The sequence below is a fragment of the Salmonella sp. 32020114201800008SM genome (assembly GCF_017572025.1).
GTDB lineage: Bacteria > Pseudomonadota > Gammaproteobacteria > Enterobacterales > Enterobacteriaceae > Salmonella > Salmonella enterica.
Map to the genome: position 1 here is coordinate 346,030 of NZ_JAGEQM010000006.1, position 51,215 is coordinate 397,244.

Genomic DNA, 51,215 nt, shown 5'->3' on the forward strand with positions numbered 1-51,215 from the left:
GACCATCAGCGTATCGCGATCGACATCGACCATGACGGGGTTCGCGCCGAGTAAAACGATCATATTTAGCGTAGAAACCCACGTCATTGACGGTGTAATGACCTCGTCGCCTTCACCAATGCCCAGCGCCATCAACGCGATGTGCATACCGGCAGTGGCTGAACTGACGGCAACGGCATATTGATTGCCTGTTAGCCGACAAAATGCCGCTTCCAGTTCCTGATTTTTCGGGCCGGTTGTTATCCAACCTGAGTCCAGTACGGTCTTAACGGCAGCGAGCTCTTCCGCGCCCATCGCCGGACGGGAGAAAGGCAAAAAGTCCGACATCATTTTTCCTTCAGCCATTGAAAGCCGCTTTTCAAATATTTCGGCAATAGAAAAGGGCTTATTTTTTAACGCATTTAGCTGAACCCTACTGGATGAAGATTAAATTAACATTAAGAAATTAAGGTGAAGTAAAAAGATAATTTTTAACGGAATTATGCTTTGCTTTCGCCGAAAGTTTAAGGCATTTTATGCATGCCCAAAAGCTGTTTTTATGTTTCTGGTCTGGTCTTCCGTCGCGGAATTTCATTTTAATTGTATTGCTATTAAGTTAGCTGCACTGTCTGCCTGAGAGGTTAATGTGCTGGCATTTACCCTACGCTTTATTAAAAACAAACGCTATCTCGCGACTCTGGCGGGGGCGTTGGTTATTATCGCCGGGTTGACCTCACAACATGCCTGGAGTGGTAACGGTCTACCGCAGATTAACGGTAAAGCGCTGGCGGCGCTGGCGAAGCAGCATCCGGTAGTCGTGTTATTCCGCCATGCCGAGCGGTGCGATCGTTCCGATAATACCTGCCTGTCAGACAGCACGGGGATTACGGTCAAGGGTGCGCAAGATGCCAGAGCGCTGGGTAAAGCCTTCAGTGCCGATATACAAAATTACAATCTCTATTCCAGTAATACGGTGCGCACCATCCAGTCGGCAACCTGGTTTTCTGCGGGCAGGTCGCTTACGGTGGATAAAAAAATGATGGATTGCGGCAGCGGTATTTATGCTTCAATCAATACGTTACTGAAAAAGTCGCAGAATAAAAATATAGTCATTTTTACCCATAATCATTGTTTGACGTATATTGCAAAAAATAAGCGCGGCGTAAAGTTTGATCCGGACTATCTTAATGCGCTCGTTATGCATGCGGAAAACGGAAAACTCTTTTTAGATGGTGAATTTGTTCCCGGCTAGCCGCATGTTAAAAGCGTAAAGACAGCCTGAAGCGGCTGTCGTCATTATAATAACCCTTTCAATGCTAATGTGTGGCGTGTCGCTACATTCAAATCATACAGCGCCAGTTCTTCTGGCTTGACCCAGGCGTAGTCCTGAAATTCGTCGTTAATACATATATCGCGGTTAGCGGAAACACAGTCGAAGATGAGATAAATCATATAAATCTCTTCTTGTCTGCCATCAGCGTAGGTTTTAACGCGGATATCGTCGCGAAAGGTCCACGGCGTAATATCGCTCAGAATCAGTTGTTCGCCGAGTTCTTCCCGAATCTCCCGACGCAGCGCCTCTTCAATGCGTTCGCCTGGCTCGACCCCGCCGCCCGACAGCGCCCACTGACCGGGAAAGACGCCGCGGTTGTCGGCCATTTTGCACAGCAGATAACAGCCATCATTTTGAATTAATGGGCAAACTATAGTTCGTTGACGCATAAGTCGCTTCCTTAAACCACCAGGTCGTCAGCTTAACAAATCATTCTGCGAAATTCTTTGTGAAAAATGGAAGCGATAACGCAGACTGCGTTTTTTGTTAATCCTGTTGATGCAGGCGTCGCCATGTGATGGCGCAATGATGCGGCATGGCGAAAGTAGTATTTCGTTACAATATGTTTTTGGAATGGTTTTTTAGTGCATTGATTCCTCAGCGTCTGGCAGTACAATTCTGCCGTTTTGGGGAGTTTTTCTTTATGTGCTTGCTGGAAAGGGTAAAAATGAAAAAAAGCATATTATTAGGTTTTGCCGGAATGCTGTTCGTTTCTGCATCGGCGCAGGCCATCAGTATTAGCGGCCAGGCGGGCGAAGATTACACCAACATTGGCGTGGGTTTTGGTACGGAATCGACGGGACTGGCGCTAAGCGGCAACTGGATGCACAACGATGATGATGGCGACGCTGCGGGCGTGGGTCTGGGGCTGAACATTCCGGTGGGACCGCTGCTGGCGACGGTCGGCGGTAAAGGTATTTATACCAATCCAAAAGACAGCGATGAAGGCTATGCGGCGGCTGTCGGCGGTGGGCTACAATGGAAAATCGGCAACAGCTTCCGTCTGTTCGGCGAGTATTATTATTCACCAGATTCGCTGTCCAGCGGTATCGACAGCTATGAAGAAGCGAATGCAGGCGCGCGTTTCACCATTATGCGCCCGCTGAGCATTGAAGCCGGTTATCGTTACCTGAACCTGGCGGGTAAAGACGGCAACCGCGATAATGCGATTGCTGACGGCCCTTATGTTGGCGTAAACGCCAGCTTTTGATGCTAACGGCGCGGCAATCGTCGCGCCATATTCCTCCTGTTCCCGTCATTCTTCTTTCCACGTCATATTCGTCTTTGCGTTATAGTGTTTTCATCATAAGAGCAGGAGAACACAATGCTAAATGTGGAAATGCTATCCACCGGGGATGAGGTGTTGCACGGACAAATCGTTGACACCAATGCCGCCTGGCTGGCTGATTTTTTCTTTCATCAGGGCGTTCCGTTATCACGGCGAAATACGGTAGGCGATAATCTGGACAGTCTGGTCGCTATCTTGCGTGAACGCAGTCAACATGCTGATGTTTTGATTGTTAATGGCGGGTTAGGGCCGACCAGCGATGATTTAAGCGCGCTCGCCGCGGCAACGGCAAAAGGCGAAGGATTAGTACTGCACCAGGCGTGGCTGACCGAAATGGAACGCTACTTTCAGCAGCGTGGCCGCGTGATGGCGCCGAGCAACCGTAAACAGGCGGAACTGCCTGCCAGCGCGGAGTTTATTAATAATCCGGTCGGCACTGCCTGTGGATTTGCGCTACAGCTCAACCGCTGCCTGATGTTTTTCACCCCCGGCGTACCGTCGGAATTTAAGGTTATGGTGGAGAAGGAAATCTTACCGCGGTTACGCGCGCGTTTTTCGCTGCCGGAGCCGCCGCTTTGCCTGCGGTTAACGACTTTTGGACGTTCAGAAAGTGACCTCGCGCAGCGTCTCGATTCACTGCCGTTGCCGCCCGGCGTGACGATGGGGTATCGCTCATCAATGCCGATCATTGAACTGAAATTGACCGGCCCGGCTACGCAACGGGAGGCGATGCTGGCGTTATGGCCAGAGGTCAAACGGGTTGCCGGGCAGAACCTGATTTTTGAAGGTACGGAAAACCTGCCGGCGCAAATAGCCCGCCGCCTGCAGGAAAGGCAGTTGAGTCTGACGTTGAGCGAGCAATACACCAGCGGCTTACTGGCGCTACAGCTTTCCCGCGCCGGGGCGCCTGTTCTTGCCAGCGAAGTCGTTCCTTCTCAGGAAGAGACGCTGGCGCAAACGGCGCACTGGACGACAGAACGGCGCAGCAATCATTATGCCGGTCTGGCGCTGGCCGTGTCGGGGCTGGAAAACGAACATCTTAATTTCGCGCTGGCGACGCCGGATGGCACGTATGCCTTACGCGTGCGTTTTAGCGCCAATCGGTATAGCCTGGCAATACGTCAGGAGGTCTGCGCGATGATGGCGCTAAATATGCTGCGCCGCTGGCTTAATGGCGAGGACATTACCAGCGAGCATGGCTGGATAGACGTGGTTGAATCATTGACATCATAATCCCTTTCTCTTATCTGCGATGGGAACGACATCGTGAGCCGGATAAGGCCGCTATGCCATTATCCGGCAATATCATCTGCTTTTTTGTCCAGCCAATTGTACTGAATACAAAGTAATACGTGCGTTAATTCACATTTATATGGTTAACCCTTCCACTCCGTTGGAAGGCGGATAAGCTTTGACGCGCTTCACAATTTTTTCCCTACTGACCTTTCACACTGATTCCAGTGTCTCAGACTGGAGTCCAATATGTTGGAATCAAGTAAAGTCCCGGCTCTTACTCGCGCAATCGACATCCTCAATTTGATCGCGCGTATTGGCCCATGCAGCGCGGCAATCATTATTGAAACGCTGCGTATTCCAAAAAGCACCGCGTACCTGCTGTTGAATGAATTAAAACGTCAGCGATTTATTAGCCTCGATCATCAGGATAACTACTGCCTGTGGACTAAGCTCGTTGAATTGTCGGGTCATGCGCTCAGCAAGATGGATCTGCGGGAGCTGGCGCGTCCTCGTCTAACACAACTGATGGATGAAACCGGGCTGCTGTGTCACTTGGGGATCATCGACCACGAAAATGCGTATTACATACTGAAAGTGGAATCCTCATCCACTATCAGCGTGCGCTCGCATGAGGGGAAAAGCCTCTCTCTTTATCGTTCCGGCATCGGCAAATGCCTGCTGGCATGGCAGCCGGCCGCCGTACGCAAAGCCATTATTGAACAACTGGTATGGGAGCGAGCCACGCTGACCACCATCACCGAGCCGCAACAATTGAATGATGAGCTGGAACGCATTCGCCAGCGAGGATGGAGCTTTGATAACGGGGAGGATTATCCGGATGTCCGCTGCGTTGCCGCACCGGTATTTAATGCCAGAAACGAACTGACCGCGGCAATTTCAGTGGTCGGCACGCGCCTGCAAATCAACGAAGAGAATCTTGATTATTTGGCCGGTAAAGCTATTGCCTGTGCCAAAGATATTTCACGCCTGTTGGGATGGAAAAGTCCCTTCGACTCACTCGCATCTTAAAATGGAGAATATTATGACTCTTCCTAAAATTAAACACGTTCGAGCCTGGTTTATTGGGGGCGCTACCGCAGAGAAAGGGGCTGGCGGCGGGGATTATCACGACCAGGGAGGAAATCACTGGATTGATGACCATATCGCCACTCCCATGAGCAAATATCGCGACTATGAGCAGTCTCGTCAGTCTTTTGGGATCAACGTGTTAGGGACGCTGATTGTCGAAGTAGAGGCGGAAAATGGGCAGACGGGGTTCGCCGTTTCGACAGCAGGGGAGATGGGCTGTTTTATCATAGAAAAACATCTTAACCGGTTTATTGAAGGCAAATGCGTAAGCGATATCAAACTTATTCACGATCAGATGCTCGGCGCGACCATGTACTACTCCGGTTCCGGCGGTCTGGTGATGAACACGATTTCCTGTGTGGATCTGGCGCTGTGGGATCTGTTTGGCAAGGTGGTTGGGCTGCCGGTTTATAAATTGCTGGGCGGAGCGGTGCGCGATGAAATTCAGTTTTACGCCACCGGCGCACGCCCGGATCTGGCTAAAGAAATGGGCTTTATCGGCGGTAAAATGCCGACTCACTGGGGACCGCACGATGGTGATGCGGGGATCCGTAAAGATGCCGCGATGGTGGCGGATATGCGTGAAAAGTGCGGGCCGGATTTCTGGCTGATGCTCGACTGCTGGATGAGTCAGGATGTGAACTATGCGACTAAACTGGCTCACGCCTGTGCGCCATTTAATCTCAAATGGATTGAAGAGTGTCTGCCGCCGCAGCAGTATGAAGGCTATCGCGAATTAAAACGCAACGCGCCTGCAGGGATGATGGTTACCAGCGGCGAACACCATGGTACGCTGCAATCCTTCCGCACTCTGGCAGAAACCGGCATTGATATTATGCAGCCGGATGTTGGCTGGTGCGGCGGATTAACCACGCTGGTTGAGATCGCCGCGCTTGCCAAATCGCGCGGGCAACTGGTGGTGCCGCACGGTTCGTCTGTCTATTCGCACCATGCAGTTATTACTTTCACTAATACCCCTTTCAGCGAGTTCCTGATGACCAGCCCGGACTGCTCCACCCTGCGTCCGCAATTTGACCCGATTCTCCTGGATGAGCCGGTGCCGGTGAATGGACGCATCCATAAATCAGTGCTGGATAAGCCGGGCTTCGGCGTCGAGCTTAACCGTGACTGTCACTTGAAACGCCCTTATAGCCACTAATAACTCGTGCGTTGCCTTTGTACGGCAACGCCCTCATCCTGTTGAGGATATTGCTATGAGCATCACTTTACTTGACGGCGTAGTGAAGAAAAACCGCGCACGTTTAATTCCTTTTATGTTGGCGCTGTATGTACTGGCGTTTCTGGATCGTTCAAATATTGGTTTTGCCAAAGAGACCTATCAGATAGATACCGGGCTAAGTAATGAAGCCTACGCGCTAGGGGCCGGTATTTTCTTTGTGGTTTACGCTTTCCTTGGCGTACCGGCTAACCTGCTGATGCGCAAATTTGGCGCAAGAACCTGGATCGGCACGACTACCCTGCTGTGGGGCTTTCTCTCTGCTGCGATGGCCTGGGCGGATAGTGAAGCAAAATTTCTGATAATCCGCACGCTATTGGGCGCGGCGGAGGCTGGATTTTTCCCCGGCATGATCTATCTAACTTCACAATGGTTCCCGCAGCGTAACCGTGCCAGCATTATGGGGCTATTTTATATGGGCGCGCCGCTGGCGTTAACGTTGGGTTCGCCGCTCTCCGGCGCTCTGCTGGAGATGCATGGTTTTATGGGGCACCCGGGATGGTTCTGGATGTTCGTTATCGAAGGCCTACTGGCGATTGGCGCAGGGATATTCACCTTTTTCTGGCTTGATGACACTCCGCAGCAGGCGCGTTTTCTTAGCCTGGAAGAAAAGAACGCGCTTATCAGGCAACTGGCGAGCGAAGAAGAGAAAAAGGTCACGTCAAGGCTTGCGGATGCGCTGCGTAATGGACGCGTCTGGCAACTGGCTATTATTTATCTGACGATTCAGGTGGCGGTATACGGACTCATCTTTTTCCTGCCGACCCAGGTTGCCGCGCTATTGGGCACTAAAGTGGGCTTTACCGCTTCGGTGGTAACAGCGGTTCCCTGGGTGGCGGCTTTGCTTGGCACATGGCTTATTCCTCGCTACTCCGACCGTACCGGCGATCGCCGTAACGTTGCGGCAGTGACGCTACTGGCTGCGGGCATTGGCATTGGCCTGTCAGGTCTGGTTTCTCCGGTGCTCGCTATTCTGGCGCTCTGTGTTGCAGCAGTAGGATTTATTGCCGTTCAGCCCGTATTCTGGACCATGCCAACGCAGTTACTTTCCGGTACGGCTCTGGCGGCAGGAATTGGTTTCGTTAATCTGTTTGGCGCTGTGGGCGGTTTTATTGCCCCAATTCTGCGCGTAAAAGCGGAAACGTTGTTTGCCAGCGATGCGGCGGGCCTGCTGACGCTGTCCGGAGTCGCCATCATTGGCTCATTAATTATCTTCACGCTGAGCGTTAATCGTCCGGTGGCGCAATCCGGCGCTGCGCATCATTAATCTTATCTACGTTGTAAGGATCGCTATGAACGCATTGTTATCAAATCCTTTTAAAGAAGGATTACGTAAAGGGGATACGCAAATTGGTTTGTGGCTCAGTTCAACCACCTCTTATATGGCGGAGATTGCGGCGACGTCGGGTTATGACTGGTTGTTAATAGATGGCGAGCACGCGCCTAATACGGTGCAGGACTTGTATCATCAGTTACAGGCCATCGCCCCATACGCCAGCCAGCCGGTGATTCGCCCGATCGAGGGAAGTAAAGCGCTCATTAAACAGGTACTGGACATCGGGGCGCAAACGCTACTGATCCCGATGGTTGACACCGCAGAACAGGCGCGCCAGGTCGTTTCCGCTACCCGATACCCGCCGTTGGGGCAACGAGGCGTTGGCGCGAGCGTGGCGCGTGCGGCGCGCTGGGGGAGAATCGACAACTATATGGCACAGGCCAATGAGTCGCTCTGCCTGTTGGTGCAGGTTGAAAGCAAAGTGGCGCTGGAAAACCTTGACGCGATTCTGGAGGTTGAAGGCATTGATGGCGTCTTTATCGGTCCGGCAGATCTCTCTGCTTCATTGGGTTACCCCGATAATGCCGGACACCCGGAAGTGCAGCGAATCATTGAATCGTGTATTTATCGTATTCGCGCCGCCGGAAAAGCGGCGGGTTTTTTGGCGGTCGATCCGGCAATGGCGCAGAAATGTCTGGCGTGGGGCGCGAATTTTGTCGCGGTCGGGGTAGATACGATGCTCTACACCGAGGCGCTGGACAGCAGGTTGGCGATGTTTAAATCTGTTCAGTCAGTAATCACGGCAAAACGTAGTTATTGAGAAAAATGCCGGATGGCACGTATGTCTTACGCATGCGTTTTAGCGCCTATCGGTATAGTCTGGCAATACGTCAGGAGGTTTGTGCGGTGATGGCGCTAAATATGCTGCGCCGTTGGCTTAATGGCGAGGACATTACCAGCGAGCATGGCTGGATAGACGTGGTTGAATCATTGACGGCATAGAACTTTTAGTGGGAAGGCTTGGCCTTCCCATCCTTATATACTTATAAATTCTTCGCAGAGCATCATTTCAGGATAAGAGCCTAATGGGATAGGCTCTAAGTACTCACCATTACTGGAGACTGTATTCATATATTTGCCGCCGGGTTTGGGTGTTAAATAGTGCTTGTTCCTCTACTGAAAGCGTTAAGAAATTTTCCGCAAATTCTCGTAGTGTGGTAGCAGGATCATTTTGCCCGGCATTCGATAAGAGTTGAATTGTATGGTAACAAAATAGACCACAGCCGTTGGGTACATTATTTTGTAAATTAGTTTCAATAAAATCAATATCTTCGTTTTCTGATATACCTGCAATTTTTGCTGCTTCTATAATCTCTTGCTTAGTATTTTCATTTAAATCATAATAAGTATTAAATATAAGGCATTTTATTTTTTCTGCAAGTTTATAAAATAAACAGAGAAGCCAGTGATCTCCTGTATTTACCAGGAAGACTTCATTGTGAGATAATCCTGATTGAGCAATCTTTTCAAGTAGCTGAGTGCTTAATATATTTTCTTTGGTGGTAGGATGAATCAGCCCAATAGGATAGTTTACCGAGAGAAGAGGTGATTCTTGAACCAGACCTTGCGTTGCAGCTGCCAGCTCATCTGACGACAACATTCGCGCACCACACCAAAGATTTTCAACTCCTACCTGTTCTTGATCTGTCTGAGCGAACTGGTCGCCCATAATTTTATGTGCTATTCCTATTTTTTTAGAAAGGTCGGTTGTCGCTGAACCGGCCATATAAAGTAATCTGGAAGGGGCATGTAGCTTTTTCCACTCAGTATTATTTTTTGTTATATCGTTATTGGCGATTTGATGTAATACAAGGCAAGCCTGATTGATTTTTTTGTCTATATCTGGTGATCCCGATCTTTTTCCGCTAAAGAGATCAAAAAGTAATTTCTCAACTTTATGTCCCAGGTCATCGTTGCGTAACGCAAGATTGCATAACAGATCAATACAATTCTGATTACCGTTCTCTACTTCGCCAATCAACAACGCAAGCGCCTCATCGCTCACATCTTCTGAATATAAACTGTGAAATTGCGGTGTGCTCAATCGGTAAAGTGAATTTACACATATATTCATTTTGCTCTGTTTCCTGGTAGGTGAAAGTAACGAATATGATGTCATGTATAATTATTTGTAAAAATATTATTGTTAGTGGGAGATATATTAAATCAGGCATAGACCTGATTTTATTATTATTCACATAACACTCAATTATTATTGGAGATATTCAGTTATCCCCCTCTTTAAAGGAGGCTGGTAACGCGGCGATACAAGAGATATTGCTCTATAAACAGTAACGTCGTTATCTGTCATGCCACCGTGGGTTAGCGGTCATGGTTAACCAAATAGGGCAGGTTATTGCAAAGAGACATCCGCGTTTATACCCAAAATAATCCGTAGCCAACACATAAGCAACTTGAAGTATGAAGGGTATATGTCTGATGGAAAATCGTCCCTGGTGAGTAGGGTAATAGCGCCGGAGGGGCTCCGGCGCTTTTTACTTAGCCGAGCGCCTGGGCCAGTAGCGTAATGGGGTGTTCGCAGCGTTTGCTTGTAGACATCTCAATTTGCCACTTACAGGTTTCACAATCGGTGACGACAATGTCGGCGCCGCTCTCTTCAATCTGGCGGAACAGCGGCGCGCCGATGGACTGTGATGTCGGATAGTTTTCCTTTTTAAATCCATACGTACCGGCAATGCCGCAGCACTGTGAATCAAGTACCGTCAATTCAAGCCCCGGAATTTGCCGCAACAGTTCAAGCGTGTAAAGCGTCCAGCCCATTTTTTCCATATGACACGGCGTATGGTAGACCACTTTCAGCGGCAAAGGATTAAGCGGCAGCGTTTTCCCGGCATCCAGTTTGCGCCATAGCCAGCGGGTGGCCAGCTCGATATGTTCGCGCAGCCCGGCGTTGTCCACGTCCAGCACTTCAGGATATTCATCGCGCAACGCAAACGTACAGGTGGATGACGTGGCGATGACCGGAATACCTTTGACGGCAATCGCCTCGCGTAGCGACTCCACATTGCTGATAGCCTGTTTGCGAGCTTTATCCGTAAAACCGTTAGCGATCAGCGGTACGCCGCAACACTTCTCTTTACTCAGTAACTGTACGCCAGTACCCATTGCGTTCAGCACCTTAATCAGATCTTTTCCGAGCTGCGGATGGTTGTAATTCACAAAACAGCCATGGAAAAAGGCGACCTGATCTTTGTATTTAGCCTGCTGCGCCGCCACGCTACGATACCAGCGGCGGAAGGTGCCGAAAGAGTATTTTGGTAAGGTGCGGCGATGATCGATTTTGAGCGCGTAATCAAGCAACTGGCGCACTGGCTTTAATGCGGTGGCGGTATTGACCACCGGCGCGAACGGCGTTGAAACGCTGCCCATCAGATCGGTATGGCTGAGAATAAAATTACGCAATGACGGGCGCGTCGTATCGTATTTCGCGCGGGCGCGCTGGATGATATCGCCAATCTTCACGTCCGACGGACAGGCGACCTCACACCGTTTGCAGTTAATGCAATATTTCAGCGCCTCATCATACAGTGCGCCGTCTTTCAGACGCAGGCGCTCGCCATCCGGTCCGGCCTGTTTAGGGCCAGGGTAGCCAGGATTAACGCGGCTGACCGGGCACGCGGTGGTGCACACCGTACATTTAATACAACTTTCAAAACGTGTGTCGCTCATTGCTGTTCTCCTGCACGCTCAGCGATATGGTGCGCGGCCTGGAGGGCGCTGACTGCGCAGACACCGCCGCCGCATCCCTCAGCTATAGGATCGAATCCCGCCAGCACAGAACCTATTGCATACAGATTTTCTACCGTGTTGCCCGCAAGGGAGGGGCGGAAGGCGTCATCCGTCACGACGCCAAACTGCTGCCAGGGCTGTGGGTCGAAGAAATGTTGTTGATACCATTCGGCGCGGGTGGCCGTTTGCTGTACGTCGAGCCCTAAAATAGGTTCGCGGATCCCTTCGCGCTCGGCAACCAGACCGCTACTAAAGAAGCTACCGCTGGCAAGTACGGCAAAACGCGGGCGCAGTGGGATATCGGCATGGTTGCGGGTCCATATTTCGCTCACGGTACCGCGACGGCAGGTGACTTTCTTCACTTCATCGCCCGGCATCCAGATGCCGCCCTGACGGACAAACTGGCGCTGGAGTTGATTGTGCAGACGAATACCGAGCACCGATGGCGGCAGCGTCGGCAGCAGCGTGAGCGCGCAGGGCAGACGTTCGTTAAGCCAGCGCCACAGCGTATCGTTCGCCAGCCCGAAACAGGCGGGCATGATGATCATGTCGCAGTTTGTCGCTATTGGCGACAGCGCGTCGTACAGCAGTGGCCATTTTTCTTCGTTATCAAGTAGACGCGCAATATTGACCGCGCGAAATTCCGTCGGGTTATCACGCAGTACGTCCAGTTCCGGAAGGTCGATTTCTGCGGTTTCCACGTTGAGGTCGCGTTGGCGCAGCGACGCTGCCGCAAGGTGCGCCTGGAAATCCAGTAATCCGCTAACGCCGACGACGCAAATTCGCTGTGCGGATAACGGCCAGACCGGTACTTCCGGCGAGCTAAGCCAGGTTGAACGCAATGTGCCAAGCGGCGTGACACGCTGGTGCGCCTGCTGTACGTCGCCGTATAACTGCGCGCCGCTGGCGTTAAGTAGCGTTTGCGCCTGTTGCGCCAGCGTAAGGACTTTTTGCGCGCCTAAACGCGAATAAGGATGTTCAGGCGCCTGGCGGCGCAGCGCATCAAGCCCGGCGGTAATGTCGGTCACCGGTTGGCCGTCGGGCAGGGCGCTGAGCAGATCCAGCGAGCCGGAAGAAAAATGCAGCGCGCTTTGTCCGCGGGTGACGATGGCGCAGCGTAATCCATGCTGCTGGAGTTGCAGTCCGCACAGCAAACCGGCGAGACCGCCGCCCATAATAACCGTATCAAATTTCATCCTGGTGCTCCTTCTCCAGACCGCATAATCCCTGATAAACCCAGCGCGTGAATTCGCTTTCGCGCAGCGCGTCTCCCCAGGCGACAGGTTGTACGCCTTTCCAGCGCTCATTCAGAAATTCAGAGAGTTGCGTAATAGATTGCGCCGCGGTCGTCACATTAAAACGCTGCAATAGCCCGGCCGCGCGGCAGGCGCACAGTTCGCCCTGGCAAGTGCCCATCCCTACGCGGGTGCGACGGCGCAGATCCAGCAGGCTATTCACGGTTAAGTTTTCGACGGCATACTGCACTTCCCCCGCCGTGACGGCCTCGCATTCACAGACCAGGCTACGGTGTTGGCGGCCTTCACTCAGCCACCCCGGCGTGCGATCGCCATGCCGATAAACCGCCGATCCGCGTAGCGGCGCGGGAAGCGAGATAATGCGTTTCAGCGTATGTTCCGTAGACTCTTTTGAGCCAGGCAACGGCGTATCCGCCGTGATGCAGGGGCGAGTATTACCCAACTTGCGGCACACGGCGTCGGTCGCCCATTCCGCCATCAGGCGGTAAGTCATTAGCTTCCCGCCGGTAATGGTAATGAAGCCATCAAGCCCGTCGCGTTCGGCGTGGTCGAACAACACAATACCGCGGCTGACGTTACGACCGCTGGGATCGTCATCGCTGGCCACCAGCGGGCGGACGCCGGAATACGCGCGCAGAATACGCGTCTTCGCCATGACAGGGGCCAGTTTTTCCCCTTCACGCAGCAGGATATCGACTTCATCTGCGGTGACGCGGTTGCTGTCTATCTCATTGTAATCAATATGGGTAGAGGTAGTGCCGATCAGTGAAATCGTATCGCCAGGTACCAGAATGTCGGCATCCGATGGTTTCCGGCAGCGGTTAATGACATGCTGGTTGATCCGATGGTCCATGATCAACAGCGAGCCTTTCGCCGGGAACATGCGAATACTCAGGTCGGCGTATTCGGCGATCCGTTGCCCCCAGATACCTGCCGCATTGACCACCACCGGCGCGTGAAGCGTCTGGGTTTCGCCAGTGAGATGGTTGCGCACATGGACGCCGCAGACCGTTGCGCCTTCACGAATGAGCCCGGTCACTTCATGCGCCGTTAACACGATTGCGCCATGTTCTCTGGCATCCAGCATATTGGCGGCGGTAAGGCGGAAAGGGTCCACGGTGCCATCCGGCACTTTTACCGCACCGATGAGCGCAGGGTTAACGGAAGGTTCGATGATGCGAGCCTGCTGCGGATCGATGGCTTCAGCGCGAATGCCCGCCGCTTCACAGGCGCGAATAAAGGTGGCCTGAAACGCAAGATCATCTTCCGGCAACGTAATAAACAGACCATCCGTCGGTTCGACGCAATGGCGGGCGATCCGTTTTAAAATCTGGTTTTCACTAATGCACTCGCGCGCGGATTCCGCGTCGGTAACCGCATAACGAGCGCCGCTGTGCAGCAGTCCGTGGTTACGCCCGGTCGCGCCGGTCGCTATATCATGCCGTTCCACCAGAATGACACGTAAACCGCGCAGCGCGCAGTCGCGGGCGATCCCTGCGCCTGTTGCTCCACCGCCAATGATAATCACGTCACTTGCTTGCGAGTCGCGAGTTTTCATTGTTTTTCCTCACAGTTCGTTTTTTATCATTTAGCCATACAAATCATATGGAATGTTTGATTTCGCGCATAATCGCTCACTATTCGAAAATGAAACGTGATTTCGTGCGCCTTTCTGAACATTGGTCATAAAACTGTAACAATATGTGCTGTAATTCACATTAACGTGACGTATCTTTACTTAACATCGCGGCCACACTGGGAGCAGCGGGGTTGTTTGAACAAACTGCGGTGTTTACCTCTAAATAAAATACGGGCCACGGAGGCTACAATATGTTGAGTATTTTTAAACCAGCGCCGCATAAAGCGCGCTTGCCAGCGGCGGAGATTGATCCGACCTATCGCCGATTACGCTGGCAGATTTTCCTGGGGATATTCTTTGGCTATGCCGCGTATTATCTGGTGCGCAAGAACTTTGCCCTCGCGATGCCCTACCTGGTAGAACAGGGTTTTTCACGCGGCGATCTGGGCTTTGCGCTGTCCGGGATTTCCATCGCTTATGGTTTTTCGAAATTTATAATGGGTTCAGTGTCCGATCGCTCGAATCCGCGCGTTTTTCTGCCGGCAGGGTTGATTCTGGCCGCAGCAGTCATGTTGTTTATGGGCTTTGTGCCGTGGGCGACATCCAGCATCGCCGTGATGTTTGTGCTGTTGTTCCTTTGCGGCTGGTTCCAGGGGATGGGGTGGCCGCCGTGCGGACGTACGATGGTTCACTGGTGGTCGCAGAAAGAACGCGGCGGCATTGTGTCGGTCTGGAACTGTGCGCATAACGTCGGCGGCGGGATCCCGCCACTGCTGTTCCTGCTGGGGATGGCGTGGTTTAACGACTGGAAAGCGGCGCTCTATATGCCAGCCTTTGGCGCGATTGTGGTGGCGCTGTTCGCTTTCGCAATGATGCGCGATACGCCGCAATCCTGCGGTCTGCCGCCTATCGAAGAGTATAAAAACGACTATCCGGACGACTACAACGAAAAAGCGGAAGAAGAGCTGACTGCGAAGCAGATCTTCATGCAGTACGTACTGCCAAACAAACTGTTGTGGTACATCGCTATCGCCAACGTGTTTGTTTATCTGCTGCGCTACGGCATCCTCGATTGGTCGCCGACCTACCTGAAAGAAGTGAAGCATTTCGCACTGGATAAATCCTCCTGGGCCTACTTCCTGTATGAATACGCGGGTATTCCGGGCACGCTGCTGTGTGGCTGGATGTCGGATAAAGTCTTCCGCGGCAACCGTGGCGCGACCGGCGTGTTCTTTATGACCCTGGTGACTATCGCGACCATCGTTTACTGGATGAACCCGGCAGGAAACCCGAACGTTGATATGGCTTGTATGATTATCATCGGCTTCCTGATCTACGGCCCGGTAATGTTGATCGGTCTGCACGCGCTGGAACTGGCGCCGAAAAAAGCGGCGGGTACGGCGGCGGGCTTTACCGGTCTGTTTGGTTACCTGGGCGGTTCTGTCGCTGCAAGCGCCATTGTGGGTTATACCGTTGACTTCTTCGGTTGGGATGGCGGCTTTATGGTGATGATTGGCGGCAGCATTCTGGCGGTAATCCTGCTGGTGGTCGTGATGATTGGTGAAAAACGCCATCATGATGAGCTGCAGTTAAAACGCAACGGAGGCTAATAACATGAAAACCACACTGAAAAACCTTAGCGTGGCGTTAATGTTGGCAGGAATGACCATCGGAAGCGGCGCCGTGGCGGCTGAAAAAGTCGTTATCGCCCACCGTGGTGCCAGCGGTTATCTGCCGGAGCATACGCTACCGGCGAAAGCGATGGCGTATGCGCAAGGGGCAGATTATCTGGAACAGGATTTAGTGATGACAAAGGACGACCATCTGGTCGTCCTCCATGACCACTACCTTGACCGGGTGACTGACGTCGCTGACCGTTTTCCGGACCGGGCGCGTAAAGATGGGCGCTATTACGCTATCGATTTTACGCTGGATGAAATTAAATCCCTGAAGTTTACCGAAGGGTTTGATATTGAAAACGGCAAAAAAGTACAAACTTATCCGGGCCGTTTCCCGATGGGAAAATCTGATTTCCGCATTCATACCTTTGAAGAGGAAATTGAATTCGTTCAGGGATTAAATCACTCTACCGGTAAAAATATCGGTATTTATCCGGAAATTAAAGCGCCGTGGTTCCATCATCAGGAAGGGAAAGATATTGCCGCGAAAACGCTGGAAGTGCTGAAGAAGTATGGTTACACCGGCAAGCAGGACAATGTCTATTTGCAGTGTTTTGATGTCGCTGAGCTGAAACGTATTAAGAACGAACTGGAACCCAAAATGGGGATGGATCTCAATCTGGTTCAACTTATTGCGTATACCGACTGGAATGAAACACAGCAGAAACAGCCGGACGGTCGTTGGGTAAATTACAACTACGACTGGATGTTTAAGCCGGGCGCTATGAAGCAGGTGGCGGAATATGCGGACGGTATTGGTCCGGATTACCATATGCTGGTCGCGGAAGGCTCAACGAAAGGGAATATCAAGCTGACTGGAATGGTGCAAGACGCGCATCAGAATAAGATGGTAGTGCATCCTTACACTGTGCGTGCCGATCAATTGCCGGACTATGCCACAGACGTCAATCAGTTGTACGACATCCTGTATAACAAGGCGGGCGTCGACGGGCTGTTCACTGACTTCCCGGATAAGGCGGTCATGTTCCTGCAAAAAAATGACTAAAGGTTTGCCATAGTCGAAGTGACGCGCCGGATGAGGGCATAAACGCCTCATCCGGCCTGGCGCAACGTTTGCCAGCGTAAGTCTGGTAAACGCAATGCCATCAGGCGGGGTTGTTTTATAGCAACCCCTCATCGGTCAGTGTTTCCATACATTTTTGTAATAAAAATAGCGGACTTCCTTCTACCGGCGGTTCTTTTGCTAACAGGGAAATTTGTCGATAAAAGGTGGGTTCCAGCGCCACGGAGCATAATTTTCCTGCCGTGGCTTTTAAGGTTAATTCTGGCAATAAGGCGATACCTAATCCCTGGCGAATAAAATTCAGCGCAGTATCGGGATGGTTAAATTCATATTTAAATATCGGCTCAATACCCTTTTCTTTAAACAACGCCATAATGCTTAATTCATAACGACCTTTACTGACAATAAGTGGTTCGTCCATCAGTTCTTCGACCGTTACTGTACTATTGGCCGCCAGGGGATGATTTTCAGGCACCACTACGGTGAATTTATCCCGGTAAATGGGGACGCAATACATACCGTTGACCGGAAAAGGAACGAAACCGGCATCAATACTTCCGTCCTGCAGCGAATCAATAATAGCCGTACTGTTCTCTTCATAAGGGATAATTTTTACATTTGGATGATGGCTTTCAAAATAGCGAATGACGCCGGGTAAAATGCAGGCGCAGGCGCTGGGAAAACAGCCAATCCGTAGCGTACGGGCCGGGTTCTTTTTTTCTTGTTCGGCAATCTCTTTTACCGCGTTGACGTCGCGCTGGATCGCGCGTAAGTGCCTGACGATGCGGCTACCGGCGGCGGTAAGCTCAATCTCTTTACGACGCTCACGAATCAATATGTCAACGCCGAGCTCCTCCTCAAGCGCGGAGATGGCCTGGCTGACGGCGGATTGCGTCATGTATAGCCGTTTGCTGGCTTCGGTAAATCCGCCGTACTCCAGTACGGCAAGCAGGGCGTGGATTTGGGTTAGTGTCATTAGTAAAACCTAATCAATATAATTAAAACGATTAATTTTTCTAATAGAGTGCACTTGTTTATACTGCGATTCTATCGAATACATCACATTTTGACGCACCTGATAGGTGTTCAGTTGAGCTGAGCGTTGCCTGCGTGCGCCATCTGAGCGGGTCGTTAAGAATGAAAGAAAAATTATGGACGAAGGATTTTTGGGCAATCACCATAGTCAGTTTTATTATCTTTTTTGTTTTTTATGTACTGCTAACTTTATTACCCATTTATATCGCTGACCGCCTGCATGCTTCTGCAGATAAGGCCGGGCTGTTAGTGACATGTTTCCTGGCCGCGGCAATTGTTATTCGGCCGTTTGCCGGGCAGTGGGTGGGAAAATATTCGAATAAAAAGATTCTGGTGCTCTCTTCTCTGGCTTTTTTGGTGATTACTGCGCTGTATCCGGTTTGCCATTCTATCGAGTCGCTGCTCTTTATCCGCGTACTTCATGGGATTACGTTTGGTGTTATTACTACGGTAAAAGGAACTATTTCAGCGCGGTTAATTCCGGCCTCCCGACGTGGAGAGGGCATCAGCTTTTTCTCTTTAGCGATGGGCCTTGCGATGGTCGTAGGACCGTGGATCGGTTTGAATATGGCCCGCTGGAACGCGTTCACTGCCGCATTCTGGCTTTGTTCCGCTGTAGCGGCGTTAGGGATTGTACTTTCCCTGATTGTGACGGTCCCTCCGGTAATTCGTCATGCCGATGGTTCGAAACCGAATCTGGGTTTTGCCGCGATGTTTGACCGCGCCGCCCTGCCTTTTGCGCTGGTCACCTTTTTTATGACTTTCTCCTATGCCGGCGTATCGGCTTTCCTGGCGCTGTATGCGCGTGAGCTGGATTTAATGGCGGCGGCCAGTAATTTCCTGCTGTGCTACGCGATTTTCCTGATGATATGCCGTACTTTCACCGGGAATATTTGTGATAAAAAAGGGCCGAAATATGTTGTTTTCCCATGCCTGTTGGCTTTTACCATCGGTCTGGTGGCGTTGGGTTACACCAATGGCAGCATCATAATGATTATTTCCGGCGGTCTCATCGGTATCGGCTACGGTTCGGTCACGCCGGTTTTCCAGACGCAAATTATCAGCTCGGTTGAACCGCATAAAATCGGCGTGGCGAATTCACTGTTCTTTAACGCGATGGACGCCGGAATGGCGATTGGCGCCTTTATCATGGGAATGATGGTTGAGTCGGTTGGCTATCGTATGATTTATGTCGCTGGCGCGGTGCTGGTGGTACTCGCTGGCGCACTGTATGCCGTGCAGATGAAAAAACGTGGCGTGATGCCTTTGGTTTCCACCAGCGAGTTGCACTGAGTTACATCTCGATTTCGATATCGCCTTTTGCCCTGCAGCAGCAGGGCAAAATCTCTCCCGGCTGGATAAACGCTAAAGGTTCCGTAATCCAGTCAACCTGGCCGGCAACCAGTCGGGTACGACAGGAGCCGCAATATCCTTCGCGGCACTGATACTCCACCTCAACGTTATGCGATTCCAGCGCGGCCAGCAGAGAAGGGTGTTCATCCTGGCACAGCAGCTGTGTGCCAGTGATACGCAGCGTGACGCGTCCCATCAGAGCTGGAAATTACTCAGATCGTCGGTATCGACTTCCGAATCGATTTGTCCGACCAGATAAGAACTAACTTCCACTTCCTGTGGCGCGACCTGAACGTTATCGGACACCAGCCAGGTATTGATCCACGGGATTGGGTTGGAGCGGGTCTGGAACGGCAGATCCAGACCCACCGCCTGCATACGAATATTCGTAATATATTCAACGTATTGACACAGGATGTCTTTATTCAGGCCGATCATCGAACCGTCGCGGAACAGATAGTCCGCCCACTCTTTTTCCTGCTGCGCCGCCTGCACGAACAGGTCATAACATTCCTGTTTACACTCTTCGGCGATTTCCGCCATCTCCGGGTCGTCCACGCCGCTACGCAACAGGTTCAGCATATGTTGCGTGCCGGTCAGATGCAGCGCTTCGTCACGGGCGATCAGACGGATAATTTTGGCGTTGCCTTCCATCAGTTCACGCTCGGCAAATGCGAAAGAGCAGGCGAAGCTGACGTAGAAGCGGATGGCTTCCAGCGCGTTCACGCTCATCAGGCACAGATACAGTTTTTTCTTCAGCTCACGCAGATTCACGACAACCGTTTTGCCATTAACGGTATGGGTGCCTTCACCGAGCAGATGCCAGTAACTGGTCATCTCAATAAGTTCGTCGTAGTAGGCGGAGATACCTTCGGCGCGCTTCTGAATTTGCTCATTGGTCACGATATCGTCAAACACGACCGCCGGATCGTTGACGATGTTACGAATAATGTGGGTGTAGGATCGTGAGTGAATCGTCTCAGAAAACGCCCAGGTCTCTACCCACGTCTCCAGCTCCGGGATGGAAATGAGCGGCAGCAGGGCGACGTTCGGGCTACGTCCCTGAATGGAATCCAGCAGCGTCTGGTATTTGAGGTTGCTGATGAAGATATGTTTTTCGTGCTCCGGCAACGCCTGATAATCGATACGATCGCGGGAGACGTCGACCTCTTCCGGACGCCAGAAGAAAGAGAGCTGTTTTTCGATCAGTTTTTCGAAGATGTCATATTTCTGCTGGTCATAGCGTGCAACGTTGACCGGCTGGCCAAAGAACATGGGTTCCTTGAGCTGATCGTTTTTCGTCTGTGAAAAAGTGGTGTATGCCATTGAAGTGAATCCTTTATGGGATGAGCGCCGGATGGCGGCGCAAGCGCCTTATCCGGCCTACAAACCGTACAATCGTAGGCCGGGTAAGCATAGCGCTACCCGGCACTATTCATCAGATCTTACAAGCGCCGCTTTCGCAGCCATCGTCCTGAATAGAAGGCGCCAAATCGTCCTGCGCATCTTCCGCGCCGTCGCGGGTATTTTGATAGTACAGAGTTTTCACGCCAAACTTATACGCGGTGAGCAAATCTTTCAGCAGTTGCTGCATCGGCACTTTTCCTGACGGGAAACGTGACGGATCGTAGTTGGTATTGGCGGAAATCGACTGATCGATAAACTTCTGCATGATACCCACCAGTTGCAGATAACCGTCGTTGTTCGGCATCTCCCACAACAGTTCGTAAGCGTCTTTCAGATGCTCATAATCCGGCACGACCTGACGCAAAATACCGTCTTTCGAGGCCTTGATGCTGACGTAGCCGCGCGGCGGCTCAATGCCGTTGGTGGCGTTGGAGATCTGGGACGACGTTTCCGACGGCATTAGCGCCGATAGCGTGGAGTTACGCAGACCGTGGGTTTTGATCGACTCACGCAGCTGTTGCCAGTCGTAGTGCAGCGGTTCGTTGACGATCGCATCCAGATCTTTTTTGTAGGTGTCGATCGGCAAAATGCCTTTTGCATAAGTGGTTTCGTTGAACCAGGGGCAGGCGCCTTGCTCTTTCGCCAGTTCGTTGGACGCTTTAAGCAGATAGTACTGAATGGCTTCGAAGGTTTTATGCGTCAGATTATTGACGCTGCCGTCGGAATAACGCTTACCGTTTTTCGCCAGCCAGTAGGCGAAGTTAATCACGCCAATGCCCAGCGTACGACGGCCCATTGCGCCGCGTTTGGCAGCCGGAATCGGGTAATCCTGATAATCGAGCAGAGCATCCAAAGCGCGTACTGCCAGAATAGCCAGTTCTTCCAGCTCGTCCAGAGTTTTAATGGCGCCCAGGTTGAATGCAGACAGCGTACACAACGCAATTTCGCCGTTTTCATCGTTGACATCGTTCAGCGGTTTGGTCGGCAGGGCAATCTCCAGACACAGGTTAGACTGGCGTACCGGGGCGACAACCGGATCGAACGGACTGTGAGTATTGCAGTGGTCAACGTTCTGGATATAGATACGACCGGTAGAGGCGCGTTCCTGCATCATCAGCGAGAACAGTTCGACCGCTTTCACACGCTGTTTGCGGATGCTGTCGTCGTGTTCATATTTCACGTACAGGCGTTCGAATTCGTCCTGGTCGGCGAAGAACGCATCGTATAGCCCGGGTACATCCGACGGACTGAACAGCGTAATGTCGCCGCCCTTCAGCAGGCGGGTATACATCAGTTTGTTGATCTGTACGCCGTAGTCCATGTGACGTACGCGGTTGCCTTCCACGCCGCGGTTGTTTTTCAGCACCAGCAGGCTTTCCACTTCCAGATGCCACATCGGGTAGAAGAGGGTTGCCGCGCCGCCGCGCACGCCGCCCTGCGAACAGGATTTCACCGCCGTCTGGAAGTGCTTGTAGAACGGGATGCAGCCGGTGTGGAACGCTTCGCCGCCACGAATCGGGCTGCCCAGCGCACGAATGCGTCCCGCGTTGATACCGATACCGGCGCGCTGAGAAACGTATTTCACAATCGCGCTGGAGGTGGCGTTGATGGAATCCAGACTGTCGCCACACTCGATCAGTACGCAGGAGCTGAACTGACGGGTTGGGGTACGCACACCGGACATGATGGGCGTCGGCAGCGAAATTTTGAACGTAGAGACCGCATCGTAAAAACGTTTTACATAGTCAAGACGCGTTTCACGCGGGTAGTTCGAGAACAGGCAGGCCGCTACCAGAATGTAGAGGAACTGCGCGCTTTCATAGATTTCACCGGTCACGCGGTTTTGCACCAGATATTTCCCTTCCAGCTGCTTAACGGCAGCGTAGGAGAAGGTCATATCGCGATCGTGAACGATAAACGAATCCATCTGCTTGAACTCTTCTTCCGTGTAGTCTTCCAGCAGATGATTGTCGTATTTGCCAAACTCAACCATTTTTACCACATGGTGGTAAAGTGCGGGCGGCTCAAACTGGCCGAAGGCTTTCTTACGCAGGTGGAAAATCGCCAGACGCGCAGCCAGGTATTGATAATCCGGCGCATCGCGAGAGATCAGGTCTGCGGCGGCCTTAATGATAGTTTCATGGATATCGGAGGTCTTAATCCCATCATAAAACTGAATATGCGAGCGTAGCTCGACCTGAGAAACCGATACGTTATTCAGTCCTTCTGCCGCCCAATCAAGCACGCGATGAATTTTGTCGAGATTGATGCGCTCAGTACGGCCGTCACGCTTTGTCACCAGCAGACTCTGATTCATGTGGTTTTCTACCTGTTTACCTGTCCGTGAAAGAAAAATATCCCCCCGCTTATCCACAACGCCACGTTGTGACTAACTCTGTGGATAAATACTATATATAGGGGGTAATCGATAAGTGAAACGCTATATGGTGAGTATTCTAGTAGGGATTCTTTTGAGTACAAGAGTTGATTTTGGCGTTAAATTGCGGTTGCAAAAGCGTAAGAATCGCTAAATGCGCGTCTGATAAGGCCTGGAGAGGATGTCAACAATTCATAAAAAAAAATCAAAATTTGATCGAATGCTGATTTCTTCATCGAAGAGAAAGGTTGCGCCCGATGATCTAACGCAACCCTTATAGGAAAATTCTTTGATGTCAGGCTTTTTTAGCGCGGGTATGCAACATGTAGTTAACGTCTACTCCGGGACCGAGTTTGAAAGTATTGGTTATCGGGTTGTAGTGCAGCCCGGTGATATGTTGCTCTTTCAGGACGGTTTCATCTACCCAGCTTAACAGTTCAGCAGGCTTAATGAATTTCTTCACGTCGTGCGTGCCTTTTGGCACCATGCGCAGAATATACTCAGCGCCGACGACCGCCATCAGCCAGGATTTTCCATTGCGGTTCAACGTTGAGAAGAACACCTCGCCGCCGGGTTTAACCAGTTGGGCGCAGGCGTGGACGACCGATTGCGGATCGGGAACATGCTCCAGCATTTCCATACAGGTGACGACGTCGTATTGCTGGGCGTGTTTTGCCGCATGTTCCTCAACCGTCTCCTGCACGTACTCTACCTCGATGCCGCTTTCCAGCGCATGCAGTTTGGCGACCTGCAAAGGCTCAAAGCCCATATCCAGCCCGGTGACGGTTGCGCCTTCGCGTGCCATACTTTCCGCCAGAATGCCGCCGCCGCAGCCGACGTCGAGTACCTTTTTACCAAACAGGCCGCCTGAGCGCTCAGTAATGTAGCCAAGGCGTAGAGGGTTGATGCGATGCAATGGCTTGAATTCGCCCTCCAGATCCCACCAGCGCGACGCGACGGCTTCGAATTTGGCGATTTCATTATGGTCAACGTTGTGAGCTACCGACGGTTTTTCAGTGTTCATGAGTACATGAGATTCCGCTATTGATCTATCGGGGCAGTATAGCAGGTGCAAAGTCGCTGCGTTATATCTACTGCCGTCTTTATTACGCTTTCAGCGCAAGAAGTTTTCTTGCGCGTTCTGTAAAACCGCTACCGATGTGGTGCGTGATAAAATTACAGACGCCCTCGACGTTGTTGTTTTTTAACATATCCAAAATAGTGGCATGTCCACGGTTAGAGCTGGTGATATATTCAGCGGTAAAATCCAGTCTGTAGCGAATTGCCAATAAACGTGCTGAGATCAACAGGTGTGCTTGTGAAATGTATTTATTATCGGCATATTTCACAAAAACATAATGAAAATCATGATCCAGTTTGAGGTAAGCTTGCGTATCGCGCTCTGCATTAATTTTTGCTGACTTCGATAAAATATTGCTTAATTCGACTATGACATTGTTAGCATTTTTCTCCATCGCTTCACGAATTGCGCCCTGTTCAAGGATAACCCTCATTTTGATGAGATCATTGATATCCTCGTCGGTGACAGAAAAAACAAATGTCCCACTGCGGGGAATGATGTTGACCAGGTTTTCATTATAGCTCAGCCAAATAAAAGCTTCACGAATTGGTGTTTTACTTACCATCAGAATATTTGATAGTTCATTTTCACTGATCGCTTGCCCAAGATCGAAATCGCCATGGATAATCATCTCCCTTATTTTCTCTTTAATCACCTGGGTGATGGATTTGGGTATTTCAATTGATATGTGACTAAAATCACGCTTTAATCTATTTTTCATTTTCTTCTCCTCCATGGTTAAACCCGGCTCCATTGTAATTAATTTATTCAAAATTAACGGATCTAATATATCAGATATAAGAAAATTTACATACTTTATTGTTGTTATTGTATATTTCATTAAGTTTGCTTGCTGATATATCAGATATGACACATTAGCTTTTGAATTGTATTGTTTTTTACGTAACATCAATTCCGGTCAATACCCTTATTCATTGAATCATAAAAGGTGATGCAAAATGAGTAGTCCACAAGAAAATTTATACGATGCAATTCGTATTGTAAAAAGGAAAATCATTCCTTTGGCCTTTATTCTTTACTTTTTTAACTATATGGATCGTGTCAATATTGGGTTTGCTGCATTACGCATGAATGAATCTCTCGGTATTACGCCTGAGGATTTCGCTAATATTTCTTCTATATTCTTCATATCATATTTAATCTTTCAAATTCCGAGTAGCATTGGCTTGCAAAAGCTTGGCGCAAGAAAATGGATTAGTTCCATTATTATCGGCTGGGGAGCGGTAACAGGGCTGATTTTTTTTGCTAAAGATACTCAACATATTTTGCTGGCTCGCATTTTTTTGGGGGTATTTGAAGCTGGCTTTTTCCCGGGCATGGTTTATTATCTTGCATGCTGGTTCCCGGCTCGTGAACGCGGAAAAGTCAATAGTTTCTTCATGTTATCTATTGCTGTTGCATCGGTATTGGCTGCACCGATGTCTGGTTGGATCATCGAGCATTTGAATACCCCGGATTATGAAGGCTGGCGCTGGCTTTTTGCTATTGAAGGTATCCCTACCGTATTCCTTGGCATCCTGACATTTTATTTACTGCCTGACAGTCCAGAAAAGGCTAAATGGCTTACGCCACAGCAGATATCGGCCTTAGTTAATAAATTACGTACTGACAATGAAACCGCAGCTGCATTAAATAAAAATACCAACTCATCCTTTCTTTCCGTAATCAAAAATCCAGTTTTGCTTCAGCTTTCTTTCGCCTACATGTTGATTCAGGCGGCTGCTCTGGCGGCAAACTACTGGTTGCCGGGGTTGGTGAAGGGATTTTCAGCTGATTTTACGGATACTGACGTTGGTTTAATCATGAGTATTCCGTTTATTTTCGCTATGTTCAGCATGCCCTGGTGGGGCTGGCATTCCGATAAAAAGAATGAACGAAAATGGCATGCTGCATTACCCATGTTTCTGGCAGGCTGTGGTTTTCTGATGATTGCTCTTGTCCCCTCAATGTCGCTGAGAATGCTGGGGCTAACGTTCTATGGTGTTGGGATCCTCAGCTATTACGGACCTTACTGGGCGCTGCCTTCTGCATTATTGTCGCCGTCAGGGTTGGCTATCAGCATTGCGTTTATTAACTCATGTTCAAGTCTTGGCGGATTCCTGATTAATAAGTCACTGGGATTTGTTTCTACTCATTATGGTGCGACAGGAATATTTATTGTAGAGGCAATACTTTGCTTCGCTGCGGTAGCCGTTTTGGCGTTAATGAAAATTGATGTGAAAAAAGAAAAAAGCCAACAAACAAATGTTGTATCACGAACCTGATAAATGAAGAAATTATGAAAATTACATCTATTGAAGTTTTTGACTGTGAATTAAAAAAAAGAGATCAAACGATGTCATCCTATAATCCAGTACTTATCCGGGTGAATACCGACTCAGGATTAAGTGGTATTGGCGAAGTAGGACTGGCCTATGGCGCAGGCGCTAAAGCTGGCGTAGGGATCATCAGAGATCTGGCGCCATTGGTTGTGGGTGAAGATCCATTAAATATCGAAAAAATTTGGGAGTTCTTTTTCAGAAAGACTTTTTGGGGGATGGGGGGCGGAAACGTTTTTTATGCCGGAATGAGCGCTATTGATATTGCTCTTTGGGATATCAAAGGTAAATATTTAGGTGTACCTGTTTATCAGCTCCTTGGCGGGAAAACTAATGAAAAATTAAGAACCTATGCTAGTCAGTTACAATTTGGTTGGGGGGATAAACGCCAGATATTAGTGACACCTGAGGAATATGCTGAGGCGGCGCGTGCGGCTCTTGACGATGGATATGATGCGATTAAAGTGGATCCACTCGAAATCGATCGTAATGGCGATGACTGTGTTTTTCAGAATAAAAATCGTAACTATTCAGGATTGTTACTGGCCGATCAATTAAAAATGGGGGAAGCGCGAATTGCCGCTATGCGTGAAGCAATGGGGGATGATGCTGATATTATCGTGGAAATCCATTCTCTTCTCGGTACAAACTCAGCTATTCAATTTGCGAAGGCGATAGAAAAGTATCGTATCTTTCTTTATGAAGAACCGATTCATCCATTAAATTCTGATAATATGCAGAAAGTTTCCCGTTCAACAACGATTCCAATCGCCACTGGCGAGCGTTCCTACACAAGATGGGGATACAGGGAATTACTGGAGAAGCAGTCTATTGCCGTAGCGCAACCTGATTTGTGTCTCTGCGGCGGAATTACCGAAGGAAAGAAAATCTGTGACTATGCTAATATTTATGACACCACTGTACAGGTGCATGTTTGCGGCGGTCCTGTTTCCACGGTAGCCGCGCTGCATATGGAAACAGCAATTCCCAACTTTATTATTCATGAGCATCATACCAATGCGATGAAAGCATCTATTCGGGAACTTTGTACCCACGATTATCAACCGGAAAATGGCTATTATGTCGCGCCGGAACAGCCCGGATTGGGTCAGGAATTAAACGATGAGGTAGTGAAAGAATATCTGGCCTATGTGATTAAATAGCATCTGGTGATACTGATTATGGTTTATGCCTCCCGGCATATCCCCTAAATAATTCGAGTTGCAGGATAAAATGGTTAACCGTCTTGAACAGCGCTTGCGCTAACCGCGACGGGGCGAGGCCCAGGGATGGGCCGAGTAACTCGCCGCCAACGCACATGAAACTTGAAGTATGACGGGTATACACGGGAGGTATTGATTTTCTAACCTCTTCCTGGCCAGGCCCCGATCTCCCCTGTGTCGCCTCTGAAGCCGATCGCCAATAAACGCCGAGACCACGCTTATAAATGAAGAGAGCATGCGGCACCCGAATAAAGCATTGTCTGGCTGCATTCCGTTTACCAGTACGTGGGCGAATGTGTTATAATTTGCGACCTTTGAATCCGGGATACAGTAGAGGGATAGCGGTTAGATGAGCGACCTTGCGAGAGAAATTACACCGGTCAACATTGAGGAGGAGCTGAAGAGCTCCTATCTGGATTATGCGATGTCGGTCATTGTTGGCCGTGCGCTGCCGGATGTCCGAGATGGCCTGAAGCCGGTACACCGTCGCGTACTTTACGCCATGAACGTATTGGGCAATGACTGGAACAAAGCCTATAAAAAATCTGCCCGTGTCGTTGGTGACGTAATCGGTAAATACCATCCCCACGGCGATTCCGCAGTGTATGACACCATCGTTCGTATGGCGCAGCCATTCTCGCTGCGTTACATGCTGGTGGATGGTCAGGGTAACTTCGGTTCTATTGACGGCGACTCCGCGGCGGCAATGCGTTATACGGAGATCCGTCTGGCGAAAATCGCCCACGAACTGATGGCCGATCTCGAAAAAGAGACGGTGGATTTCGTGGATAACTATGACGGTACGGAAAAAATTCCGGACGTCATGCCGACCAAAATTCCGAATCTGCTGGTGAACGGTTCTTCCGGTATCGCAGTAGGTATGGCGACGAATATCCCGCCGCACAACCTGACGGAAGTGATTAACGGCTGCCTGGCGTATATCGACAACGAAGACATCAGCATTGAAGGGCTGATGGAACATATTCCGGGGCCGGACTTCCCGACCGCCGCGATCATCAACGGTCGTCGTGGTATCGAAGAAGCCTACCGTACCGGTCGTGGCAAAGTGTACATTCGCGCCCGCGCGGAAGTTGAAGCTGACGCGAAAACGGGCCGTGAAACCATCATCGTCCATGAAATTCCCTATCAGGTGAACAAAGCGCGCCTGATCGAGAAAATCGCCGAGCTGGTGAAAGATAAACGCGTGGAAGGCATCAGCGCGCTGCGTGACGAATCCGACAAAGACGGGATGCGCATCGTGATTGAAGTGAAACGCGATGCGGTGGGCGAGGTGGTGCTTAATAATCTCTACTCCCAGACCCAGCTACAGGTTTCCTTCGGTATTAACATGGTGGCGCTGCATCACGGCCAGCCGAAGATCATGAACCTGAAAGACATCATTTCAGCGTTCGTGCGCCACCGCCGTGAAGTGGTGACGCGTCGTACTATTTTTGAACTGCGTAAAGCCCGTGACCGCGCGCATATCCTTGAAGCTCTGGCGATTGCGCTGGCTAACATCGACCCGATTATCGAACTGATTCGCCGCGCGCCAACGCCGGCAGAAGCAAAAGCGGCGCTGATTTCGCGTCCGTGGGATCTGGGCAACGTTGCTGCGATGCTGGAGCGCGCTGGTGATGACGCTGCGCGTCCGGAATGGCTGGAGCCAGAATTTGGCGTGCGTGACGGTCAGTATTACCTGACTGAGCAGCAGGCGCAGGCGATTCTGGATCTGCGTTTGCAGAAACTGACCGGCCTGGAGCATGAAAAACTGCTCGACGAATACAAAGAGCTGCTGGAGCAGATTGCTGAACTGCTGCACATTCTGGGCAGCGCCGATCGCCTGATGGAAGTGATCCGCGAAGAGATGGAGTTAATTCGCGATCAGTTCGGCGATGAGCGTCGTACCGAAATCACCGCCAACAGCGCCGATATTAATATCGAAGATCTGATTAGCCAGGAAGATGTTGTCGTGACGCTGTCTCACCAGGGTTACGTCAAGTATCAACCGCTGACGGATTACGAAGCGCAACGTCGTGGTGGGAAAGGTAAATCTGCCGCGCGTATTAAAGAAGAAGACTTTATCGATCGCCTGCTGGTGGCCAACACCCATGACACCATCCTCTGCTTCTCCAGCCGGGGCCGTCTGTACTGGATGAAGGTCTATCAGTTGCCGGAAGCCAGTCGTGGCGCGCGCGGTCGTCCGATCGTCAACCTGCTGCCGCTGGAAGCCAACGAACGTATCACCGCGATTCTGCCGGTTCGTGAGTACGAAGAAGGCGTGAACGTCTTTATGGCGACCGCCAGCGGTACCGTGAAGAAAACGGCGCTGACCGAATTCAGCCGTCCGCGTTCCGCCGGTATTATCGCGGTGAACCTCAACGACGGCGACGAGCTGATTGGCGTTGACCTGACTTCTGGTTCTGACGAAGTCATGCTGTTCTCGGCCGCGGGCAAAGTGGTGCGCTTCAAAGAAGACGCCGTCCGTGCGATGGGGCGTACCGCGACCGGTGTGCGCGGTATTAAGCTGGCGGGAGACGATAAAGTCGTCTCTCTGATCATCCCACGCGGCGAAGGCGCTATTCTGACCGTAACGCAAAACGGCTACGGGAAGCGTACCGCAGCGGACGAGTACCCGACCAAGTCTCGTGCGACGCAGGGCGTTATCTCTATCAAAGTGACCGAGCGCAACGGTTCCGTTGTCGGTGCGGTACAGGTAGACGATTGCGACCAGATCATGATGATCACGGATGCCGGTACTCTGGTGCGTACCCGTGTGTCCGAGATCAGCGTCGTGGGACGTAATACCCAGGGCGTTATCCTTATCCGCACGGCGGAAGATGAAAACGTGGTGGGTCTGCAACGCGTTGCTGAACCGGTAGATGACGAAGAACTCGACGCTATCGACGGCAGCGTGGCGGAAGGGGATGAGGATATCGCCCCGGAAGCGGAAAGCGATGACGACGTTGCGGATGACGCTGACGAGTAATGTTATTGCTGTGCGAGGGCCGGATATCCGGCCCTTTTTCTTTGCCGTTGCGGGCTACGTCATTTACCGCTACCTTAGTCACACTCTATTTACATCCTGAGGCGGAGCTTCGCCCCTTTGAAATACCTTGCTTCCTTTCGAACTACGCTGAAAGTCTCGCGCTACTTATTCAGAGCGTTAGCGTTACTCATTTGGCTCTTAATCGCCTTTGTTTCGGTGTTTTACATCGTCAATGCCCTGCACCAGCGGGAATCTGAAATTCGTCAGGAGTTCAACCTTAGCTCCGATCAGGCGCAGCGTTTTATCCAGCGCACGTCGGATGTGATGAAAGAGCTCAAATATATCGCCGAGAACCGTTTAACGGCGGAAAACGGCGTCATGTCGTCGCGTGCGCGTGATGACAAAATGGTGGTGCCGGACTTTGAACCGCTATTTGCCGACTCAGACTGTGCGGCGATGGGCTCCGCCTGGCGCGGATCGCTGGAGTCGCTGGCCTGGTTTATGCGTTACTGGCGCGACAACTTTTCAGCGGCGTATGATCTTAACCGCGTTTTCCTGATTGGCAGCGATAACCTCTGTATGGCGAATTTCGGCCTGCGTGAAATGCCCGTGGAGCGCGATGATGCGTTAAAAGCGTTACATGAGCGGATTATGAAATACCGCAACGCGCCGCAGGAAGAAAGTGGGAATAACCTTTTCTGGATAAGCCAGGGCGCGCGTCAGGGCGTGGGCTACTTTTATGCGCTGACGCCGGTGTATCTGGCCAACCGTCTGCAAGCGTTGCTGGGCGTCGAGCAGTCCATCCGCATGGAAAATTTTTTCACGCCGGGCAGTTTGCCGATGGGCGTCACCATTATTGATGAGAACGGCCATTCGCTGATTTCGTTGACCGGTCCTGACGGCATTATTAAAGCGGAGCCGCGCTGGATGCAGGAGCGTTCCTGGTTTGGTTATACGCCAGGTTTTCGCGAACTGGTACTCAAAAAAAGCCTGCCGCCATCCTCGCTCAGTATTGTCTATTCTGTGCCTGTAGATTTAGTCCTGGAGCGTATTCGTATTCTTATCCTGAACGCTATCCTGCTGAACGTGCTGGTGGGGGCAGGGCTGTTTACGCTTGCGCGGATGTATGAGCGGCGAATTTTCATTCCGGCGGAGAGCGATGCCCAGCGTCTGGAAGAGCATGAACAGTTCAACCGTAAAATCGTCGCCTCCGCGCCGGTGGGGATCTGTATTCTGCGCACTATTGATGGTGTCAATATTCTGAGTAACGAACTGGCGCACACCTACCTGAACATGCTCACGCATGAAGACAGACAGCGCCTGACGCAAATCATTTGCGGCCAGCAGGTTAACTTCGTCGATGTATTGACCAGCAATAATACCAATTTGCAAATTAGCTTCGTCCATTCCCGCTATCGCAATGAAAACGTTGCGATTTGCGTGTTGGTAGATGTGAGTACGCGCGTCAAAATGGAAGAGTCGCTGCAAGAGATGGCGCAGGCGGCGGAGCAGGCAAGCCAGTCTAAATCCATGTTCCTTGCGACGGTCAGCCATGAATTGCGCACACCGCTGTACGGTATCATTGGCAATCTCGATCTGCTGCAAACCAAAGAGCTGCCAAAAGGCGTGGAACGTCTGGTCACGGCGATGAATAACTCCTCCAGTCTGTTGCTGAAAATTATCAGCGACATTCTCGACTTCTCGAAAATTGAGTCGGAACAGCTAAAGATTGAGCCGCGCGAATTTTCACCGCGAGAGGTGATGAACCATATCACCGCCAATTATCTGCCGTTGGTGGTGCGTAAGCAGCTCGGTCTGTATTGTTTTATTGAGCCTGACGTGCCGGTATCGCTGAACGGCGACCCGATGCGTTTACAGCAGGTTATTTCAAACCTGTTGAGCAACGCCATTAAGTTTACCGATATTGGCTGCATCGTGCTGCATGTGCGCTGTGATGGGGATTATCTCAGCATTCGCGTGCGGGATACCGGCGTCGGTATTCCGGCAAAAGAGGTGGTTCGCCTGTTCGATCCCTTCTTCCAGGTGGGAACCGGCGTACAGCGTAACTTTCAGGGGACCGGTCTGGGGCTGGCGATTTGCGAAAAATTGATCAGCATGATGGACGGCGATATTTCCGTCGATTCGGAGCCGGGCATGGGGAGCCAGTTTACGCTGCGCATCCCGCTTTATGGCGCGCAATACCCTGTGAAAAAGAGCGTGGAAGGACTCGCCGGAACCTGCTGTTGGCTGGCGGTGCGCAATACTTCTTTGTGCCAGTTTATTGAGACCAGTCTGGCGCGTAGCGGCGTTCATACGCAGCGTTATGAAGGGCAAGAACCCGCCGCGGACGATATTTTGATTGTCGATGACGCGCTGGAGCATACCTGGCAGGGGAGGGCTGCGGTCGTCTTTTGCCGCCGTCATATCGGGATTCCGTTGGAAAGAGCGCCGGGCGAGTGGGTGCATAGTGTGGCGTCGGTGCATGAGTTGCCCGCACTGTTGGCGCGTATTTATAGTATTGAGCTGGATAGTGAAGCGCTTTCCAGCGCATTGCCGACGACGGATAAAACCGCAGATTCAAATGACGACATGATGATTCTGGTCGTTGACGATCATCCGATCAATCGCCGTCTGCTGGCCGATCAATTGGGATCGCTGGGGTATCAGTGTAAGACAGCCAATGATGGCGTGGACGCTCTGAATGTGCTGAGTAAAAATGCTATCGATATTGTTCTGAGCGATGTGAACATGCCGAACATGGACGGCTATCGCCTGACGCAGCGTATCCGTCAGCTTGGGCTGACGCTGCCGGTCGTCGGCGTGACGGCGAACGCGCTGGCGGAAGAGAAACAACGTTGCCTGGAGTCCGGTATGGACAGCTGTTTGTCGAAGCCTGTGACGCTGGATGTGTTGAAACAGACGCTGGCGGTGTATGCCGAACGAGTACGTAAAACGCGGGCATAAAAAATGCCGGATGGCGGCGTCGCCTGTCCGGCTTGCAAAAGATGAGTCGACTGGTAGGCCTGATAAGCGTAGCGCCATCAGGCTGGGTAACGTAAAAGCGATTTATTCTTTGTCTGTCGGACTCAGGGTGACGGAAGAGAGATAGTTGAGCAGCGCGATATCATTCTCTACGCCCAGTTTCATCATCGCCGATTTCTTCTGGCTGCTGATGGTCTTAATGCTGCGGTTGAGCTTCTTGGCGATTTCGGTGACCAAAAAGCCCTCGGCGAACAGGCGTAATACTTCGCTCTCTTTTGGCGACAGGCGCTTATCGCCGTAACCGCCTGCGCTGATTTTCTCCAGCAGACGAGAAACGCTTTCTGGGGTGAATTTTTTGCCTTTTTGCAGCGCGGCCAGCGCCTTAGGCAGATCGGTTGGCGCACCCTGCTTGAGTACGATCCCTTCAATATCAAGATCCAACACGGCGCTCAGGATCGCCGGGTTGTTGTTCATGGTCAGAACGATAATAGACAGGCTCGGAAAATGACGCTTGATGTACTTGATCAAGGTGATCCCATCGCCGTATTTATCTCCCGGCATGGAGAGGTCAGTGATCAACACATGCGCATCTAATTTCGGCAGGTTGTTGATCAATGCTGTGGAATCTTCAAATTCGCCGACAACATTCACCCACTCGATTTGTTCAAGTGATTTGCGAATACCGAACAGTACAATCGGGTGGTCATCGGCAATAATTACGTTCATATTGTTCATGTATTGGGCTACCTTGCTACAGCAAGCTTTTGACGTAGGCGTCAATGTCGCTGATATATTTTTCTATACCTGGAGCATCTTTCTCACGAATCAGATGTTCCAGCGTTTCACATAACTGCTTGCCGGGTACCAGATTAAGCATGGCAAACACCCCTTTCAGGCGGTGGGCCGTTTGGGCCAGCGCAGCGAAATCGCTGGTTGCCGCCTCAGTATACAACCTCTTAACATCATCCGGTACTGTGTCTACAAATAGCGCATAATAGCCGCTGGCATGAAGCTCGGCATTTTCATCTCCGCCGAGCGGGGAGGCGGGAATCTCTTCCTGCGCCAGCTGCTCTTCGATAAGTTGTAGTACAGCTTCCTGCATAGCATTGCTCATATTAAAGTTGACGCGCAACTGACCCGGGCCAATTTTCCGCACGCCTGACTCATCATCGCTTAAAAGCAAGCCCGAGGCAGTAAGATTAGACGGATTATCCGTTAAAAAGAGATCATATTCTTGACTTATCTGCCTTTCATCCGGCGTGATGCAGGTGGCGCCCCAGTTTTCTAACTGACGCAGCACAATCGCGCGAACCTCGTTGGACGTCACATCGACCATTACGCTCACGTCGTCCAGCAGGCGCTCTTCGACCTGAGTATGCTGATCGTGAGGAAGCATTTTGACATGAACGGTATAGCGCGTGCCCAGCGTTTCTCGCGCTTTAATGTTGAGATGACCGCCCAGTTTGCGCGCCAGTTGATTGCACAGCCAGAAGGTGAGCGGATTCGCTTTGCCGTAACGATCGCCCTGCGTTTCATTCATATACGGGAAATGCAGATTATCAATCTCGTTTAACGTTACGCCTTCGCCCGTATCCAGAATACGGAAAGTCAGACGCTCCGCGATGGATTCATCCTGCTCGACTTCAAGCGTAATTTTACCCATAGCAGTCGTTGTGACGGCATACTGAATCAACAGCAGCAAAACCCGGCGCAGGGCGTCGCGATCGCCCCAGCGTTCATCGTTGCCGCTAAGATGGTTATTAATCAGCAGTTGCAGCCCTTTACGCTTAATGGCGGGCAGCACTTCCGGCACGACTTCGTCAATAAGATCCTGAAGGGAGAACAGCGTTGCTTCGCTCTTCCATGCGTCATTTTCCAGCATATTCGCCAGTTGGATTTCATCGATCATACGTACCAATACATCCGCCTGATCCGCCAGTTTCAGGCTTTCCGGCGTGGTGACTGCTGCGGCGTTAACCGCCAGTTGGCGTACGGGCTCTTTAAGCGTGTTGCTGATATTTTGCATAAAGGCGGCGCGGCCCTGCTGATTCTTCTCATACAAACGCTGCGCCTGTTTAAGCTTCTTATTCACCAGCACTTCCCGGTCCTGATCGCGAATAATAAAGATCTGCGTGCGGGGAGCGATCTGGCTGCGAAACAGACGGATCTCATACAGTTCGTTATTAATTGTCGCCTGAATCACGCCCTGATGCTGTTCCGCCATGCTGGTAATATTTTGCAGGTTAAGATGCGGCAACAGATGATCGGCGATTTTATTGCTGATCACGGTGCGGTTTCCTTCCTGATCGTAGACCAGCAGACCCAGCGGCAGCAGAGAAACGATCTCTTCATTAATGGCGCGTAAGACGCGAAGCTCGTTATTCGCCGCGTTGCCGGATGTCGATTCCGTCGACCGTCCCGGCTGATGACGGAACGTGGCGTAGCCAAATAACGCCAACGCCAGCAGCCCGATGTTCAGCAGTAAAGGCAGCAGAATATTTTGCAGCGTATCAAGCAAAAGCGTACCGAACGGTACCTGCCAGATCAGGCGCATTCCGGTAGAGTTAAGCGCTGAGGAGATCTCAATTTTTGAACCGTTAAAGCTAATCGTGACGCTATCTGGCGCTTCCTTTTCACTGCTTCGCCCCGTCGCCTGGGTTGCGTCAGGCTCTATCCGAAAACTGTCCAGCGGCATTCCCGGCGGGATTAAATCATTAATGGGCAGATCAAACGCCACCACGGTCGCCAGATGTCCTGGCTGATTGAAGGTCGTGCGCAGCGTAAAATAGTGACCGTTTTGCCAGGCCAGTTTTCGCAATGAGGAGAAACTTTCGCGCTCATCCAGTGCATTCGCCTGCTGCAACATCTCTGCCCGGCGGGAATCGACGATATTGCCAATAGTGGACTCTTTAAAGCCGGAAGAGAGATCTTTCAACGGTAGGGTAGAGATAAGAATCAGGCTGTTATCCTGTCCGTTGAGGTAATACATTGACCACGGCACGTTTTCCGCGCCCCACAGCGTATCCAGATAAGTTGACATACGCTGCGTCATTTCCAGCGTGGCGCTGTCATGGGAACCGAAAATCAGCGCTTCAGTTTTACGTCGCGGCTTTTCAAGATAATACACATCCTGCTTCAGACGCGTTTCCTGAAGTCCTTCACCTGTCGATGGCGTAGTGGTCGCGGCGATGTTGTCATAAATTTGCCAGGTAACATACCGCCAGGTATCCACGCGTTTATGAATAGCGTGGGTGATATCGACAATTTGATAGCTTTTGTCTTTCAACCAGGCGTTGACGGCGCTCTGTACCATAACGCCCATCGTTACCAGCAGCACAATGATCAGCAATAAGAAGAAACGGGTAATGCTTCCCGGTAGAAGGGAGAATCGGGTAGAGACCGTTGTGTCAGACTGACTCATTTATGTTTACGACCTGTAAAAGCAACGCTGAAGGTGAAGGGCAGTATAAAGGGTAATGAATGAATTTCCAGACTCTTACGTCATGCCGGGCAACTTAACACGCGCTCCGTCGGCGGGACGGGAAAAGCGTACAACCTTCGCAGAACGGTACAAATATAAAGACTACTTATAAATGTTTAGCACTAAATATCAAGAAATTATTTGCTAATGTCTTACGAACGGTCGAGCAGGGGAGTGTAGTGAATAACCGTGATAGTTTTAGGCAGGTAGCATAAATCAGCCGGGTGTGTCTGAAAAAGGGTAAAAAAAACCGAATGCGAAGCATCCGGTTGAAATAGGGGTAAACAGACATTCAGAAGTGAATGACGGTAATAAATAAAGTTAATGATGATAGCGGTCACTATTTTAGTTGCGAATGAAGATTCTGTTTTATCATTCAGTGCTATGAATTTCATCAATTTAACCCATTGATTTTAAAAGTCTCGTGAATATATTTTGTCTATTTGTGCTTATTTTTACTTGATTTTTGCTTTAAAAAAGTTCCGTAAAATTCATATTTTGAAACATCTATGTAGATAACTGTAACATCTTAAAAGTTTTAGTATCATATTCGTGTTGGATTATTCTGTATTTTTGCGGAGAATGGACTTGCCGACTGGTTAATGAGGGTTAACCAGTAAGCAGTGGCATAAAAAAGCAATAAAGGCATATAACAGAGGGTTAATAACATGAAAGTTAAAGTACTGTCCCTCCTGGTACCAGCTCTGCTGGTGGCGGGCGCAGCGAATGCGGCTGAAATTTATAATAAAGACGGCAACAAATTAGACCTGTTTGGTAAAGTTGATGGCCTGCACTACTTCTCTGACGACAAAGGCAGCGACGGCGACCAGACCTACATGCGTATCGGCTTCAAAGGCGAAACGCAGGTTAACGATCAGCTGACCGGTTATGGCCAGTGGGAATATCAGATTCAGGGCAACCAGACTGAAGGCAGCAACGACTCCTGGACGCGTGTGGCGTTTGCGGGTCTGAAATTCGCTGACGCAGGTTCCTTCGATTATGGTCGTAACTACGGCGTAACCTATGATGTGACCTCCTGGACCGATGTTCTGCCGGAGTTCGGCGGCGACACCTACGGCGCTGACAACTTTATGCAGCAGCGTGGTAACGGCTATGCCACTTACCGTAACACCGACTTCTTCGGCCTGGTGGATGGCCTGGACTTCGCGTTGCAGTATCAGGGCAAAAACGGCAGCGTGAGCGGTGAAAACACCAACGGTCGCAGCCTGCTGAACCAGAACGGTGACGGTTACGGCGGATCGCTGACTTATGCAATCGGCGAAGGCTTCTCTGTCGGTGGCGCTATCACCACGTCTAAACGTACTGCCGATCAGAACAACACCGCTGACGAACACCTGTATGGTAACGGCGATCGCGCTACGGTCTACACCGGCGGCCTGAAATACGATGCGAACAACATCTATCTGGCAGCGCAGTATTCTCAGACCTATAACGCAACCCGTTTTGGTACCTCTAACGGCAACAATAAGTCCACCTCTTACGGTTTTGCCAACAAAGCGCAGAACTTTGAAGTGGTTGCTCAGTACCAGTTCGACTTTGGTCTGCGTCCGTCTGTGGCTTACCTGCAGTCTAAAGGTAAGGACATCAGCAACGGCTACGGCGCCAGCTATGGCGACCAGGACATCGTAAAATATGTTGATGTCGGCGCGACTTACTACTTCAACAAAAACATGTCCACCTATGTTGATTACAAAATCAACCTGCTGGATAAAAACGACTTTACCCGCGATGCGGGCATCAACACCGACGACATCGTAGCGCTGGGTCTGGTTTACCAGTTCTAATCAGCAAAAGATGTTGCTAAAGGGCCTGCGGGCCCTTTTTTCATGCCTTATTCCGGCGTACAAATACGACGTTTTGATATACGCTTGCGTCCATTCGAATGAGGATAAACAGCGATGAAAATGACTTTTTGCCGGGCCGTGTGTCTGGCGGCGGCTTTTTTACTTATGGGCTGCGATGAGGCTCCCGAAACGACAACAGCGTCACCTGCCGCTCAGGTGCTGGAAGGTAAAACGATGGGGACCCTCTGGCGGGTGAGCGTGGTTGGTATCGATGCGAAACGCGCCGCAGAGTTACAGACTAAAATCCAGACTCAGCTTGATGCTGATGATTGGTTGCTTTCTACCTATAAAAATGACTCCGCGCTGATGCGTTTTAACCATTCACGCAGTCTTGCGCCCTGGCCGGTCAGCGAAGCCATGGCGGATATCGTGACCTCGGCGCTACGTATTGGCGCGAAGACGGATGGCGCGATGGATATCACCGTGGGCCCGCTGGTCAATCTGTGGGGGTTTGGGCCGGATCGGCAGCCGCTGCATATCCCAACACCAGCACAAATCGATGCGGCAAAAGCGAAAACAGGCCTACAACATTTGCAGGTTATCGACAGGGCTGGACATCAGTTTTTGCAAAAAGATCTGCCGGATCTTTATGTTGATCTCTCCACGGTCGGGGAGGGCTATGCGGCGGATCATCTGGCGCGTCTGATGGAGCAGGAGGGCATTGCGCGTTATCTGGTCTCGGTGGGGGGCGCATTAAGCAGCCGCGGGATGAATGCGCAGGGGCTGCCGTGGCGCGTCGCGATTCAGAAGCCGACCGACCGGGAAAACGCGGTGCAGGCGATTGTGGATATCAACGGGCATGGCATCAGCACCTCCGGCAGCTACCGCAACTATTACGAGCTGGATGGCAAGCGCGTATCGCACGTTATCGATCCGCAAACGGGGCGCCCCATTGAACACAATCTGGTATCGGTTACGGTTATCGCGCCAACGGCGCTGGAAGCGGACGGCTGGGACACCGGCCTGATGGTGCTTGGTACGCAAAAGGCGCAAGAGGTCGTGCGGCGGGAAGGGCTGGCGGTCTTTATGATCATGAAAGAAGGTGAAGGCTTTAAAACCTGGATGTCGCCGCAGTTCAAAACATTCCTGGTGAGCGATAAGAATTAAAACGCAAGATTACGGGTTTTTGCGGGCGGATTTACGGACACACTGCATGTAAGCAAGCACTATGCTTAATGAAGGAGTCTATGATGAAAAAAGCGTTACTTACCGATGATGAATGCTGGCTGCGGGTGCAGGCGCGCGATGCCAGCGCGGATGGGCGTTTCGTTTTTGCGGTGCGAACCACCGGCGTTTTTTGCCGTCCTTCTTGTCGCTCGAAGCGGGCGTTACGTAAAAATGTTCGCTTTTTTGCCAACGCGCAGCAGGCGCTGGACGCCGGTTTTCGCCCCTGCAAGCGCTGTCAGCCGGATAATGCGCGCGCGCAGCAACGGCGGTTGGATAAGATTGCCTGCGCCTGCCGTTTGCTTGAGCAGGAGACGCCGGTAACGCTGGCGTTTCTGGCGCAGGCGGTGGCGATGAGCCCGTTTCATCTGCACCGTCTGTTTAAAGCGAGCACCGGAATGACGCCGAAAGGGTGGCAGCAGGCGTGGCGCGCCCGGCGGCTGCGTGAGGCGTTGGCGAAAGGAGAGCAGATCACGGCGGCTATTTACCGCGCCGGCTTCCCGGATAGCAGTAGCTACTACCGTCATGCCGACCAGACGCTGGGCATGACGGCAAAACAGTTTCGCAAAGGCGGCGATAATGCCTCCGTTCGCTATGCGCTGACGGACTGGGTTTACGGACGGTGCCTGGTGGCGGAGAGCGAGCGGGGGATTTGCGCGATTCTCCCCGGTGATAGCGACGACGCGCTACTGGCTGAATTACACACCCTTTTCCCGACGGCCCGCCACGAACCTGCCGACGCGTCTTTTCAGCAACGGGTGCGGCAGGTTGTCGCGGCTATCAACACACGCGATGTGCTGCTCTCGTTGCCGCTGGATATCCAGGGAACCGCGTTTCAACAGCAGGTCTGGCAGGCGTTATGCGCAATTCCCTGCGGCGAAACCGTAAGCTATCAACAGCTTGCCGCGACTATCGGCAAACCCACGGCGGTACGCGCGGTCGCCAGCGCGTGCGGCGCGAATAAACTGGCGATGGTGATCCCGTGTCATCGGGTCGTGCGTCGTGATGGCGCGCTCTCCGGTTATCGTTGGGGCGTGCGTCGAAAAGCGCAGCTATTAAAGCGAGAAGCGCAAAAAGAGGAGTAGCAATGCTGGATCTATTTGCTGATGAAGCGCCCTGGCAAGAGCCCCTGGCGCCTGGCGCGGTGGTGTTGCGCCGCTTTGCGTTTCGCGCGGCGCAGTCGCTATTAGACGATATCGGGTTTGTCGCCAGTCAGTCTCCGTTTCGTCAGATGGTGACGCCGGGCGGCTACACCATGTCGGTGGCGATGACCAACTGCGGCGCGTTAGGGTGGACCACCGATCGTCACGGTTATTGTTATGCCGTGCGCGATCCGTTGACCGATAAACCCTGGCCTGCGCTGCCGTTATCGTTTGCCAGCGTATGTCGTCAGGCGGCAATCGCGGCAGGGTATGAGAGCTTCCAACCGGACGCCTGCCTGATCAATCGCTATGCGCCCGGCGCAAAACTGTCGCTGCATCAGGATAAAGACGAGCCGGATCTGCGCGCGCCTATCGTCTCAGTTTCGTTGGGGGTGCCGGCGGTTTTTCAGTTTGGCGGCCTGCGTCGCAGCGACCCGCTCCAGCGGATCTTACTGGAGCATGGCGATATCGTGGTCTGGGGCGGCGAGTCCCGGCTGTTTTATCATGGTATCCAGCCGCTTAAAGCGGGCTTTCATCCCATGACCGGTGAATTTCGTTACAATCTCACCTTCCGTCAGGCGGCTGAAAAAGAATAAAAATAAGAATTATTATTGCTGTGCAGGTGGAGTTAGTTAAACTGCGGGCTGTTATTATCGGTCCGGGTTGTATGCATGGAACTTCTTATTCTTGTCTGGCGGCAGTACCGCTGGCCATTTATTAGCGTGATGGCGCTGAGCCTCGCCAGCGCGGCGCTGGGGATTGGCCTGATCGCGTTTATCAATCAGCGCCTGATTGAAACGGTGGACACCACCGTCATGGTGCTGCCGGAATTTCTCGGTCTGCTCCTGTTGCTAATGGTCGTCACATTAGGTTCCCAACTGGCGCTCACCACTCTGGGACACCATTTCGTTTACCGCCTGCGCAGCGAATTTATCAAGCGCATTCTGGATACGCACGTTGAACGCATTGAGCAACTGGGCAGCGCCTCTTTACTGGCCGGTCTGACCAGCGATATTCGCAATATTACTATCGCCTTTGTGCGTCTGCCTGAGCTGGTGCAGGGCATTATCCTCACCGTCGGCTCGGCGGCGTATCTGGCGATGCTATCGACAAAAATGCTGCTGGTTACGGCTATCTGGATGGCGGTCACTATCTGGGGCGGATTTGTGCTGGTGGCGCGGGTTTACCAGCATATGGCGACCCTGCGCGAGACCGAAGATAAGCTGTACAACGACTATCAGACGGTGCTGGAAGGACGCAAAGAGCTGACGCTAAACCGCGAGCGTGCGGAGCAGATTTTTCAGCAATGTTATACCCCGGATGCCAAAGAGTACCGTCATCACATTATCCGTGCCGATACTTTTCATCTGAGCGCCGTCAACTGGTCGAATATCATGATGCTGGGAGCGATAGGCCTGGTCTTCTGGATGGCGAATAGTCTCGGCTGGGCGGATACCAACGTCGCGGCGACCTATTCACTGACGTTGCTGTTCCTGCGCACGCCGCTGCTGTCTGCGGTGGGGGCGTTGCCAACGCTACTGACCGCCCAGGTGGCGTTTAATAAACTGAATAAATTCGCGCTCGCCCCGTATAAGCCTGATTTTCCACAGCCGAAAGCCTTTCCCGACTGGAAGACGCTGGAGCTGCGCAACGTGGTTTTCCACTATCAGGATAACGCGTTTTCCGTGGGGCCCATCAACCTGACGATTCACCGCGGCGAACTGCTGTTTTTAATTGGCGGCAACGGTAGCGGGAAATCGACGCTGGCCATGTTATTGACCGGTTTATACCAGCCGCAATCGGGAACGATTTTACTTGACGGTCAACCTATTGCCGCCGGGCAGCCGGAAGATTATCGCAAACTGTTTTCTGCGGTGTTCACCGATGTGTGGTTATTCGACCGCCTGCTGGGGCCGCAGGGGAAACCCGCCAATCCCGCGCTGGTCGAAAAGTGGCTTGAGCACCTGAAAATGACGCACAAGCTGGAGCTAAACGACGGGCGCATTTTGAATCTTAAACTGTCGAAAGGGCAAAAAAAGCGCATTGCACTGCTGCTGGCGCTGGCGGAAGAGCGCGATATTATTTTGCTGGATGAGTGGGCCGCCGATCAGGACCCGCATTTCCGCCGGGAGTTTTATCAGGTACTGTTGCCGTTAATGCAGGAAATGGGCAAAACCATTTTCGCCATCAGCCATGATGATCACTATTTTATTCACGCCGATCGTCTGCTTGAAATGCGTAACGGGCAGTTAACCGAACTCACCGGCGACGAACGTGACGCCGCTTCGCGTGATGCGGTTGCGCGTACTGCGTAATGGATTATGGCGCCGGATAAACCGCCTGATGGCAGCCCTACGTCCGCACGCGGGTAGGCCTGATAAGATGCCACGCGTCGCCACCAGGCATCGGGGTATTTTTTGCTGCGGGCGAGCGGGTTTCCAGACGTGTTTTAAAAAGAACCCCGGAGCGCTGCGTGAGCCGGCGTGTTCAGATGCCCGGTAAGTGTGACCGGGCAGCGTAACATTATCGCGCGACGGCGTTCTGTACGTTAGCGTCCGCTTTCCAGATGCGGTATTTCACGTCTACATTCGCCGGGGTATACACCACGATCGGCAGCTTGCTGTTGTAGCGCAGCATCCCGTCTTCACCCAGCCAGGCGGTGACGAATTTTTGCTCTTTCTTACCTTCAGGGCAGGCCATCATGGTTGATACCGGAGAGGTGACGTTATCAAAGACATAATAGTCATAGCCCCAGCCTTCCAGCGTTTTTGTTTCCAGCGTGCCGCCGAGGCGATGCTGGTTACAATCCACATTCAGCGTTTGGCCAATCAACAGTTCCACTTTGAGGGTAGACTCATCCTGCTGAGGGGTAAGGGTTATCACTTGCCGCTTCATTCCTTTTTCCGCCTGCGGATAGGGGGCGATTTTCTCCAGCGGCTGGGCGGTATCGCTATTGTTAGCCCAGGCAGAGGCGCTGGCGAGGGCGGCGAAGACGACGGCAGGGACAAACATCTTCATTTGATTGTTCACAGTATTTCCTTTCTGCTGTTTTCGGTATGCACGGACAACAGATTAACACATTCATATTATCTATTAATCTGTATTTACTCATATTTTCAAGATTATTAATAAAATAGCGTCTTTTTATATAGTGGAATATTCCGATATTGATAATGTAAATGGAATTATCAGCTATTAGTGGTTTTCGTTATATAGATAGCTATATAACTCATTGAAATGTGAGAAAAAGCACGTTTACGGGTTTTTACCCGGCACTCTTTTGATCCGGCAACAGCATTTACCTCTATCGGGGTATGCATCTCTTACACATCCTGAAATATCTTATTTACAAAAACAACTACTCATAAATTGTACGGTTTTTATTGGTATTCACTCCCTATGGAAGCGTGTCGTTATGGAAGGGCGATATCATGGTTGATTTATCCCGTCGAAGCATGTTGACCGGCAGTTGGCGCAACGCCAGCAATGGGATTCTTCCGCCGTGGGCCAGAGAAACAACCTATTTTCTCGCACATTGTCTGCGTTGCGACGCCTGCATCCAGGCGTGTGAGGCCGACATCCTGCAGCGAGGGACGGGGGGATATCCGAGCGTAGATTTCAAACGGGGCGAGTGCAGCTTTTGTTATGCCTGCGCGCAGGCCTGTACTGAATCGCTTTTTCTTCCGCGCCACACCAGGGCCTGGGATCTGATTTTTACACTCACGGAAAACTGCCTCGCCAGGCAATCGGTTGAATGCCATCGCTGCCAGGACAGTTGTGAACCTATGGCCATTACCTTTCGTCCCACGCTATCCGGTATTTACCAGCCGCAGCTTGACTCGCAGGCCTGTAACGGATGCGGGGCGTGTGTGGCTATCTGTCCCGTGTCAGCCATCAAAGCGGAGAACCACCATGCGCACTAACTGGCAGGTCTGTAGCCTGGTCGTGCAGGCCAAAAGTCAGAACATCGCCGCCATTGGCACACAGTTGAACACGTTGCCGGGTTGCGAAGTCGCGTTAAGCGACGTTGAAAGCGGGCAACTGATCGTGGTGGCGGAAGCAGATCAGAGTGAAACGCTGATGCAAACAATTGAGTCAGTACGCAATGTCGAGGGCGTACTGGCGGTGTCGCTGGTTTATCACCAGCAGGATGAGCAAGGTGAGGAAACACCATGAAACTCAGTCGTCGTAGCTTTATGAAAGCTAACGCCGTTGCGGCCGCTGCGGCGGCTGCCGGTCTGAGCGTGCCGGGCGTCGCCCGCGCCGTTGTCGGGCAGCAGGAAGCCATCAAATGGGATAAAGCGCCGTGCCGTTTTTGCGGAACGGGTTGCGGTGTGTTAGTGGGCACGCAGCAGGGCCGTGTGGTCGCCTGCCAGGGCGACCCCGACGCGCCGGTCAACCGTGGTCTGAACTGCATTAAAGGCTACTTCCTGCCCAAAATCATGTACGGTAAAGATCGTCTGACGCAGCCGATGCTGCGCATGAAAGACGGCAGCTATCACAAAGACGGCGAGTTTACGCCGGTGAGCTGGGAACAGGCCTTCGATGTGATGGAAGAGAAGTTTAAAACCTCTCTGAAAGAGAAAGGACCAGAAGCGATCGGCATGTTTGGATCGGGTCAATGGACTATCTGGGAAGGCTATGCCGCCGCGAAACTGTTCAAGGCTGGTTTCCGCTCTAACAACATTGACCCGAACGCGCGTCACTGCATGGCCTCGGCGGTGGTGGGCTTTATGCGCACCTTTGGCATGGATGAACCGATGGGCTGCTACGACGATATTGAGCAGGCCGATGCGTTTGTGCTATGGGGTTCCAACATGGCGGAGATGCACCCGATTTTATGGTCGCGCATTACTAACCGCCGTTTGTCCGACCCGAACGTGAAGGTTGCTGTCCTCTCCACCTTCCAGCACCGCAGCTTTGAACTGGCGGACAACGGTATTGTCTTTACCCCGCAAAGCGATCTGGTGATCCTTAACTATATCGCGAATTACATTATTCAGAACAACGCGGTAAATCAGGATTTCTTCACAAAGCATGTGAACCTGCGTAAAGGGGCGACGGATATCGGCTACGGCTTACGCCCGACGCACCCGCTGGAAAAAGCGGCGAAGAATCCGGGCTCCGACGCTTCCGAGCCGATGAGCTTCGACGAGTATAAAGCCTTCGTGGCGGAATATACGCTGGACAAGACCGCTGAAATGACCGGCGTGCCGAAAGATCAGCTGGAACAGTTGGCGCAGCTCTACGCCGATCCGAATAAGCGCGTGATCTCTTACTGGACGATGGGTTTTAACCAGCATACTCGTGGCGTGTGGGCGAATAACCTGGTTTACAACCTCCATCTGCTGACCGGAAAAATCTCCCAGCCTGGCTGCGGTCCTTTCTCGCTGACCGGCCAGCCTTCCGCCTGCGGTACGGCGCGTGAAGTGGGAACCTTCTCACACCGTCTGCCCGCAGACATGGTCGTGACGAACGAAAAACACCGTGATATCTGCGAAAAACACTGGCAGATCCCTGCTGGCACTATTCCGGCAAAAGTGGGTTTACACGCGGTGGCGCAGGATCGCGCGTTGAAAGACGGCAAGCTGAACGTCTACTGGGTAATGTGTAATAACAATATGCAGGCCGGGCCGAACATCAATGAAGATCGGATGCCGGGCTGGCGCGATCCGCGTAACTTTATCATTGTCTCCGATCCTTACCCGACGGTGAGCGCGCTGTCTGCGGATCTGATCCTGCCGACCGCCATGTGGGTTGAGAAAGAAGGCGCTTACGGCAACGCCGAACGCCGCACGCAGTTCTGGCGTCAGCAAATTAAAGCGCCGGGCGAAGCTAAATCCGATCTCTGGCAACTGGTGCAGTTCTCCCGTCGTTTTAAAACCGAGGAAGTCTGGCCGGAGGCGTTGCTGGCCCAGAAGCCGGAGCTGCGCGGTAAAACGCTGTATGACGTTCTGTTCGCCACGTCGGCGGTCAGCAAATTCCCGCTGAGCGAGCTGAAAGAGGATCAGTTAAACGATGAGTCTCGTGAACTGGGCTTCTATCTGCAAAAAGGGTTGTTTGAAGAATACGCCTGGTTTGGACGTGGCCACGGGCACGATCTGGCGCCGTTCGACGATTACCACAACGCGCGCGGTCTGCGCTGGCCGGTCGTCGAAGGCAAAGAGACGCAATGGCGTTACAGCGAAGGCAACGACCCGTATGTAAAAGCGGGGGAAGGGTACAAATTCTACGGTAAACCGGATGGCAAAGCGGTGATCTTCGCGCTGCCATTTGAACCCGCGGCGGAGTCGCCGGACAACGAGTACGATCTGTGGCTTTCCACCGGTCGCGTGCTGGAACACTGGCATACCGGCAGTATGACGCGCCGCGTGCCTGAATTGCATCGCGCCTTCCCGGAAGCGGTGGTCTTTATTCACCCGCTGGATGCGAAAGCGCGCGATCTGCGTCGTGGGGATAAGGTTAAAGTGTCGTCCCGCCGCGGCGAAGTGATTTCGATTGTCGAAACGCGTGGACGTAACCGTCCGCCGCAGGGACTGGTGTATATGCCGTTCTTCGATGCCGCTCAGCTAGTGAACAACCTGACGCTGGATGCGACGGACCCGCTCTCTAAAGAGACGGACTTCAAGAAGTGCGCCGTTAAGCTGGCGAAGGTGTAACGCGTTATGTCCCCTACAGCGAAACCCCAAAATGGCCGCCGCCGCTTTCTGCGTGATGTTGTGCGCACTGCGGGCGGGCTGGCGGCGGTTGGCGTGGCGCTGGGCTTGCAACAGCAAACCGCGCGCGCAACGGGCGTGCGGCTGCGTCCGCCTGGCGCGCTGAATGAAAATGTCTTCGCCAGCGCCTGTGTGCGCTGCGGGCAGTGCGTTCAGGCGTGTCCATACGACACGCTAAAACTGGCGACGCTGGCCTCCGGGCTATCGGCAGGTACGCCCTATTTTGTCGCTCGCGACATCCCCTGCGAAATGTGTGAAGACATTCCGTGCGCCAAAGTCTGCCCCAGCGGGGCGCTGAATAAAGATATCGCCTCCATTGATGATTCGCGCATGGGGCTGGCGGTGCTGCTGGATCAGGAAAACTGCCTCAACTTTCAGGGGCTGCGCTGCGACGTTTGTTACCGCGAATGCCCGAAAATCGATGAGGCCATCACGCTGGAGCTGGATCGCAACATGCGCACCGGCAAACATGCGCGCTTTCTGCCCACCGTACACAGCGACGCCTGTACCGGCTGCGGCAAATGCGAAAAAGTCTGCGTACTGGAGCAACCAGCGATAAAAGTGTTGCCGTTGTCATTGGCGAAAGGGGAGTTAGGACACCATTACCGCTTCGGCTGGCTGGAGGGGAAAGATGGCAAATCGTAAACGCGACGCCGGGCGAGAAGCGCGGGCGAAAAAAGGCTGGTGGCGTAGCCACCGCTGGCTGGTGTTACGGCGTATCAGCCAGTTTATGGTGCTGGGGATGTTTCTCAGCGGCCCATGGCTGGGCTTTTGGGTTTTGCATGGCAACTACAGCAGTAGTTTGCTGTTCGATACCCTCCCGTTGACCGATCCGCTGATTACCCTGGAAAGTCTCGCCAGTGGACATCTTCCCGCTACCGTGGCGCTGACGGGAGCAGTGATTATCACTGTGCTGTATGCGCTGGCGGGAAAGCGATTATTTTGCAGTTGGGTTTGCCCGCTAAACCCCGTTACCGATTTGGCTAACTGGATGCGCAGGAAATTTGACCTGAACCAGTCTGCGACGATTCCACGCCATATACGGTACGTCCTTCTGGTGGTGGTGTTAATCGGTTCGGCGTTGACCGGCACGCTGCTGTGGGAATGGATTAATCCCGTGTCGCTGTTAGGCCGTAGTCTGGTTATGGGATTTAGTAGCGGCGCGTTTCTGATTATTGCTTTGTTTTTATTTGATTTATTAGTCGTTGAGCACGGTTGGTGCGGTCATATTTGCCCGATGGGCGCGCTGTATGGCGTGCTGGGCAGTAAAGGCGTAGTGACCGTGACGGCCAAAAAACGTGAGAAATGTAATCGCTGTATGGATTGTTTTCATGTTTGCCCGGAACCGCATGTGCTACGTGCGCCGGTGCTGGATGAGCAAAGCCCGGCGCAGGTCACTCACCGCGACTGCATGACCTGCGGTCGCTGTGTGGATGTCTGTTCTGAGGATGTTTTTACAATAACGATACACAACATCATTCGGGATGCATCGCGGCTGTAAGCGAGGAAATCCCCAGGAGCATAGATAACGATGTGACTGGGATTTTCGAGCGCAGCCAACAAAGAGGCAGCTCGAAGGATGAAGTGTAAATGCGATGGAGTTCGGGAGCGAAACAATGAAAAGCCATGACCTGATGAAAGCGCTGTGTCAATGGATGGCCACGCTTGCCCTGGTGGTAAGTGGTGCGGTTTGGGCGGCAAACGGAGTGGATCTGAGCCAGTCGCCGGAAGTATCCGGGACGCAGGAAGGGGCGATTCGTATGCCGAAAGAGCAGGAACGTATGCCGCTAAATTACGTCAACCAGCCGCCGATGATCCCGCACAGCGTCGAGGGCTACCAGGTGACGACCAATACCAACCGCTGTCTGCAATGCCACGGCGTGGAAAGTTATCGTACGACGGGCGCGCCGCGTATCAGCCCGACGCACTTTATGGACAGCGACGGTAAAGTGTCGGGCAACGTCGCGCCGCGTCGTTATTTCTGCCTGCAGTGCCACGTACCGCAGTCTGATACCGCGCCGATTATCGACAATACCTTTACCCCCTCGCAAGGTTACGGGAAATAAGAGGTCATTATGGAAAATTCTAACCGTAAACCCGGCTGGATAAAGCGCGTCTGGCGATGGTGGCGCAGCCCCAGCCGCCTGGCGTTGGGGACGCTGCTGTTAATCGGTTTTATCGGCGGCATCATCTTCTGGGGCGGCTTCAATACCGGAATGGAAAAGGCTAACACCGAAGAGTTTTGTATTAGCTGCCATGAAATGCGCAACACGGTGTATGAGGAGTATATGGAAACCGTCCACTACAACAACCGTAGCGGCGTTCGTGCCACCTGTCCTGACTGCCATGTGCCGCATGAGTGGGGGCCGAAGATGATCCGTAAGATCAAAGCCAGTAAAGAACTGTATGCGAAGGTATTTGGGCTGATAGATACACCGCAGAAATTTGAAGCTCATCGCCTGACAATGGCACAAAATGAGTGGCGGCGCATGAAAGACAACAACTCGCAGGAATGCCGTAACTGCCACAATTTCGACTTTATGGATCTGACCGCGCAAAAAAGCGTCGCGGCGAAAATGCACGATCAGGCGGTAAAAGATGGACAGACCTGTATCGATTGCCACAAAGGGATCGCGCATAAACTGCCGGATATGCGTGATGTTAAACCAGGTTTCTGACAGGACGTTGATGAGTGGGAATGCTTGAAGCCAGAGATCTGTACTGCGAGCGGGACGAGAGGACGCTGTTTCGCGGGCTGTCGTTCACCGTGGACGCCGGGGAGTGGGTGCAGGTCACCGGCGGCAACGGCGCCGGAAAAACCACCCTGCTGCGCCTGCTGACCGGGCTGGCGCGCCCGGACGGCGGGGAGGTGTACTGGCAGGGCGAGCCCCTGCGCCGCGTGCGCGACAGCTTCCATCGCAGCCTGCTGTGGATAGGGCACCAGCCGGGGATTAAAACCCGCCTGACGGCGCGGGAGAACCTGCACTTCTTCCACCCCGGCGACGGCGCGCGCCTCCCGGAGGCGCTGGCGCAGGCCGGGCTGGCGGGATTTGAGGACGTGCCGGTCGCTCAGCTCTCGGCCGGGCAGCAGCGCCGGGTGGCGCTGGCCCGCCTGTGGCTGACCCGCGCCGCGCTGTGGGTGCTCGACGAACCGTTCACCGCCATTGACGTTAACGGCGTGGCGCGCCTCACCCGGCGGATGGCGGCGCACACGGCGCAGGGCGGGATGGTCATTCTCACCACCCACCAGCCGCTGCCGGGGGCCGCGGACACCGTCC

The 51,215-nt window shown here is 52.2% G+C and carries 43 protein-coding genes (1 of these 43 running past the window's edge); 28 read left to right on the top strand and 15 right to left on the bottom strand.

Annotated elements, in window-relative coordinates:
- Window positions 1-327, bottom strand: the 5' portion of a protein-coding gene (gene arnB / locus J4613_RS17635; protein WP_001279284.1) for a UDP-4-amino-4-deoxy-L-arabinose aminotransferase. Its footprint begins 813 nt before the window's first position; 327 of the gene's 1,140 nt are visible here — the first part of the coding sequence; its start codon is at window positions 325-327; its stop codon lies beyond the left edge, outside the window.
- A 298-nt stretch (window positions 328-625) separates the two neighbouring features.
- Between arnB and pmrG the strand changes: the two genes are divergently transcribed.
- Entirely contained in the window at window positions 626-1,231 is a 606-nt protein-coding gene (gene pmrG, locus J4613_RS17640) for a lipopolysaccharide core heptose(II)-phosphate phosphatase PmrG (RefSeq protein ID WP_017465977.1), read from the top strand.
- Between the two features lie 44 nt (window positions 1,232-1,275).
- Here pmrG and nudI read toward each other — a convergent pair whose 3' ends face one another.
- Window positions 1,276-1,701, bottom strand: coding sequence for a nucleoside triphosphatase NudI (gene nudI / locus J4613_RS17645; protein WP_001249902.1), 426 nt, complete (start codon window positions 1,699-1,701; stop codon window positions 1,276-1,278).
- Window positions 1,702-1,979: 278 nt separating this feature from the next.
- Between nudI and J4613_RS17650 the strand changes: the two genes are divergently transcribed.
- The 7 genes from J4613_RS17650 (at window position 1,980) to J4613_RS17680 (ending at window position 8,440) form a co-directional block, all read left to right on the top strand.
- Window positions 1,980-2,522, top strand: a complete 543-nt coding sequence (locus J4613_RS17650) for a YfaZ family protein (protein ID WP_001670658.1) — start codon at window positions 1,980-1,982, stop codon at window positions 2,520-2,522.
- Window positions 2,523-2,636: 114 nt separating this feature from the next.
- Complete coding sequence (locus J4613_RS17655) at window positions 2,637-3,833, top strand: nicotinamide mononucleotide deamidase-related protein YfaY (RefSeq protein ID WP_000935685.1); 1,197 nt, start codon at window positions 2,637-2,639, stop codon at window positions 3,831-3,833.
- Window positions 3,834-4,082: 249 nt separating this feature from the next.
- Complete coding sequence (locus J4613_RS17660) at window positions 4,083-4,865, top strand: IclR family transcriptional regulator (protein ID WP_000894170.1); 783 nt, start codon at window positions 4,083-4,085, stop codon at window positions 4,863-4,865.
- Between the two features lie 13 nt (window positions 4,866-4,878).
- Entirely contained in the window at window positions 4,879-6,084 is a 1,206-nt protein-coding gene (gene rhmD, locus J4613_RS17665; protein WP_111742540.1) for an L-rhamnonate dehydratase, read from the top strand.
- A 55-nt stretch (window positions 6,085-6,139) separates the two neighbouring features.
- Entirely contained in the window at window positions 6,140-7,429 is a 1,290-nt protein-coding gene (locus J4613_RS17670) for an MFS transporter (protein ID WP_000028932.1), read from the top strand.
- A gap of 25 nt (window positions 7,430-7,454) precedes the next feature.
- Window positions 7,455-8,258: a 2-keto-3-deoxy-L-rhamnonate aldolase gene (yfaU, locus tag J4613_RS17675; RefSeq protein ID WP_058653414.1), complete on the top strand. Its 804-nt coding sequence runs from the start codon at window positions 7,455-7,457 to the stop codon at window positions 8,256-8,258.
- A 5-nt stretch (window positions 8,259-8,263) separates the two neighbouring features.
- Complete coding sequence (locus tag J4613_RS17680) at window positions 8,264-8,440, top strand: molybdopterin-binding protein (protein ID WP_072208669.1); 177 nt, start codon at window positions 8,264-8,266, stop codon at window positions 8,438-8,440.
- A gap of 109 nt (window positions 8,441-8,549) precedes the next feature.
- Here J4613_RS17680 and sseL read toward each other — a convergent pair whose 3' ends face one another.
- The 4 genes from sseL to glpA form a co-directional block, all read right to left on the bottom strand.
- Window positions 8,550-9,572: an SPI-2 type III secretion system effector deubiquitinase SseL gene (gene sseL / locus J4613_RS17685; protein ID WP_001017733.1), complete on the bottom strand. Its 1,023-nt coding sequence runs from the start codon at window positions 9,570-9,572 to the stop codon at window positions 8,550-8,552.
- Between the two features lie 425 nt (window positions 9,573-9,997).
- Window positions 9,998-11,188, bottom strand: a complete 1,191-nt coding sequence (gene glpC / locus J4613_RS17690; RefSeq protein ID WP_001285726.1) for an anaerobic glycerol-3-phosphate dehydrogenase subunit GlpC — start codon at window positions 11,186-11,188, stop codon at window positions 9,998-10,000.
- The gene (glpB, locus tag J4613_RS17695) at window positions 11,185-12,444 is read right to left on the bottom strand and encodes a glycerol-3-phosphate dehydrogenase subunit GlpB (protein WP_000667152.1); all 1,260 of its coding nucleotides are present in this window, start codon (window positions 12,442-12,444) and stop codon (window positions 11,185-11,187) included. The genes glpC and glpB overlap by 4 nt, the downstream gene beginning before the upstream one ends.
- Window positions 12,434-14,062, bottom strand: coding sequence for an anaerobic glycerol-3-phosphate dehydrogenase subunit A (glpA, locus tag J4613_RS17700; protein WP_000857205.1), 1,629 nt, complete (start codon window positions 14,060-14,062; stop codon window positions 12,434-12,436). The genes glpB and glpA overlap by 11 nt, the downstream gene beginning before the upstream one ends.
- A 272-nt stretch (window positions 14,063-14,334) precedes the next feature.
- Here glpA and glpT point away from each other — a divergent pair, with 272 nt between their 5' ends.
- Window positions 14,335-15,693, top strand: coding sequence for a glycerol-3-phosphate transporter (gene glpT / locus J4613_RS17705; protein ID WP_000948739.1), 1,359 nt, complete (start codon window positions 14,335-14,337; stop codon window positions 15,691-15,693).
- Between the two features lie 4 nt (window positions 15,694-15,697).
- Complete coding sequence (gene glpQ / locus J4613_RS17710) at window positions 15,698-16,768, top strand: glycerophosphodiester phosphodiesterase (RefSeq protein WP_000858952.1); 1,071 nt, start codon at window positions 15,698-15,700, stop codon at window positions 16,766-16,768.
- A 115-nt stretch (window positions 16,769-16,883) separates the two neighbouring features.
- On the opposite strand, the gene J4613_RS17715 is transcribed toward glpQ, so the two are convergent.
- Entirely contained in the window at window positions 16,884-17,762 is an 879-nt protein-coding gene (locus tag J4613_RS17715) for a LysR family transcriptional regulator (RefSeq protein ID WP_000176718.1), read from the bottom strand.
- A 161-nt stretch (window positions 17,763-17,923) separates the two neighbouring features.
- Here J4613_RS17715 and J4613_RS17720 point away from each other — a divergent pair, with 161 nt between their 5' ends.
- Entirely contained in the window at window positions 17,924-19,114 is a 1,191-nt protein-coding gene (locus tag J4613_RS17720) for an MFS transporter (RefSeq protein ID WP_000660245.1), read from the top strand.
- A gap of 1 nt (window position 19,115) precedes the next feature.
- Here the strand turns inward: J4613_RS17720 and yfaE are convergent, their stop codons facing one another.
- From yfaE to J4613_RS17745, 5 genes are all read right to left on the bottom strand, one after another.
- The gene (gene yfaE / locus J4613_RS17725; protein ID WP_000533921.1) at window positions 19,116-19,370 is read right to left on the bottom strand and encodes a ferredoxin-like diferric-tyrosyl radical cofactor maintenance protein YfaE; all 255 of its coding nucleotides are present in this window, start codon (window positions 19,368-19,370) and stop codon (window positions 19,116-19,118) included.
- Window positions 19,370-20,500 (bottom strand): class Ia ribonucleoside-diphosphate reductase subunit beta, encoded by a 1,131-nt coding sequence (gene nrdB / locus J4613_RS17730; protein WP_000332026.1) that lies wholly within the window; start codon window positions 20,498-20,500, stop codon window positions 19,370-19,372. Before nrdB ends, yfaE begins: the two co-directional genes overlap by 1 nt.
- A 112-nt stretch (window positions 20,501-20,612) precedes the next feature.
- Window positions 20,613-22,898, bottom strand: coding sequence for a class 1a ribonucleoside-diphosphate reductase subunit alpha (gene nrdA / locus J4613_RS17735; protein ID WP_111742283.1), 2,286 nt, complete (start codon window positions 22,896-22,898; stop codon window positions 20,613-20,615).
- 355 nt (window positions 22,899-23,253) lie between these two features.
- Window positions 23,254-23,982, bottom strand: a complete 729-nt coding sequence (ubiG, locus tag J4613_RS17740; RefSeq protein ID WP_001091009.1) for a bifunctional 2-polyprenyl-6-hydroxyphenol methylase/3-demethylubiquinol 3-O-methyltransferase UbiG — start codon at window positions 23,980-23,982, stop codon at window positions 23,254-23,256.
- Window positions 23,983-24,064: 82 nt separating this feature from the next.
- Window positions 24,065-24,949 carry a GntR family transcriptional regulator gene (locus tag J4613_RS17745; protein WP_000944714.1) on the bottom strand — a complete coding sequence of 295 codons (885 nt, stop codon included), beginning with the start codon at window positions 24,947-24,949 and terminating at the stop codon, window positions 24,065-24,067.
- 49 nt (window positions 24,950-24,998) lie between these two features.
- Here J4613_RS17745 and J4613_RS17750 point away from each other — a divergent pair, with 49 nt between their 5' ends.
- From J4613_RS17750 to rcsC, 4 genes are all read left to right on the top strand, one after another.
- A complete protein-coding gene (locus J4613_RS17750; RefSeq protein ID WP_000098078.1) occupies window positions 24,999-26,324 on the top strand; it encodes an MFS transporter in 1,326 nt (441 codons plus the stop codon).
- 14 nt (window positions 26,325-26,338) lie between these two features.
- Complete coding sequence (locus J4613_RS17755; protein WP_000705590.1) at window positions 26,339-27,541, top strand: mandelate racemase/muconate lactonizing enzyme family protein; 1,203 nt, start codon at window positions 26,339-26,341, stop codon at window positions 27,539-27,541.
- A gap of 409 nt (window positions 27,542-27,950) precedes the next feature.
- On the top strand, window positions 27,951-30,587 hold the full coding sequence (gene gyrA / locus J4613_RS17760) for a DNA topoisomerase (ATP-hydrolyzing) subunit A (protein WP_001281271.1): 2,637 nt from the start codon (window positions 27,951-27,953) through the stop codon (window positions 30,585-30,587).
- A gap of 117 nt (window positions 30,588-30,704) precedes the next feature.
- On the top strand, window positions 30,705-33,551 hold the full coding sequence (gene rcsC, locus J4613_RS17765; protein ID WP_000876078.1) for a two-component system sensor histidine kinase RcsC: 2,847 nt from the start codon (window positions 30,705-30,707) through the stop codon (window positions 33,549-33,551).
- A 102-nt stretch (window positions 33,552-33,653) separates the two neighbouring features.
- Here rcsC and rcsB read toward each other — a convergent pair whose 3' ends face one another.
- Together rcsB and rcsD are read right to left on the bottom strand one after the other, a co-directional pair.
- On the bottom strand, window positions 33,654-34,304 hold the full coding sequence (rcsB, locus tag J4613_RS17770) for a response regulator transcription factor RcsB (protein WP_001061919.1): 651 nt from the start codon (window positions 34,302-34,304) through the stop codon (window positions 33,654-33,656).
- Between the two features lie 16 nt (window positions 34,305-34,320).
- A complete protein-coding gene (gene rcsD, locus J4613_RS17775; RefSeq protein ID WP_000083202.1) occupies window positions 34,321-36,990 on the bottom strand; it encodes a phosphotransferase RcsD in 2,670 nt (889 codons plus the stop codon).
- A 728-nt stretch (window positions 36,991-37,718) separates the two neighbouring features.
- Between rcsD and J4613_RS17780 the strand changes: the two genes are divergently transcribed.
- From J4613_RS17780 to J4613_RS17800, 5 genes are all read left to right on the top strand, one after another.
- Window positions 37,719-38,855 (top strand): porin OmpC, encoded by a 1,137-nt coding sequence (locus J4613_RS17780; protein ID WP_000865521.1) that lies wholly within the window; start codon window positions 37,719-37,721, stop codon window positions 38,853-38,855.
- A 114-nt stretch (window positions 38,856-38,969) separates the two neighbouring features.
- A complete protein-coding gene (apbE, locus tag J4613_RS17785; RefSeq protein WP_000784304.1) occupies window positions 38,970-40,022 on the top strand; it encodes an FAD:protein FMN transferase ApbE in 1,053 nt (350 codons plus the stop codon).
- A gap of 80 nt (window positions 40,023-40,102) precedes the next feature.
- On the top strand, window positions 40,103-41,164 hold the full coding sequence (gene ada / locus J4613_RS17790; RefSeq protein WP_111742284.1) for a bifunctional DNA-binding transcriptional regulator/O6-methylguanine-DNA methyltransferase Ada: 1,062 nt from the start codon (window positions 40,103-40,105) through the stop codon (window positions 41,162-41,164).
- Between the two features lie 2 nt (window positions 41,165-41,166).
- A complete protein-coding gene (gene alkB / locus J4613_RS17795) occupies window positions 41,167-41,817 on the top strand; it encodes a DNA oxidative demethylase AlkB (protein ID WP_023225807.1) in 651 nt (216 codons plus the stop codon).
- Between the two features lie 75 nt (window positions 41,818-41,892).
- Window positions 41,893-43,536 (top strand): multidrug ABC transporter permease/ATP-binding protein, encoded by a 1,644-nt coding sequence (locus tag J4613_RS17800; protein WP_000421589.1) that lies wholly within the window; start codon window positions 41,893-41,895, stop codon window positions 43,534-43,536.
- Window positions 43,537-43,744: 208 nt separating this feature from the next.
- Here J4613_RS17800 and eco read toward each other — a convergent pair whose 3' ends face one another.
- On the bottom strand, window positions 43,745-44,239 hold the full coding sequence (gene eco / locus J4613_RS17805) for a serine protease inhibitor ecotin (protein WP_001550295.1): 495 nt from the start codon (window positions 44,237-44,239) through the stop codon (window positions 43,745-43,747).
- A 413-nt stretch (window positions 44,240-44,652) separates the two neighbouring features.
- On the opposite strand from eco, the gene napF reads away from it, so the two are divergent.
- From napF to ccmA, 8 genes are all read left to right on the top strand, one after another.
- Entirely contained in the window at window positions 44,653-45,144 is a 492-nt protein-coding gene (napF, locus tag J4613_RS17810; protein ID WP_000228072.1) for a ferredoxin-type protein NapF, read from the top strand.
- Complete coding sequence (gene napD / locus J4613_RS17815) at window positions 45,134-45,397, top strand: chaperone NapD (protein ID WP_001260058.1); 264 nt, start codon at window positions 45,134-45,136, stop codon at window positions 45,395-45,397. The genes napF and napD overlap by 11 nt, the downstream gene beginning before the upstream one ends.
- Window positions 45,394-47,880 (top strand): nitrate reductase catalytic subunit NapA, encoded by a 2,487-nt coding sequence (napA, locus tag J4613_RS17820; RefSeq protein ID WP_000778100.1) that lies wholly within the window; start codon window positions 45,394-45,396, stop codon window positions 47,878-47,880. The genes napD and napA overlap by 4 nt, the downstream gene beginning before the upstream one ends.
- A gap of 6 nt (window positions 47,881-47,886) precedes the next feature.
- Window positions 47,887-48,582 (top strand): ferredoxin-type protein NapG, encoded by a 696-nt coding sequence (gene napG, locus J4613_RS17825; RefSeq protein WP_080169993.1) that lies wholly within the window; start codon window positions 47,887-47,889, stop codon window positions 48,580-48,582.
- Window positions 48,569-49,438 (top strand): quinol dehydrogenase ferredoxin subunit NapH, encoded by an 870-nt coding sequence (gene napH / locus J4613_RS17830; protein WP_111742285.1) that lies wholly within the window; start codon window positions 48,569-48,571, stop codon window positions 49,436-49,438. The genes napG and napH overlap by 14 nt, the downstream gene beginning before the upstream one ends.
- Before the next feature lie 115 nt (window positions 49,439-49,553).
- Complete coding sequence (gene napB, locus J4613_RS17835) at window positions 49,554-50,003, top strand: nitrate reductase cytochrome c-type subunit (RefSeq protein ID WP_000835182.1); 450 nt, start codon at window positions 49,554-49,556, stop codon at window positions 50,001-50,003.
- 9 nt (window positions 50,004-50,012) lie between these two features.
- Complete coding sequence (gene napC / locus J4613_RS17840) at window positions 50,013-50,615, top strand: cytochrome c-type protein NapC (protein ID WP_080169994.1); 603 nt, start codon at window positions 50,013-50,015, stop codon at window positions 50,613-50,615.
- A 20-nt stretch (window positions 50,616-50,635) separates the two neighbouring features.
- The coding region (gene ccmA / locus J4613_RS17845; RefSeq protein WP_208293662.1) for a cytochrome c biogenesis heme-transporting ATPase CcmA at window positions 50,636-51,215 on the top strand (580 nt) is incomplete at its 3' end.

What these genes read in the sequence shown, in the direction of transcription:
- glpC (WP_001285726.1), bottom strand. Translation starts at nt 11,188, where the DNA reads ATGAGCGACACACGTTTTGAAAGTTGTATTAAATGTACGGTGTGCACC.
- ubiG (WP_001091009.1), bottom strand. Translation starts at nt 23,982, where the DNA reads ATGAACACTGAAAAACCGTCGGTAGCTCACAACGTTGACCATAATGAA.
- J4613_RS17720 (WP_000660245.1), top strand. Translation starts at nt 17,924, where the DNA reads ATGAAAGAAAAATTATGGACGAAGGATTTTTGGGCAATCACCATAGTC.
- J4613_RS17660 (WP_000894170.1), top strand. Translation starts at nt 4,083, where the DNA reads ATGTTGGAATCAAGTAAAGTCCCGGCTCTTACTCGCGCAATCGACATC.
- J4613_RS17780 (WP_000865521.1), top strand. Translation starts at nt 37,719, where the DNA reads ATGAAAGTTAAAGTACTGTCCCTCCTGGTACCAGCTCTGCTGGTGGCG.
- nrdA (WP_111742283.1), bottom strand. Translation starts at nt 22,898, where the DNA reads ATGAATCAGAGTCTGCTGGTGACAAAGCGTGACGGCCGTACTGAGCGC.
- gyrA (WP_001281271.1), top strand. Translation starts at nt 27,951, where the DNA reads ATGAGCGACCTTGCGAGAGAAATTACACCGGTCAACATTGAGGAGGAG.
- sseL (WP_001017733.1), bottom strand. Translation starts at nt 9,572, where the DNA reads ATGAATATATGTGTAAATTCACTTTACCGATTGAGCACACCGCAATTT.
- napF (WP_000228072.1), top strand. Translation starts at nt 44,653, where the DNA reads ATGGTTGATTTATCCCGTCGAAGCATGTTGACCGGCAGTTGGCGCAAC.
- J4613_RS17755 (WP_000705590.1), top strand. Translation starts at nt 26,339, where the DNA reads ATGAAAATTACATCTATTGAAGTTTTTGACTGTGAATTAAAAAAAAGA.
- napA (WP_000778100.1), top strand. Translation starts at nt 45,394, where the DNA reads ATGAAACTCAGTCGTCGTAGCTTTATGAAAGCTAACGCCGTTGCGGCC.
- glpA (WP_000857205.1), bottom strand. Translation starts at nt 14,062, where the DNA reads ATGAAAACTCGCGACTCGCAAGCAAGTGACGTGATTATCATTGGCGGT.
- rhmD (WP_111742540.1), top strand. Translation starts at nt 4,879, where the DNA reads ATGACTCTTCCTAAAATTAAACACGTTCGAGCCTGGTTTATTGGGGGC.
- napB (WP_000835182.1), top strand. Translation starts at nt 49,554, where the DNA reads ATGAAAAGCCATGACCTGATGAAAGCGCTGTGTCAATGGATGGCCACG.
- J4613_RS17745 (WP_000944714.1), bottom strand. Translation starts at nt 24,949, where the DNA reads ATGTTACGTAAAAAACAATACAATTCAAAAGCTAATGTGTCATATCTG.
- eco (WP_001550295.1), bottom strand. Translation starts at nt 44,239, where the DNA reads ATGAAGATGTTTGTCCCTGCCGTCGTCTTCGCCGCCCTCGCCAGCGCC.
- napG (WP_080169993.1), top strand. Translation starts at nt 47,887, where the DNA reads ATGTCCCCTACAGCGAAACCCCAAAATGGCCGCCGCCGCTTTCTGCGT.
- J4613_RS17750 (WP_000098078.1), top strand. Translation starts at nt 24,999, where the DNA reads ATGAGTAGTCCACAAGAAAATTTATACGATGCAATTCGTATTGTAAAA.
- J4613_RS17715 (WP_000176718.1), bottom strand. Translation starts at nt 17,762, where the DNA reads ATGACACTAACCCAAATCCACGCCCTGCTTGCCGTACTGGAGTACGGC.
- J4613_RS17680 (WP_072208669.1), top strand. Translation starts at nt 8,264, where the DNA reads ATGCCGGATGGCACGTATGTCTTACGCATGCGTTTTAGCGCCTATCGG.
- J4613_RS17800 (WP_000421589.1), top strand. Translation starts at nt 41,893, where the DNA reads ATGGAACTTCTTATTCTTGTCTGGCGGCAGTACCGCTGGCCATTTATT.
- ada (WP_111742284.1), top strand. Translation starts at nt 40,103, where the DNA reads ATGATGAAAAAAGCGTTACTTACCGATGATGAATGCTGGCTGCGGGTG.
- alkB (WP_023225807.1), top strand. Translation starts at nt 41,167, where the DNA reads ATGCTGGATCTATTTGCTGATGAAGCGCCCTGGCAAGAGCCCCTGGCG.
- apbE (WP_000784304.1), top strand. Translation starts at nt 38,970, where the DNA reads ATGAAAATGACTTTTTGCCGGGCCGTGTGTCTGGCGGCGGCTTTTTTA.
- J4613_RS17655 (WP_000935685.1), top strand. Translation starts at nt 2,637, where the DNA reads ATGCTAAATGTGGAAATGCTATCCACCGGGGATGAGGTGTTGCACGGA.
- nrdB (WP_000332026.1), bottom strand. Translation starts at nt 20,500, where the DNA reads ATGGCATACACCACTTTTTCACAGACGAAAAACGATCAGCTCAAGGAA.
- nudI (WP_001249902.1), bottom strand. Translation starts at nt 1,701, where the DNA reads ATGCGTCAACGAACTATAGTTTGCCCATTAATTCAAAATGATGGCTGT.
- yfaU (WP_058653414.1), top strand. Translation starts at nt 7,455, where the DNA reads ATGAACGCATTGTTATCAAATCCTTTTAAAGAAGGATTACGTAAAGGG.
- glpT (WP_000948739.1), top strand. Translation starts at nt 14,335, where the DNA reads ATGTTGAGTATTTTTAAACCAGCGCCGCATAAAGCGCGCTTGCCAGCG.
- napD (WP_001260058.1), top strand. Translation starts at nt 45,134, where the DNA reads ATGCGCACTAACTGGCAGGTCTGTAGCCTGGTCGTGCAGGCCAAAAGT.
- yfaE (WP_000533921.1), bottom strand. Translation starts at nt 19,370, where the DNA reads ATGGGACGCGTCACGCTGCGTATCACTGGCACACAGCTGCTGTGCCAG.
- rcsD (WP_000083202.1), bottom strand. Translation starts at nt 36,990, where the DNA reads ATGAGTCAGTCTGACACAACGGTCTCTACCCGATTCTCCCTTCTACCG.
- glpB (WP_000667152.1), bottom strand. Translation starts at nt 12,444, where the DNA reads ATGAAATTTGATACGGTTATTATGGGCGGCGGTCTCGCCGGTTTGCTG.
- J4613_RS17670 (WP_000028932.1), top strand. Translation starts at nt 6,140, where the DNA reads ATGAGCATCACTTTACTTGACGGCGTAGTGAAGAAAAACCGCGCACGT.
- napH (WP_111742285.1), top strand. Translation starts at nt 48,569, where the DNA reads ATGGCAAATCGTAAACGCGACGCCGGGCGAGAAGCGCGGGCGAAAAAA.
- napC (WP_080169994.1), top strand. Translation starts at nt 50,013, where the DNA reads ATGGAAAATTCTAACCGTAAACCCGGCTGGATAAAGCGCGTCTGGCGA.
- glpQ (WP_000858952.1), top strand. Translation starts at nt 15,698, where the DNA reads ATGAAAACCACACTGAAAAACCTTAGCGTGGCGTTAATGTTGGCAGGA.
- rcsB (WP_001061919.1), bottom strand. Translation starts at nt 34,304, where the DNA reads ATGAACAATATGAACGTAATTATTGCCGATGACCACCCGATTGTACTG.
- J4613_RS17650 (WP_001670658.1), top strand. Translation starts at nt 1,980, where the DNA reads ATGAAAAAAAGCATATTATTAGGTTTTGCCGGAATGCTGTTCGTTTCT.